This is a genomic window from Paenibacillus sp. FSL R7-0652 (assembly GCF_038595045.1).
Lineage (GTDB): Bacteria > Bacillota > Bacilli > Paenibacillales > Paenibacillaceae > Paenibacillus.
In genome coordinates this window covers 5865001-5922671 of record NZ_CP152001.1, presented here as the reverse complement: position 1 = coordinate 5922671, position 57671 = coordinate 5865001, and the positions used below count along the sequence as shown (strand labels likewise).

At 49.3% G+C, this 57671-nt stretch carries 41 protein-coding genes (2 of these 41 only partly in view); 27 read left to right on the top strand and 14 right to left on the bottom strand.

The window, feature by feature from the left end:
- The 7 genes from MKY97_RS25930 to allC form a co-directional block, all read right to left on the bottom strand.
- A protein-coding gene (locus MKY97_RS25930; protein ID WP_342553024.1) for an allantoinase crosses the window boundary here: on the bottom strand, window positions 1–208 show its beginning. Its footprint begins 1148 nt before the window's first position; only the first 208 of its 1356 coding nucleotides appear in the window; its start codon is at window positions 206–208; its stop codon lies beyond the left edge, outside the window.
- A gap of 68 nt (window positions 209–276) precedes the next feature.
- A complete protein-coding gene (locus MKY97_RS25925) occupies window positions 277–1671 on the bottom strand; it encodes an NCS1 family transporter (protein WP_342553023.1) in 1395 nt (464 codons plus the stop codon).
- Between the two features lie 327 nt (window positions 1672–1998).
- Window positions 1999–2859, bottom strand: a complete 861-nt coding sequence (locus tag MKY97_RS25920) for a fumarylacetoacetate hydrolase family protein (RefSeq protein WP_342553022.1) — start codon at window positions 2857–2859, stop codon at window positions 1999–2001.
- The gene (locus MKY97_RS25915; RefSeq protein WP_342553021.1) at window positions 2856–4187 is read right to left on the bottom strand and encodes an amidase family protein; all 1332 of its coding nucleotides are present in this window, start codon (window positions 4185–4187) and stop codon (window positions 2856–2858) included. Before MKY97_RS25915 ends, MKY97_RS25920 begins: the two co-directional genes overlap by 4 nt.
- The gene (locus MKY97_RS25910; protein ID WP_342553020.1) at window positions 4184–5527 is read right to left on the bottom strand and encodes a uracil/xanthine transporter; all 1344 of its coding nucleotides are present in this window, start codon (window positions 5525–5527) and stop codon (window positions 4184–4186) included. Before MKY97_RS25910 ends, MKY97_RS25915 begins: the two co-directional genes overlap by 4 nt.
- A 260-nt stretch (window positions 5528–5787) precedes the next feature.
- Entirely contained in the window at window positions 5788–7038 is a 1251-nt protein-coding gene (locus tag MKY97_RS25905; protein ID WP_342553019.1) for an alanine--glyoxylate aminotransferase family protein, read from the bottom strand.
- A gap of 26 nt (window positions 7039–7064) precedes the next feature.
- Complete coding sequence (gene allC / locus MKY97_RS25900) at window positions 7065–8309, bottom strand: allantoate deiminase (protein ID WP_342553018.1); 1245 nt, start codon at window positions 8307–8309, stop codon at window positions 7065–7067.
- A 167-nt stretch (window positions 8310–8476) separates the two neighbouring features.
- Between allC and MKY97_RS25895 the strand changes: the two genes are divergently transcribed.
- Window positions 8477–10111 (top strand): PucR family transcriptional regulator ligand-binding domain-containing protein, encoded by a 1635-nt coding sequence (locus tag MKY97_RS25895; protein ID WP_342553017.1) that lies wholly within the window; start codon window positions 8477–8479, stop codon window positions 10109–10111.
- A 258-nt stretch (window positions 10112–10369) separates the two neighbouring features.
- On the opposite strand, the gene MKY97_RS25890 is transcribed toward MKY97_RS25895, so the two are convergent.
- Window positions 10370–11158 carry an alpha/beta hydrolase family protein gene (locus MKY97_RS25890; protein ID WP_342553016.1) on the bottom strand — a complete coding sequence of 263 codons (789 nt, stop codon included), beginning with the start codon at window positions 11156–11158 and terminating at the stop codon, window positions 10370–10372.
- A 320-nt stretch (window positions 11159–11478) separates the two neighbouring features.
- Here MKY97_RS25890 and MKY97_RS25885 point away from each other — a divergent pair, with 320 nt between their 5' ends.
- From MKY97_RS25885 to MKY97_RS25875, 3 genes are all read left to right on the top strand, one after another.
- Complete coding sequence (locus MKY97_RS25885; RefSeq protein ID WP_342553015.1) at window positions 11479–12102, top strand: YhbD family protein; 624 nt, start codon at window positions 11479–11481, stop codon at window positions 12100–12102.
- Between the two features lie 13 nt (window positions 12103–12115).
- Window positions 12116–12943, top strand: a complete 828-nt coding sequence (locus MKY97_RS25880; protein ID WP_342553014.1) for a hypothetical protein — start codon at window positions 12116–12118, stop codon at window positions 12941–12943.
- A gap of 153 nt (window positions 12944–13096) precedes the next feature.
- A complete protein-coding gene (locus MKY97_RS25875) occupies window positions 13097–14647 on the top strand; it encodes an MDR family MFS transporter (RefSeq protein WP_342553013.1) in 1551 nt (516 codons plus the stop codon).
- Between the two features lie 401 nt (window positions 14648–15048).
- Here the strand turns inward: MKY97_RS25875 and MKY97_RS25870 are convergent, their stop codons facing one another.
- Window positions 15049–16482: a VanW family protein gene (locus MKY97_RS25870; protein WP_342553012.1), complete on the bottom strand. Its 1434-nt coding sequence runs from the start codon at window positions 16480–16482 to the stop codon at window positions 15049–15051.
- A gap of 253 nt (window positions 16483–16735) precedes the next feature.
- Between MKY97_RS25870 and ftsE the strand changes: the two genes are divergently transcribed.
- From ftsE to MKY97_RS25845, 5 genes are all read left to right on the top strand, one after another.
- A complete protein-coding gene (gene ftsE, locus MKY97_RS25865) occupies window positions 16736–17422 on the top strand; it encodes a cell division ATP-binding protein FtsE (RefSeq protein ID WP_342553011.1) in 687 nt (228 codons plus the stop codon).
- Window positions 17412–18329, top strand: a complete 918-nt coding sequence (gene ftsX / locus MKY97_RS25860) for a permease-like cell division protein FtsX (RefSeq protein WP_342553010.1) — start codon at window positions 17412–17414, stop codon at window positions 18327–18329. The genes ftsE and ftsX overlap by 11 nt, the downstream gene beginning before the upstream one ends.
- A 158-nt stretch (window positions 18330–18487) precedes the next feature.
- Window positions 18488–19771 (top strand): peptidoglycan DD-metalloendopeptidase family protein, encoded by a 1284-nt coding sequence (locus MKY97_RS25855; protein WP_342553009.1) that lies wholly within the window; start codon window positions 18488–18490, stop codon window positions 19769–19771.
- A 384-nt stretch (window positions 19772–20155) separates the two neighbouring features.
- Window positions 20156–21628 (top strand): S41 family peptidase, encoded by a 1473-nt coding sequence (locus MKY97_RS25850; protein WP_342553008.1) that lies wholly within the window; start codon window positions 20156–20158, stop codon window positions 21626–21628.
- A 64-nt stretch (window positions 21629–21692) separates the two neighbouring features.
- Complete coding sequence (locus MKY97_RS25845; protein WP_342553007.1) at window positions 21693–23021, top strand: PDZ domain-containing protein; 1329 nt, start codon at window positions 21693–21695, stop codon at window positions 23019–23021.
- Window positions 23022–23097: 76 nt separating this feature from the next.
- Here the strand turns inward: MKY97_RS25845 and MKY97_RS25840 are convergent, their stop codons facing one another.
- Window positions 23098–23787, bottom strand: coding sequence for a response regulator transcription factor (locus MKY97_RS25840; protein WP_342553006.1), 690 nt, complete (start codon window positions 23785–23787; stop codon window positions 23098–23100).
- A 20-nt stretch (window positions 23788–23807) separates the two neighbouring features.
- The gene (locus MKY97_RS25835; RefSeq protein ID WP_342553005.1) at window positions 23808–25022 is read right to left on the bottom strand and encodes a sensor histidine kinase; all 1215 of its coding nucleotides are present in this window, start codon (window positions 25020–25022) and stop codon (window positions 23808–23810) included.
- A gap of 221 nt (window positions 25023–25243) precedes the next feature.
- Here MKY97_RS25835 and MKY97_RS25830 point away from each other — a divergent pair, with 221 nt between their 5' ends.
- The 3 genes from MKY97_RS25830 to MKY97_RS25820 are packed head-to-tail and all read left to right on the top strand — an operon-like array spanning window position 25244 to window position 28543.
- Entirely contained in the window at window positions 25244–26179 is a 936-nt protein-coding gene (locus MKY97_RS25830; RefSeq protein WP_342553004.1) for an ABC transporter ATP-binding protein, read from the top strand.
- Between the two features lie 11 nt (window positions 26180–26190).
- Complete coding sequence (locus MKY97_RS25825) at window positions 26191–27375, top strand: ABC transporter permease (RefSeq protein WP_342553003.1); 1185 nt, start codon at window positions 26191–26193, stop codon at window positions 27373–27375.
- Window positions 27368–28543: an ABC transporter permease gene (locus MKY97_RS25820; protein WP_342553002.1), complete on the top strand. Its 1176-nt coding sequence runs from the start codon at window positions 27368–27370 to the stop codon at window positions 28541–28543. The genes MKY97_RS25825 and MKY97_RS25820 overlap by 8 nt, the downstream gene beginning before the upstream one ends.
- Window positions 28544–28744: 201 nt before the next feature.
- On the opposite strand, the gene MKY97_RS25815 is transcribed toward MKY97_RS25820, so the two are convergent.
- Together MKY97_RS25815 and MKY97_RS25810 are read right to left on the bottom strand one after the other, a co-directional pair.
- Window positions 28745–29584 carry a flagellar motor protein MotB gene (locus MKY97_RS25815; RefSeq protein ID WP_342553001.1) on the bottom strand — a complete coding sequence of 280 codons (840 nt, stop codon included), beginning with the start codon at window positions 29582–29584 and terminating at the stop codon, window positions 28745–28747.
- Window positions 29568–30368, bottom strand: coding sequence for a flagellar motor protein (locus MKY97_RS25810; protein ID WP_342553000.1), 801 nt, complete (start codon window positions 30366–30368; stop codon window positions 29568–29570). The genes MKY97_RS25815 and MKY97_RS25810 overlap by 17 nt, the downstream gene beginning before the upstream one ends.
- 169 nt (window positions 30369–30537) lie before the next feature.
- Here MKY97_RS25810 and uvrB point away from each other — a divergent pair, with 169 nt between their 5' ends.
- From uvrB to ligA, 15 genes are all read left to right on the top strand, one after another.
- Entirely contained in the window at window positions 30538–32529 is a 1992-nt protein-coding gene (uvrB, locus tag MKY97_RS25805; RefSeq protein WP_342552999.1) for an excinuclease ABC subunit UvrB, read from the top strand.
- Window positions 32530–32731: 202 nt separating this feature from the next.
- Window positions 32732–35590 (top strand): excinuclease ABC subunit UvrA, encoded by a 2859-nt coding sequence (uvrA, locus tag MKY97_RS25800; protein WP_342552998.1) that lies wholly within the window; start codon window positions 32732–32734, stop codon window positions 35588–35590.
- A gap of 422 nt (window positions 35591–36012) precedes the next feature.
- Window positions 36013–36222: a hypothetical protein gene (locus MKY97_RS25795; protein ID WP_342552997.1), complete on the top strand. Its 210-nt coding sequence runs from the start codon at window positions 36013–36015 to the stop codon at window positions 36220–36222.
- Between the two features lie 281 nt (window positions 36223–36503).
- Window positions 36504–37670 (top strand): trypsin-like peptidase domain-containing protein, encoded by a 1167-nt coding sequence (locus MKY97_RS25790; protein WP_342556455.1) that lies wholly within the window; start codon window positions 36504–36506, stop codon window positions 37668–37670.
- 47 nt (window positions 37671–37717) lie between these two features.
- Window positions 37718–39616 carry a stalk domain-containing protein gene (locus tag MKY97_RS25785; RefSeq protein WP_342552996.1) on the top strand — a complete coding sequence of 633 codons (1899 nt, stop codon included), beginning with the start codon at window positions 37718–37720 and terminating at the stop codon, window positions 39614–39616.
- Between the two features lie 371 nt (window positions 39617–39987).
- Window positions 39988–42501 carry a DUF3656 domain-containing protein gene (locus tag MKY97_RS25780; RefSeq protein WP_342552995.1) on the top strand — a complete coding sequence of 838 codons (2514 nt, stop codon included), beginning with the start codon at window positions 39988–39990 and terminating at the stop codon, window positions 42499–42501.
- A 325-nt stretch (window positions 42502–42826) separates the two neighbouring features.
- Complete coding sequence (locus MKY97_RS25775) at window positions 42827–46582, top strand: SNF2 helicase associated domain-containing protein (RefSeq protein WP_342552994.1); 3756 nt, start codon at window positions 42827–42829, stop codon at window positions 46580–46582.
- 143 nt (window positions 46583–46725) lie between these two features.
- Window positions 46726–47604 carry a UTP--glucose-1-phosphate uridylyltransferase GalU gene (gene galU, locus MKY97_RS25770; RefSeq protein WP_342556454.1) on the top strand — a complete coding sequence of 293 codons (879 nt, stop codon included), beginning with the start codon at window positions 46726–46728 and terminating at the stop codon, window positions 47602–47604.
- A gap of 227 nt (window positions 47605–47831) precedes the next feature.
- Entirely contained in the window at window positions 47832–48383 is a 552-nt protein-coding gene (gene rfbC, locus MKY97_RS25765) for a dTDP-4-dehydrorhamnose 3,5-epimerase (protein WP_342552993.1), read from the top strand.
- A 49-nt stretch (window positions 48384–48432) separates the two neighbouring features.
- Window positions 48433–49458, top strand: coding sequence for a dTDP-glucose 4,6-dehydratase (gene rfbB, locus MKY97_RS25760; protein WP_342552992.1), 1026 nt, complete (start codon window positions 48433–48435; stop codon window positions 49456–49458).
- A complete protein-coding gene (gene rfbD, locus MKY97_RS25755) occupies window positions 49455–50345 on the top strand; it encodes a dTDP-4-dehydrorhamnose reductase (RefSeq protein WP_342552991.1) in 891 nt (296 codons plus the stop codon). Before rfbB ends, rfbD begins: the two co-directional genes overlap by 4 nt.
- Before the next feature lie 263 nt (window positions 50346–50608).
- Entirely contained in the window at window positions 50609–51484 is an 876-nt protein-coding gene (locus MKY97_RS25750) for a phosphatidylinositol-specific phospholipase C/glycerophosphodiester phosphodiesterase family protein (protein ID WP_342552990.1), read from the top strand.
- 325 nt (window positions 51485–51809) lie between these two features.
- Window positions 51810–52502, top strand: coding sequence for a heptaprenylglyceryl phosphate synthase (locus MKY97_RS25745; RefSeq protein WP_342552989.1), 693 nt, complete (start codon window positions 51810–51812; stop codon window positions 52500–52502).
- Window positions 52503–52933: 431 nt separating this feature from the next.
- A complete protein-coding gene (gene pcrA, locus MKY97_RS25740) occupies window positions 52934–55303 on the top strand; it encodes a DNA helicase PcrA (RefSeq protein WP_342552988.1) in 2370 nt (789 codons plus the stop codon).
- Between the two features lie 119 nt (window positions 55304–55422).
- The gene (ligA, locus tag MKY97_RS25735; protein WP_342552987.1) at window positions 55423–57435 is read left to right on the top strand and encodes an NAD-dependent DNA ligase LigA; all 2013 of its coding nucleotides are present in this window, start codon (window positions 55423–55425) and stop codon (window positions 57433–57435) included.
- A 98-nt stretch (window positions 57436–57533) separates the two neighbouring features.
- Here ligA and MKY97_RS25730 read toward each other — a convergent pair whose 3' ends face one another.
- Window positions 57534–57671 carry the 3' portion of a molybdopterin-dependent oxidoreductase gene (locus tag MKY97_RS25730; RefSeq protein ID WP_342552986.1) on the bottom strand. It continues 1275 nt past the right edge of the window, so 138 of the gene's 1413 nt are visible here — the last part of the coding sequence; the start codon falls outside the window, past its right edge; it ends in the stop codon at window positions 57534–57536.

Below are 57671 nucleotides of genomic sequence, written 5' to 3'. Positions count from 1 at the left end.
CCCGGCCTGGTTCGCTGAAATGCACGTGTACATCAATCATGCCCGGGAGCACATGCTGTCCGGCAGCATCCCACTCCTGTATAGTTTCCCCCTCTAATGCAGCGGCAATCGCCGCAATCTTTCCATCCCTCACCCCGATATCCACTTGCGTAACCCGGTCCGGCAGCACCACACTTCCGCCGCGTATGATCAGATCATAATGTTCCATAGACATCTCTCTCCTCTTTGGTTATGTTTGAATTGTATGGCTCTGGCGGTGAAGTCAGGCCTATTCGTTTATTCGTAGATGGTGCCTTTCTTGAATGAGGAGCCTTTGAAGGCGAACTTGCTCAGCAGTACATAAGCAAGGCCAGCTGTCATAAATCCGATGATCCAGCCGATATCAACGAGCAGGAAGGCGGCTCCGGCCCCGATCAGCATGGCTATCAAGGCACTTGGGTTATATCCTTTAAACGAGCCGTTATCCAGGTATAATTCTGCTGTATTAACCTTCTGTTTACGCAGGATATAATATTCGACCAGCATGATCGCCACAATGGGGCCGAGGAAAGCAGAGTAGATCAGAATGAACGTATTCAAACCTTGAGCCGAGGAATCCTGTACGAGTACCCACGGGAAGGAACAGAGGGCAAGTACGCCGGTGATGGTGACGGATGCTTTGTATTTGAGCTTGGTGACAAGCGAGATGACGTAAGCGGGTGGAACGATGTTGGCGACCATGTTAACAGCAACAGCGCCAATGACAATGAAGGCTGAAACAAATACAGTGATATAGGGGTTGTCCACAATAACAGCGAAGGCTTTGACTGGATTGGAGATGCCTGTTGCTGCGGCCATCATCGCCCCGATGGTCAGGACAAAGCCATAAGCGATAACGATCGGGAAGAAGTACAGCATACTGCGCTTTTTATCACTCATACCGCTTTTCAGTTCACGGGAATAATCACCTGCGCTTAGGAAGATGGCTGCATAATTACCCAGGAATACCATGATGAAAGCGAAGAATGGAAGTCCCCATGTGCCTTTTGCATTCACCCAATTTTGAGTGATTGCTGTGCTGTGAGAGTTGAGCAGAATGCTGAATACATAGACCAGTGCCAACATAATGACTACGGAAGCAAGGGTCTCTACCCACTTGATTGCGTGAAAGCCGTAAAGGGACAGGACGATCTGAACCGCCTGCAGCAGGACGAAACAAACGGGGATGTTATCGAAGCTTCCTCCGCTAAGCACTTTAACAATTTCGTTCAGTGCTGTTGCGCCGACCCAGCTTTGGAAACCGTACCAGACAATAGCGGGCACGCCGCGTAAAAATGAGGAGATGATGGACCCCTTGATGCCAAACGACATGCGCAGCTGTACGACATAGGGGATGCCTGTTCGATAACCGAAGCGGTCATTGAGAGCAAAGATCACCGAAATGATTGCAATGGCAATCATCGCAGCCACAAATGTTTGAAGCACATTGAGCGTGGCAGCGCCGGCGACGATGAGGCTGGCTCCAAGTGTCATGTTACCAAGGTTTACGCCATCCCCGATCCACATAAACATGTAGGGAACTGCTCCGATCGTTCGCTCACTCTCCCTTTTGGGTTTCAAGGAGTCGTCCACACTGATTTCTTCATGCAGCTGCGTCTGTTTCAATACTTGTCCTGCCAAATTAGTAGACATAATCCTGCCCCACTCCTCTTTGATATGGGGTGCCGCAAGGTTGGTCGATCTCTAGATTAATGAGCTGTTTCGTCCATTTCCTATCCGCACACCACAGATGATATAAGTTGTGTAAGGTTACATACCCAATTAGAGTTATGTAATCTTACACTTAATTTATATCTCTTATTTTATCACCTTGGTCACACAATTCATTGACAAAAACGTAGATTGTTATCGTAATTTCTGTTCAAATTGTATGAAAAAAGATGACGTGGAGTGTCATGTACTGATAATTGAATCCTATATACGAATTTTTCTGTTAATAATTCTTTAGATTGTTCGGAACTAGCCTTCTACCACATTGTCCAATGGTTTAAGTCCGACAATCCGGCACCCCACCGTGTCGCCCGCTTGAATGGTGACGGATCCGGGCGTACCCGTCAAAATGACATCTCCCGGATGAAGCGTCATCACTTTTGACAGGAAAGAAATCAAGTATGCCGGAGAAAAAATCATGCGATTAACGGTATTGCTGTGGGCGACGATGCCATTGTGCAAAGTCTCGATTTCAAGATCGTTCAGATTCCGGTATTCGTCAGGGGTGGAGAGGGAGGAGCCAAGGCTCAGAAAGGTATCAAAACTTTTGGCACGCTGCATAAACCGGGGATTGCGAGCATGGATCTCCTTGGCTGTCATATCAAGCGAGGTGGTGTAACCGGCGATGACGCTTAACGCCTCTTCCTCATGGATATTTCGGCAGGTCTGCCCGATGACAATCGCAAGTTCGGCCTCGGCTGTAATCTGTCCTGCTCCATCCGGTAAACGAATCGTTTCTCCGGCACCAATCAGTGAGGTATCAGGCTTGAGAAAGATTACGGGCTCATCTTCAGGTGGACGTCCGGATAATTCAATGGCTTTGGCCCAGTAGTTCATGCCTACACCTATGATTTTTCCTGGATGGCGGTACAGCGCACGATAACATACGTCAATTCCTGATAGACATGGTAATGATGTGAGATGCTCCTGTCCGCTGTGATCGTACCAGCGGCGGAGTTCGTTAAATTGATTTGTTTGGAGTAAAGCAAAGAGGTCTGTATCCCAGTTCGTGCCGAACTGCCCATTTACCCATGTCAGCGGAATAACACCTTGATCTGTCCACAAAGCAGCCTGTTCTTGGCCGCTAACCTCAATCGTTACCACTCTCATGCCTGCACCTCTTTTGTGAATTGCTTGGCTGTCCACTGCAATAATTTATGATCTGTATTTGCACCGCCGATAAAAGACAGTCCTAATGCCAGCCCGTCCGGACGAAACACGGGTACGGTAACCTGAGGTAAACCGGCAAGGCCTGCGATACACGAGAGCTGCATTGTTTTGGCACGGTAAGCCTCAGCCTCAGGACCTTTCAGCCCATGAAGCGGGGCTGGACCTGGTGCGGTTGGAATCGCCATCAGTCCTTGTTCTCCCAACAGTTCAACGAGTTTGCGCCGGACACGAGCTCGCAGCTCGGCTTCAGCTCTGCTTGCGGATTGTTCCAGTGAAAGTGCCCATTCGAAACGTTCTGCAATGCCTGGGCCAAATGTCGGGCTTTCCGCTGTCAGCCATTCGCGATGTTCTTGTGCAATTTCCAACCCTTGAAGAACACGAAATGCGGCTGACCAGTCTGCCAAGGTCTTGTCAGATTCGGTGAGCTTCATCACTGTATAGTGATCTGGCTGCCAGCCAGCGAGTTCATGTAACGTTTTGAGCAAAAGGGAACGGTCCTCTTCTTCTGGAAGGTTCCATGCTTCTGATGCGATATAGTAGTGAGTGAAAGGCGTCGTTCCTGTTTCAGAACGGTGGTGTTCAACCTCATTTCTGGCACTTGCCCTGAAATGGGATGCTGCAGCAGGGGGTTCTGGACGATCTTTCAGCAGGACAGTGCCTGCGTTGAGTAAAATACGTGCATCCCGACTCATCCACCCAATTGTATCGAAGCTTGGAGCAAGTGGAATGACCCCTGCTGCGGATACTGCTCCATGCGTAGGACGGAAGCCAAACAAGCCGCAGTATGAAGAGGGGATGCGTACAGAACCGCCAGTATCTGTTCCCACAGCAAAATCGGCCAGACCCGCTGCTGCTGCGACGGCTGAGCCGCTGGAAGAGCCGCCTGGAATCCGATCCGGCGCAAGGGGATTGATCGGTGTGCCGTAATGGGCATTCTCCCCGTTCAGGCTGTACATCAGTTCATCCGTTTGTGTCGTGCCTTCGAGGCCTGCACCATTTTCCAACAGAGTAAGAAGGGCTGGAGCGGTGGATGCCGCAGGGGAATGGGTGCGAAGCCAATCGGGATTGCCTGCTCCGCTTGTTTCTCCACCGATGTCGAAGACATCTTTGGCTGCAAAAGTCAGCCCGTTAAGCAAGCCGCTCTGAATGGGCTGCAGTCTGGTTCCTGCGTTCACATATGCTCCCCATGGGTCAGAGCGGAGTGTATCTGTTTTTTCCTTCGGATGGAGTGGGGTTACCTCCGCTTGTTTTTTGTCTGGAAGTTTCATCGTTGATCTCCTTTCGCTCTTAGATTAGGACTCATCGCACTCAGGTGCGGTCGGGAGCGGACTTGATTTAACGCTAATGCCAGTAAAATGCCTACCAACAGCCCGTTTCCAAGGAGTGGACGAAGCAGGGGAGGCAGTGTAATGAAAAATTCAGAAGGCAGGCCCATCACGATGATGCCTATAAATAAAGGTGCAGCTGTCCGGTAGAGATTTGCTGCATCCATATGAATCTGTCCGAAATATTGGAGAGATGAGCCGAGCAGGCGCAGATAAGTTACGAACAGTACAGCGCTTCCGATACTGAGGGGAAGCTGTGTCAGCAGACTGCTGACAGCCGGGATCAGACCGATCACCGCAAACAGCAGGCCGCCAATGACAAACGGAAGCCGCTCCCGAATCCGGGTTTGCTGGAGAAAACCGACAGATGATACATAAGGAGCGTAAGGGACGAGCCCGAGCAAACCTGATATTACAGCAAGCACGCCGCTGATTGTAAAGGAGCGTTTATACTGTTTGTTGGATGTTTCCTGTTCATATATATGATCTGTTCCCTTCAGTGCACCAAAGGTATTTGAAGTGTTAATCAGACCAGCGATAATCGCAATTGCGATAACGCCTGCATTCAGCCTGGTTGAAGGGCTGCCCAGTGGAAACCAGCCCATATCAAGTGTGCCTGTTCCGGGTGTTCCGCCTGCATCGGGGAAGACTGCTGTCTGCAGCATCCATCCGCCCAAAATGCCAATCAGCAGTGCATACTGAGCGATGGCTGGTTTTGCTTTTGCTGATAAGACCGCAGTGATAACAGCCACGAATGCTGCTGTCAGGAAAATGGCCGGCTGAATGGCGGACGTTTCCGCCGAGGAGCCTGGTGAAATGCCGAGCATGCCTTCAAGAAAAATGATATTCAGCCGGCAGCCGAGCAGGAACATGAATACAGCCATGACGCCTGGTGTAAACAATCTGGATAAGGGGACGGCGAGGCCGCAGATACCGATCAAAATAGTAATCACCCCGGAGATTAAGATGCCGACTGCCAGACTGCCTCCCAGTTCAGGCAGCGATATGCCCAGTGAAGGTGCGGCAGCGCTGAGGCTCAGAATGACGCCCCACCACAATCCGGACTGCCCCTCCATAACGGCTCTTCGATGTCCAAGTCCTGCTTGGATTACGCAGGCGATTCCGGTGAGGACAAACGAGCACTGGATCAGGAACTGGATTTTTTCCTGAGGTAGTGCAAATGCTGCTCCGACTGTAATAGGAATAACGACCGTGTTGGTAAATAAGAAAAATAGCCACTGCAGCCCCGCGATCCCGGAGCGCAAACTGTTAAGTTTAAACATGTTTCACCTTCCGTTGAAGCTCCGTTGAAAATGGTTCCGTGCATGAATGCAGTCCGTATATCTAACGAAGTCTGTATTGTACAAAAGGATTCCGGAAGTTCCGGAATCCTCTCTATATTGAAGAATAACTTTGCAGATCCTGTATCCTGTTTGTCCGGTCAGTCCAATACAAGCAGAGCGAATCATGGCGAACTTTTGGGGGATCTGCCAACCGTTTTTAACTCTATATTTCTTGTTATAACTAACCGTGTTAATTTGTCTCAATTATGTGCCGCTGCACCTGAATCTGCTTGTTCGTACACGTCAAGAGCTTCCTGCACTCCACGCCCGATGGCAATCGGCGCGCGATGCCGAATAAGTACAGCTTCGAGTGCGGACAGAACGAACAGCATGTTTTCCTTACGGCAGCTGTAGCCCATGGTGCCAATTCGCCAGATTTGACCGTGCAGCGGGCCAAAGGAACTGGCGATCTCAATGCCGAACTGGGTCAGCAGTGTCGTACGTACTGCCTCACCATCAATACCTGCCGGGATTTTGACACAGGTGACGACCGGGAGCTTCCAGGCTGTATCGTTGAACAGGTCAAGTCCCATGCCGCGAATGCCTGCCATGAGTGCTTGTTCATGCAGTTTGTGGCGCTTGAAACGTTCTTCGAGACCTTCCTCCAGCAAAATGCGCAGCCCTTCACGCAGGGCGTACAGCATGGATGTTGCCTCGGTATGGTGATTCAAACGGCGTGGTCCCCAGTAGTCCTGCAGCTGGCTCAGATCAAAATAGTTGCTGCGGATCGGATGGGCGACATCGCGATGGTCACTATCGAGTGCGACGCCGCGCTCTACTTTTTTTCGGCTGGTCAGAATACGTTCTACCCGCTCATTGTAGGTCAGTGGCGCCATGCCGGAGGGCACGGATATGCATTTCTGTGTGCCGCCAATTACGGCGTCAAGCTGCCATTCATCCACTTTGACGGGTACGCCGCCAATGGAAGCAACGGCATCAACTACGGTCAGTACACCGAGCTCCCGGCAGGCTGGGCCGATCTGATCCAGCGGCTGCATGCAGCCAGTTGACGTTTCGCCGTGTACGATTGCCAAAATTTTCGGCTGAACCCGTTTGACCTCGTCGATCACCGCCTGCTGGTCAAATACTTCTCCCCAAGAACACTCCATTAGATGAACTTCTGCACCATGGCGTTCGGCTATTTCAGTCAGCAGATGTCCAAATCGCCCGAATATGGGAATGAGTACTTTGTCGCCAGGTTCAATCAGGCTGCATAGTACGGCTTCCAGACCGGAACGTGAAGTACCATCGACCGGAAAAGCCCACTTGTTCTTCGTTTGGAATGTCTTCCGCAGCATGTCCATCGTTTCATTCATCATTCGAGTGAATTCCGGATCGAATTGGCCCAGAATGGGGGTTGCCATCGCCCGCAGCACTCTGGGGTCAACCTCGACGGGTCCTGGTGTCATAATTGTTCTTAATGGCGTGTGGATTTCCCGGTATTGTGTCATCTCGTTATCGCCTCCTGGTTGTTCATTCAGTATGCTAGCTTATACAGCAGGTCGATCAGCAGCTGCACTCCTCGCTGTAAATCTTCCGTATGGGTAAATTCCGCAGGAGAGTGACTGATTCCGCCTTGGCTGGGGACGAACAGCAAGCCTGTGGGACAATACGTCCCAAAAATCTGTGAGTCGTGACCTGCTCCGCTGGTCATCATCTGGTACGATATATTTCGGTCTTTTAAAATATTTTCCGCAGCTTGTGTCAGCGTGCAGTCCATCGGCACCGGAGGTTCATCCATCCAGTTACGATACACGACCTGTGTCCCGTGCTTGATTGCGATGGCATCGAATTCGCTGAAGCAAGCTTCGCAAAATGTCTGGATCGTCTCCGCATCTCGGTGGCGGACATCCAGGCTAAAGGTCACTTCGCGTGCAATGACATTCCCTACATTCGGTGTAACTTCCATGCGTCCGACTGTAGCCACCAGCCCGCTTTCATCCGCTTGGGCGCGATGCATCAATATCCGGATCAGCTCAGCCGAGGTGAACATGGCATCACGGCGCCAATGCATGGGGGTTGTTCCGGCGTGATTACTCTCGCCGTATACCGTAATGTTATAGCGGCGCTGTCCAACGATGTGGCTTACGAGTCCGATGGATTTCTTTTCCCGTTCAAGCACCTGGCCCTGCTCGATATGGAGTTCAATAAAACACTCCAGGTCTTTGCGTTCTGGCTGCGGGTATAATCCGAGTCCGAAGCCTGCCTCGTGCATCGCCTGTTCAAATGGTATTCCATCTGCATCTTGAATGCTGCGAACCGCCTCGCGACTTTTGGCTCCTGTTATACTGCCTGAACCCCAATAAGTCATGGGGAAGCGGCTGCCTTCTTCTTCACATAGAGATACGACTTCAATCGGTTTAAGCGGCAGACCGTGATGTGTCAGCAAATATTCCACAGCAATGAGTGCAGCGATAATACCGTAGGCTCCGTCGTACTTGCCCCCGCCGATCACGGTATCGATGTGAGAACCGGTTAATATTACTTTTGCTTCGGGATCACGGCCGCTGAGACGTCCGAATAAATTGCCCACATCATCATAATGTGCGGATAAACCGAGATGTTTTATTTTGGCCTGGATCGCTTCCTGAGCTGCCCTCCAGGCCGGGTCGTAGAGCAAACGGGTCACACCGCCGCTTGTGTCTTTTCCATACGAAGCCAGCCATTCGACCATATCTTCGATCTGTTTAGACAAGGCAGAAGGTTTCGATTGTTCGATCATCAAATGCAGTTCCCCCATTCCGGCAGCGCCAGCTTTCCAACCGATGTTATATTAATTAACTTGGCATTGCGTTTCATCCATCGTAAAATAAAAAACAATCAAAATCATTCACGAAAATGTAGAAGAATAAATGAATTCGTTGTACATGTTAACCATAGGGGTGGAGAATGATGAAAATGAATGAACTGCTGAAGCTGCCTATATTTCATGGGACAATCGTTATGGGAGGAGGCAGTGGTCTGAACAGGGAAGTTCACACGGTAAATATGATGGATGCTCCGGACATCATTCCTTATTTGAAGCGAAATGAGCTGCTGATTACAACAGCTTTTCATTTTAAGGATGATCTGGAGGCTTTGCTTGAACTGATTCGTGAGATGGGGCTCCAGGAATGTGCGGGACTTGGGATCAAAAGCAAACGATTTCTCGGGACCATCCCTGAATCAGCGGTTCAGCTCGCGAGCGAGTTGGAACTGCCTCTAATGGAGCTGCCTGTCGATCCTTCGCTAGGCGATATTGTCAACAAAGCGTTGAGTCATATCCTCGATGTGCGAACAACCGAGCTGCATAATGCTATACAGACTCATCGACAGTTCACCCAGCAGATTATGAGCGGCCAAGGGATACCGAAGCTGTTAGATCAGCTGTCCTCGCTGCTGCGACTGCCTGTGTTTCTGCTGGGCCCATATCTGCAGCCCATGTACGGCCGAATGGCTTCGCATACCGCTGTGCAGCTTGAAACGCTGTTATCCGGCGGAGGGCGTTTGCACGCCGAACCGTCAACTTTCTTAACATTCTCCCTGCTGGGTGAAGAGCGTGAGACATTGACCTTGTTTCCGGTGTACACCCATAGACAGCTGCATTACCTCTGTATTTCCGGCTTTATATCCACGTCTGAACGTTCCAACATTCTAACCATTGAGCAGGCGGCGAATGTGATTGCCTTTGAATTGATGAAGGATAATGCGCTGAAGCAAAATCGGCGCCGTATCCAGAATGAATTTTTTACAAATTTCATAGGGGGAGTATTCTCGAGCAGTGAGGAGATCGTGAGCAGAGCACGGGAATTCGGAATGTCAGGTGACCAGCGGTACCTCTGTGCAGTCGGTAAGCTGGGCGGCAGGGATCGCACGACTTCATTCATGCAGTACAAGGCAGAACAGGATCAGATTGCCGAGTATCTTCAAGGAGAACTTGGTCACTTCCATACCCCGATCTATCTGTTTACCCACGATCAATCCTACATCCTGTTGATGACGCTGACGGAGGAATGGGAGGCGGTCAGACCTTTATTTGTGGAGCTGCTGGAACGTCTGCAGCATAAAACTGGTGCGTATTACGATTCGGAACTGTCTTTTGGTCTCAGCAGCTATGCTCAGCCCCTTACCCAAGTTCCTTTAGCTTATAAAGAAGCCAATGAAGCTCTCTATTTTGGAAGCATCACCGGTAAAACGCGTTTTATCGAATTGTATCAGCCTAAGGAAGTATCTGAAATGCTGCGTCTGATCCCTCAAGAACATCTGCGGAAATTTTATAGCGATACGATGCAGGGATTTGAGGACGAAACGATTAAGGATCACCATATGCTGCTCCATACGCTGTCCGTATACCTGGAGACGCACTGCCACCTTGCCGAGACAGCCAAACGGCTGTATATTCACCGGAATACTGTGATTTATCGACTGGAAAAGTGTGAAGAGATCATCGGCCGCAGCTTGAAAGATCCGGAAGAAACACTGCGTCTTCGGATGGCATTCCGAATCAAGGCACTTCTGCCCGAAGAAGGAAAAGCCGGGTGGTGAAAACGAATCGAATAATGAGGCAGGAAGAAGGAGGCGGTTGGAAACGCAGTTCAAAATCAGATTGAAATGAAGATGAGATCAAAATGATAAAATGCCGGAGCTGGTGAAGCGAAGGTGTAAAAGCAGGCTGAGATGAACTGCACTTCCGGATCATTTTTCGGTAATAAACGGAGGTGGTTCATTTCAAGCCTGCTTTTTATATTATGAAAGATATACAGTCCCCAGAAGCAGTCTGTTTCAGGAGAGGAGATGCCGTCATTAAACTCTTTCAGGCAGCGGCAGCCACTTGAGCACATCCTGAATTTTCATGTCCCAATAACCCCACTCATGTTCCCCGGGTTCTTCCTCATAAGTTAGTTTGAAGTCTGTCTCTGCGCAGGCTTTACGAAACGTCTGATTTTCTTCGTACAAAAAATCCTCCGTTCCGCAGCATTGATAGAGAAGCGGCTTTGGCCCTGAATGTTGTTTGCTTTCCTGGAGCAGGTGGATGAGATCATTCTCTGAGCCCACAAAGTTCGGCCCGAATATACGCAGCAGTTCGGTCTGCTGCAGTGCGGACGGGACTTCGTTGTTCATATGAGCCGCCATGTCCAGTGCGCCCGAAAGACTTGCGGCAGCGGCATACTGATCCGGTTTGCGCAGGGCCAGTTTGAAGGCACCGTAACCTCCCATGGATAGACCGGCAGCAAAATTATCCTCTCGTTTCGGCGACAGCGGGAAGAAGGAGCGGGCAAGAGCGGGCAGTTCCTCACTTATGAAAGTCCAGTAACGGCCTCCCTCTGCCATATCAGTGTAGAAGCTGCGATAAACCTGCGGCATAACGACCGCAATGCCAAGCGAAGCGACATAACGTTCTATAGAGGTGCGGCGCAGCCAGATTGAATCATCATCGGACAGACCGTGCAGCAGATAGAGGGTTGGATGCAGACCTGAACCTTTGACATTCTCCATGCCAATCTGATTGTGAGTCTGCTGCGGCAGAATGACGTGCATGCTTGTACTTAATCCGAGGGCGTCTGAGTAGAAATCACATTTAATGAGTGCCATACCGAAAAGTAACCCCTTTCATAAATCGAAATTGAAATGGTGTTCACGTACAGCGATAAAGAGTAGAGAAGCAAATTTTTCCGCTGTAAGTCAAGGTTATACCTAAAGTACGGCAAACGCAATGACGGGATATAAAACGTATTCGACGTTTCCTGAATCATTCCGAATCTTCTCTTAATCCACGCTTGAACGAATTCATAAAACAAGCTTTGCGCTGATAGAGTAGAGGCAAAGTTCGATTTTCTATGGGGAGATTATATTCCGCTTTACAACGTAACAATGTTTTGTTACACTGATTTTAATGAAAAGGGGGTCCTGAAATGAAGGATGATTTGATCTCCAAAAAAGAGCTGCTTGACCTGACAGGCATTTCATACGGTCAGTTATATCGCTGGAAGCGCAAGAACCTGATTCCGGAGGAATGGTTTATTCGAAAGTCCTCCTTTACGGGACAGGAAACATTTTTTCCGAAACAGCAGATATTGCAGCGAATCGACAAGATTATTCATATGAAAGACGGGCTTTCACTGGATGAACTGGCGGATGTGTTCTCGCCAACTCTTGGTGAGGTAGAGATGACAGATCAGCAATTACTCGATCGAAACATTGTTTCGTTAGCTTCGCTTGACCTGTTAAACGAGGCGGGGCGCCAGCAGTCATTATATGGACTGGAACAGATTATGATGCTGTATGTGCTTGAGAAGCTGCTGCTTGGCGGTGATATCACACAGCAGGAAGGACTGCTGCTGATTGAAGTGATGTCTGAACATTATTATAGGTTCCGTGACCGTGCCAGTGAACTGCTGCTGATCCGCAAGATGGGTGTACCTACCTTTGTGCTGGCGAACGCAGGAGCAGAGCTTTATTTTGATCAAGGGGTGAAAGTGGTGCTCCGCATGCCGCTGCAGGCATTCATGGAAGAATTGAAACTTAAATTGGGCTGAGGGGGATTTATGAATGGAAGAACGTCATTTGAGAAATGATCTGAATGTTACAGGGTCACGCAAAACGAGCGGCGGTGTTTACCACCGGGTAAACATTGACGGTATGGCTAAACTGGATGGTGATCTGGATTGTTCTTCCCTTAGCGTTAACGGGACTCTGAAAATCTATGGTTCTCTGGTCTCCGAAAGCACAACCATAAACGGAATGGCCAAAGTAGAGGGTGAACTGCGCACCCAGTCTCTGGATGTCAACGGAACGCTGGGAGTCCACGGAGCGGCTCGTGCCGACAGCACTATGGTCAATGGCATGTGTACCATTAATGGGCCGCTGGTCAGCAATCGGGTTCGTGTCGATGGCATGAGCACCATTAACGGTGATTTGTTTACACCTGAATTTACAGTGAATGGTAAATGTAACGTTCGTGGTAGAGTGGACAGTGAACGCATCGATATCGGGGGAATGGCGACGATCGATGGAGATGTGCAGGGAGAGAACATTCACGTGCAGGGCAACATCAAAGTGGGCGGACTGCTCAATGCGGACAGTGTGGAAATCCGTTTGTACACCTCCTCTTCAGCGAGAGAAGTAGGTGGCGAGCGGATCGATATCCGGCGCAGAGAACGCAGTGGATTCTGGAAAGCCCTCGGATTGGGCGGAGCCCCATCTTTCAGAGCGCAGCTGATTGAGGGCGACGAAGTTGTGCTGGAAGATACCGAGGCGGATACGGTTCGAGGAACCAGAGTTCACATTGGACGCGGCTGTAATATCCGGTTTGTGGAGTACTCTGGTGAATTGACGGTGGATCCGGAAGCGAAGATTGGGAACAGCAAACAGATCTAACGTATGGTCTTATGACGGTGAGCGGATCTTGAGCCTTCACGGTAGAAGGTTTTGCCATAAAGCAATCGGTCCTTGGACTGATTGCTTGTTACGTCTTTTCGGATATACTAATGCAGTCATATGAATAGAACGGGAATGGAGAGATTAACAACAATGGCTGCACGCAATAATAAAATTGGATTTGTGCTGGCAGGTCTGCTGCTCAGCATATTAATGGCCTCTATGGATAATACCATTGTGGCTACGGCGATGGGTGATATCGTCGGCAAGCTGGGGGGACTCGACAAGTTTGTCTGGGTAACCTCCGCATATATGGTGGCCGAGATGGCCGGCATGCCGATCTTTGGTAAGCTGTCGGATATGTATGGACGCAAAAAGTTTTTTGTTTTCGGTATCATTGTGTTTATGCTCGGCTCCGCATTGTGCGGAACCGCGACATCCATCGTGGAACTAACGATGTACAGAGCAATTCAAGGGATTGGTGCAGGAGCGCTCGTGCCGATTGCTTTTACCATCATGTTTGATGTGGTTGCACCGGAATCCAGAGGTAAACTGGGTGGACTATTTGGTGCGGTCTTCGGCCTTTCGAGTGTATTTGGACCGCTGCTGGGTGCATACATTACGGAGTATGCGACATGGGAATGGGTATTTTATATCAATCTGCCATTGGGTTTGATTGCATTTTTGTTCATCGCATTTTTCTATAAAGAATCCCATCAGCATCAATCGCAGCAGATCGACTGGCTGGGGGCTGTTACACTCATTGGCGCAGTAGTCTGCCTGATCTTCGGACTGGAACTCGGCGGCAAAACATATGCCTGGGATTCCGCACAGATTTTGGGGCTGTTTGCCGGATTCATCGTGCTGGCCCTGCTTTTCCTGTATGCGGAGACGAAGGCGAAAGAGCCAATTATCTCATTTAGTATGTTCCGCAAGCAAGTGTACTGGTCAAGTAACGTAATCGCGATGTTCAGCGGCGCAGCTTTTATTACGGCTTCCGTATATATTCCGATTTTCATCCAAGGTGTGCTCGGCGGTAAAGCGACCAACTCGGGTCTGGTCCTGCTTCCGATGATGCTCGGTTCTGTCGTGACGGCTTCCTTGGGTGGTGTACTTATGACCAAAATAAAGTACCGCAATATTATGATTCCAACGCTGGCTTTGCTTGTAATCGGTCTGGGCCTGCTGACTACACTGGATGAAGGTTCATCCCTGTGGACGATCCGCGTATACATGGTGATGATTGGTCTTGGCGTTGGCGCATCCTTCTCCGTGCTCAGTAATGCGGCGATGAATGCCTTCGAACCCCAGAGACGCGGCGCCGCCAGTTCTACGTTAAACTTCCTGCGCTCTCTGGGCATGACGATGGGCATCACGATCTTCGGGATCGTGCAGAGTCAAGTGTTCACGCGCAAAATGACGGACGGCATGACTGGCGCTGCTGGTGAAGCAGGGGTACCTACTGGCGGCATGCCAGCTGGAATGGATCTAAGCGATCCGCATGCATTGTTATCACCAGAGCTGCGCAAAGGAATTCCACCGCAGGTGCTGGAATCCATTACTCAGGCGCTCTCATCTTCGATTGTACAGCTGTTTGCCTGGGCCGTTATCCCGGCAGCTCTTGCATTAATTGCTTCCTTCTTCATGGGGAAAGAGAAAATGGTTGTGGGAGAAGAGCAACATGAGTATACAGGTGGGCACTAGGCTAAGGGGTGCTGAGCCATTATCGAAACATTAATCCAGTGTTTATTCTTGGGTTAACGTTTTGAACTAAGGAGAAACAACGATTGTCATAGATGATCTTCGTTAGAATATCTTGAAAAAAACATGTCTCAAATCCCGTTATGGGCATGAGACATGTTTTTTTTATTTTTCTTACAGATAATTCTTGCAGCCTTAAGGCTTGTGTTTAAGTTGAACTTTTATTTACACAATAACGGAGAGGACAGAAAAAACCTGAAGAAACGAAGTGCTCGCCTTTATCACCGGATTTTCCCCTTTGGAAAAGGGAATCCAAAAAATCCGGGGATAACAGCGATCGGAGGGTTATTCTATCCGCGGAGTGCCAAGTGTAAATTTCTTTCGTTCTAACTGTACACCTGAATTTAAGGCTGATTCCCCTCACGAATGCCATCCTCCACCACTGAAGGCTGCTTTGGATCAGGCATGCTGATGTGACCTGAACGTGCAATTAGACGGCTTTGTGCTTTGTAGGTATCGCGCGAGATCGTTTTGGACTCTACCACTTTGCCATCGACCCTCTTCGTGCGGACTGTCTCAACGATATAACCAGGCTGTCCGTTCTGAAGCACCTGCTGGGCCCCGTCAGGCAGCACACTGCTGGATACATATTTTACGGGAACACTCAGCGTTTCAATCGTACGAGACTCCAGCGTATAACTGACGTTCTCGGGGAATGTGCCGAAAAATTTGACGACCATGCGCCCGCCCTGCACCTTTGCGTGGATTAATAGGGACTTCTCCGTGCTGTTTTTGAAACGAAAATTAATCGCCCCGGAAGCAAAGGTGGCATCCAGCCCTTTAGGCAAATATTTCACCGGCAGCGAATGATTACGCCGCTCGACGATATCCAGGCCCGTGAGAAGAGCCGCGTTATATACCGTACTGGATACCTGACAGATTCCCCCGCCGATTCCGGGCGTCAGCCGGCCATTCACAATGACCGGTGCCTCTCGAAAACCGTACTCCTTCTCCGCTTTGCGAATCACCTTTTCATAATCAAAAACACCACCAGGAGGCAGAATCATGCCGTTAATCGCCTGGGCCGCTGCGCTGACGTTATGTACACGGCCTTGGCTGCTGTTTCCCAGCCCCGTGGAAAATTCAATGATTTTGCGCTCGATCCCTTCCTGCTTCAATGAATCAATCGTTACCTCCGGTTTCAGTGTGTACAGGGGTAAAAGGATTCGTACTGGTTCAGGCTTATCTCCCGTGTCCATGCCGCCCAGCTCCCGGTGCATCCTGCTCTGTATGAGGGTGCTGAGTGTTTTCCAGTCAATCCGGCGCACGCTTTTCTCCGGAATGTACTGCACTTTATCATTTGCGGTGATTCGGCGAACGGCTTCAGCAGGGGTACCGAAGGTTTCTTTTTCCCAGGCAGGACTAAGCAGTTGTTGAAGGGTTTGTTCGCTATAGGTCATATCCAAAGAGAAGGTCTCGGGGAATTGGTACCTTGCATATGCGCGTTCCCACAGGCTGCCTTCCTGCAGCTGTTTTAATGCGCTTTCGAAGCTGTTTACGCTGTAGCTCACGCCCACCTCACCTGCAGGATGTGTCATCGTTAGCGGACTGGGTTCAGCCACTTCAAGTGTGACAGGCCAATCCTCCAATTGTTGAATGCGAGTGTGCAGTTCTGCCAGTACTTCTTTGCGGTGTTTGTCACCGGGTTCCCAGCCGCCGATTTGTACACCTTTGGGCAGGTTTGGCTGATTCACGTACATATAGAGCAATCCATAGGACGCGGAGCCGATCAAGAGCAGGGAGAACAGAACGATGACCGTTACATGGATTTTTTTCATAACCGAACGCTCCTTTTGGCTTCTGTTGTTCCGGAATTCGCAACACTATCTATCTATATGATCCAAGGGTGGAAAACTTTCGGGTACTCAATAGGTAACAAATTTGTTACAATAAACTTCATATGAATCCATGCTTCACCAGCAGTAGAGGGTAGGCTTGGATTTTTCCTGATGAATTTCAGGCCTTTTTAAAGGAAATGCCGGGATTGTGTCGAAATTATAATGGCTAACTATGTGAGCAGGAAGTGATGATGTGATAGAAATGCAGGACGTGTGGAAGACCTACGCCAATGGTACCCACGCATTACAAGGGGTATCGGTGAAGATCGACCGCAATGAATTTGTCTATATCGTTGGTCCATCCGGTGCAGGCAAATCGACATTCATGAAACTGATGTACAGAGAAGAAGTGCCAACCAAAGGACAAATATCCATTAACGGATTTAATATTGGCAAGTTAAAACTACGCAAAATTCCTTATGTTCGACGCAACATCGGTGTTGTATTCCAGGATTTTCGTCTGCTGCCGAAGATGACGGCATTCGAGAATGTTGCATTTGCAATGGAAGTTATTGAAGCGCCGAAACGGCATATCAAGAAACGGGTGATGGAGGTACTCGATCTGGTGGGACTGCGCAATAAGGCCAATCGTGAACCTTCACAGCTCTCCGGTGGGGAACAGCAGCGGATTGCAATCGCACGTGCAATTGTGAACAATCCTTCTGTTATCATCGCAGACGAACCTACAGGTAATCTGGACCCGGAGACGTCTTGGGGCATTATGCAGCTGCTGGACGAGATCAATTTCCGGGGAACAACAATTGTTATGGCTACACACAACAAGGATATTGTAAATACGATGCGTAAACGGGTTATCGCCATTGAACGCGGACAGATTGTACGGGATCAGATGAGAGGGGAATACGGTTATGAATTTTAGTACTCTCTTGCGGCATCTGCGGGAGGGTTTCAAGAACGTATTCCGCAATGGCTGGATGTCCGTGGCATCCGTCATGTCGATCATTGTCTCACTGTTTATTCTTGGCGTGTTTATGCTGCTTGTACTCAACGTAAACTCCATGGCCAATCAGGTAGACAGCCAAGTGGAGATCAGCACGTTTCTGGAGCTGAATGTCGACGAGAACCTGCGCAGTACGCTGCAGCAGGAGATTAGTGCGATGCCTGAAGTCAGTGAAATCCGTTTTGTATCCAAGGAAGAAGGGCTTAAGGAATTCCGCGAACGTCTTGGGACGAGCGCAGATAATGTACTGAGCGGTTTCGACGTGGATAACAATCCGCTGCCGGATACGATTGAAGTCAAAGTAATCGAACCGGAAACGGTCAATTTTGTCGCGCAGAAGATTGAAGCATTGAACGAGAAACATCCCGAGAAGCCGATCATGAAAGTGAACTACGGCAAGGAAACGGTAGATGTCTTATTCAAATTTACGAAGCTTGTTCGTAACATCGGATTTATTTTTGTCGGGGGGCTGGGCCTGATGTCCATGTTCCTGATCTCGAATACGATTCGCGTAACGATTCTCGCACGCCGCCGGGAGATTGGCATCATGAAGCTGGTAGGGGCAACCAACACCTTTATCCGCTGGCCGTTCTTTATTGAAGGGGCGCTGATCGGACTGATTGGCTCGGTCATAACGGTCATAGTTCTGTTCTTCGGATACAGCCGTTTGATGGCAACCGTCGGTCAGGATGTTTTCATGCAGATGCTTAATTTGATTCCGCTGAGTGATATTTGGCTGCTTATGGGGACGCTGTTGATTGGACTTGGTGTGCTTGTCGGCATTCTGGGCAGTACGCTGTCCATTCGGAAGTCGCTTAAAGTGTAGCAAAAAAGAATGGCAGAACAGGTTCATTATTGAACGCTGTTTGACGATATGAAGAAAAGACGCAACTGTTGTTTTGATGAAAGAAAGCAGAGGAACATGCTGTTCACCACCTGTGCAGGTTGCTTTCTTGTGAATTCATAGGATGGGGGATCATCATTTTGAAAAAAACCGCTTCGCTGCTGGCCTTCATGTTACTGGCCGGTATGACGTTTCAACCTTCTGACGGATATGCTAAGAACAGCATCAGCGAGATTGACCAGCAAATTAAGCAGCTGGAGAGCAGAGCAGCTTCTGCCAAACAGGAGCAGAAGAAGGCTGCGGCCAACAAAAAGGAAGCCCAGCACTACAAGAACAAAACGAATGCCTATCTGAAGGTCGTTATGGAGCAGATTAATGTCGTAAGTGATGAACTGGCGAGTGTATCTTTGCAGATTGAAACTACGGAGGAAGACCTTCGTACGACCAAGAAGGATTTGCAAGCGGCAGAAGACCGCATTGCTGCCAGAGAAAAACTGCTGGAATCACGTGTGCGCCTGATGTATACGGACGGGGCTGTGTCCTATCTGGATGTTTTGTTGTCGTCCACAAGCTTTACCGATTTCTTGACCCGGGCTGATTCGCTCAAAACGATTGTAGACCAAGATCAGCACCTGCTGGATGAACATAAAGCGGACAAGCAGCTTGTAGTGGAGAAAAAGGCAGACCTTGACCGTCAGTATGCGGAAGCCAAGAGCCTGTACGCACAGAAGAAGCACCGCAAGTCGCAGCTGAACGAGAAAGAGAAGGAAAAGCAAGTGCTTCTGGCTTCATATGATGTTAAGATTGAACAATCTGAAGAGTTGACCGCAGAGCAGGAAGCGGTATTAATGCAGATCGCTGGCAAGCGCTCAGCTCTGCTTCAGGAGAAAAATAAACTGCGTGAACAGCAGGCCGCCGCAGCGGCTAAAGCTCGGGCAGAAGCCGCGGCGCGAGCCAAAGCAGCAGCCAAGAAAACAACTCGCGTAAGCTCCAACGGCAGCAGTGAAGCAGTGACCTATTCGTCAGGAAACGGTATCTTTGCAAAACCTGTTTCGGGTGGACGCATTTCTTCATCTTTTGGACCGCGGATTCACCCGATTACAGGTGAAGTGGGCAAGATGCATGCGGGTGTCGATTTCGCTGTGCCTGTAGGCACTTCAGTTCACGCGGCTTCAGGTGGTATCGTTATTATGGCTGAATGGTACAGCGGCTATGGTTATACGGTCATCGTCGATCATGGCGGAGGTTTGTGGTCATTGTATGGTCACTTGCGCGAAGGTGGATTCAAGGTCAGCAAAGGTGATACGGTAAACAAAGGTGATACGATTGCTGAATCGGGAAATACAGGGAATTCCACAGGCCCTCACCTGCACTTTGAAGTACGTGATAATGGAACAGCTGTAAATCCGATGAACTATTTGTAGATTGTCTGATTTAATGCGATGCAGCTTATATAAGTTGAACTATTCATTTACACTCTAACGGACAGGACAGAAAAAATCTGGAAAAGCGAAGCGTTCGCCTAAAAGCTTTCTAAAAGAAAGCTGCACCGAAAGCATACGCTTATCACCGGATTTTTCCCTTCAAAAAAGGGAATCCAAAAAATCAGGGGATAACAGCGATTGTAAGGTTATTCTGTCATTGGAGTGGGCTGTGTAAAATTTTTAGTTCAAATTATATAGTTTAAACTTCGAATGGAAAAATCATAATCCGTACAAGCTAGACATATACTAAGCTGGCATGTTCAGGGAATGATTCGGAGCAGTCCGAATCGGATGCGCTTCAAAACTAAAGGCGGTGACAAACGGATGATGAAAAAAAGATCGGCGCTGCTGTTCGTTATACTTGGACTGCTTGGCGGGAGTCTATTAACGCTGGCACTAATGACTTACCCGGGCATTGCCAATCAGGCTTCACCAGGTGAGGGATTGCTGGCAAGTGTAACCGGCAGTTCACAGCAGAAAAACGATTTGAAGAAGATTGAAACCGCGATGGATTTAATCTCCAGCAACTATTATAAAGACGTCGACCGTACCAAGCTGATTGATGGGGCGATCAACGGCATGATGGAATCGTTGGGTGATCCCTACTCCAACTATATGGGCCAGGAAACAGCTGCCCAATTCGAAGAGTCAATCGAAGGTTCCTTTACCGGAATCGGGGCTGAGGTATCCTCGCAGGACGGTAACGTTGTTGTCGTTTCCCCGATCAAAGGTTCACCTGCCGAAAAAGCAGGTATTCGTGCGAAAGACATCATTATGTCGGTTAACGGTGAATCTCTTCAAGGACTTGAATTAAACAAAGCCGTTAACAAGATCAGAGGTCCTAAGGGCAGCGAAGCCAAAGTGCAGGTGAAGCGTGCCGGATCAACAGAGCCGATCGAATTCACGATTGTCCGTGATGATATTGATCTGGAGACCGTCTATGCTCATATGGAAGACGGCGGCATTGGTGTCATCAACATTACGCAGTTCTCGCTGAACACAGGTGAGCGGTTTAAGGAAGAACTGGCTAAACTGGAGAAGCAGAATATGAAAGGCCTGATCATCGACGTGCGAAATGACCCGGGCGGTGTACTGCAGGTTGTCATTGACATTGCAGAACAGTTCGTACCGAAAGGCAAAGTCATCGTTCAGGTAGAAGACAAAAATGGCAAGAAGGAACAAAGTAAATCGAATGGATCTGCCAAACCCTATCCAATCACCGTGTTGATGAACAAGGGAAGCGCGAGCGCATCCGAGATTCTGGCAGGTGCTCTGCAGCAGTCGGCAGGTGCCACACTGGTCGGTGAGAATTCATTTGGTAAAGGTACCGTTCAGACCAGCTATGATAAACAAATGGGTGATGGCAGTCTGCTGAAAATTACAATCGCCAAGTGGCTGACTCCTAACGGAGACTGGATTCATGAAAAAGGAATCAAACCGGATATTGCAGTAAATCAGCCGGACTATTTCTCGGTAGCCCCAATCAACAAAGAGAAGCTGCCGCTGAAATATGACAGTAACAGCATGGATGTGAAAAGTGCGCAGACGATGCTGAGAGGACTGGACTTCAAACCGGATCGTGTGGACGGGTACTACGACCAGAAGACGGAGGAAGCAGTCAAGGCGTTCCAGAAGGAAAAAGGCATTCAGGTCACTGGCCAGATTGATGAGAAGACGGCTGAATCACTGGAAGCTTCTCTGATTGAGCGCATTGCCAATCCTCAATATGATGCACAGCTGAAACGCGCGATCGAAAATGTCTCAAAGGATATTTCGTCCGCTGTGTCGAAGCCATAGAGAAGGCTGATTTTCAGCCTTCTTTTTTTCTGAACCGGCTGAAGGAGAGGAGCGAAAAGCTACAATGGAATGGGTATGGCCGTGGTTAACTACATTAGGTGAAGCATTGTTGCAGTTGTTTATTCAGCCGTTTTATTATATTGCAGTTATTTTGATCGCATTAAACTATCATCGTCAGCTGCTCCAGGAGCGCAAACTCTTCCATGTTCGTATGCAGAGCTCAATCACTCAGACGATTCGAGCGGTCCTTGGAGGCATTGTCATAGGCGCTATGATCTCCATCGTGTCTCTTTTCCTTGGGGCCCATCTTACCTCGGGAAGTCTGATCAGCATATGGATTGCAGCGTTGGTCTTATCTCTTATTCGTATCCGATATCTGTGCTTCGCGTATGCAGCGGGCGCGCTGGGTGTGCTTCAATTTGTTTTGAATATCGCTTCAGGCTGGAATCCATCCGGTATGCTTGGACAGGCTGTAGAGACAGTACGCGCACTGGATATGCCTGTACTGCTTGTCTTGGCAGCACTCCTGCATTTAGGTGAGGCCGCACTAGCTCGAATGCAGGGTGTGTCTATGGCCTCTCCGTTCCTTATGGAAGGCAAACGCGGAAAACTCGTAGGCGGATATCAGATCCAGCTCTTCTGGGCCATCCCGCTGCTGATTCTTGTTCCAACAAACGGTGCCGTCACGCAGCTGGCTTGGACTCCGCTGTTTCATGCAGGTCAGGGTTATACACTGATGGCTCTGCCAATCCTGCTTGGACTCAGCGAGAATACACAAAGTATGCTGCCTGGACGTAAAATCCAGCTTTCAGCCAAGCGTCTGCTGATGTACAGCTTGGCACTGCTTGTGTTCAGTCTGCTCGCCGTGTGGTGGTCACCTCTGACAGTTGCTGCTGCACTGGTTGCTTTTGTTGGACATGAACTTCTGGTGTGGTACAGTGCCATGGAAGAGCAGCAGCTTAGTCCGGTATTTGTTCACCCGCAGCATGGACTTAAAGTGTTGAGTGTGATTCCGGACAGTCCTGCTGCGGAACTTGGAATTGAGGCAGGGGAGACGCTGTACAAAGTGAATGGTATGCTCGTTCATTCTCCGGAAGAGCTGCACAGGGCACTGCGCATGAATCCTGCTTTTTGCAAGCTGGAGGTCCGGAATCATCAAGGAGAGAGCAAGTTCATGCAGCGTGCGATCTACGAAGGCGAACATCACCAGCTTGGTGTCATTATGGCACCGGATAACCATGAGGCGTGGGCATTGCAGACCCGTCCCGTGACACTTTATCATATCGTCATGCTCAAAATTTTCACGAGCCGGAAAAAGCAGCACATGGAGGAAGCTCCGCTCAGCCTGCCGCCAGCCCCTATAGTCGGCGATAAAGGGTCTGTCGAAATGTAACCGAACGTACAAATATAACCGAAAAAGGTATTTCCTATGGCCAAAGGTGGCGCGAGGAAATACCTTTTTTCTTGTTTTATTGGGTCAGTATAAAGATGGCAATTTGAGTGCGGTCGCGTAACTGCAGCTTGCCCAGGATTTCAGTCACATAGTTTTTGACCGTGCCTTCGCTCAGAAACAGCCTGGCGGCAATTTCCTTATTGGACAAACCTTCAGATATGGCTTCCGCAACCGACAGCTCCGCGCGGGTGAGCCCATACGTTTCATGAGGATGATTGGCAGGGGCAGAAGCAGGAGTACGGAGAAGGCCTGCAAGTTTGCGTGCAATATCCGGGTGGATCAGCATATCCCCGTTATACACCGTTTTGATGCCCTGAACGATTCGGGCAGGAGGGACATTTTTAAGCAGATATCCACTTGCTCCATTTTGCAGGGCCTGAATAATGTATTCATCATCGTCAAAGGTCGTCAGCATCAGCACCTGGATGTCTGGAAATTTAGTTTTGATCCGCCGAGTTCCTTCAACTCCATCCCATTCGGGCATGCGAATATCCATTAACACCACATCCGCCGGTATTCCCGACTCAAGTAGGGTGAACGCCTCCTGACCGTTGGAAGCCATGCCTGTGATGCAGATACGGTCATCAAGACCAAGCACAACATTCAGACTCTCACGGATGAAATGGTCATCATCGACGAGCAGTACCCGAATGGGTGAAGTCTGCTTGGGTTCTCTTTGTCGGCTTCCAGCGTTCTCTTCTGGCATGAGTGTAATTCCTTCCTCTTTTAGAGCAGATTTATTTTGTTTGACACGGGAATGCGAGTAATCACAGTGTAGGGCTGATCAGACTGAATTTCCACAGTACCTCCGATGAATTGTGTTCGCTGGCGCATGCTTTCGTGCCCGAGTCCTGTTCCACCATCATTCAGAAAAGAGTGAGAACTTCCATCATTACTGATGTTCATACGGATCTCCTCGTGCCCGAATACCAGTTCCAGTGTAATGGAGGCCGCTTTGCCATGCCTGAGTGCATTAGTTACGGCCTCTTTGGCATTTTTGTACAGCACAATCTGTGTACTTGGATAGAGAGTGTATGCCTGACCCCTAATTTCGTATTTCGTTTGTATCCCTGTATCCCGGCCTACTTCCTCCAGCAGACGATCCAGAGCGTAAGCATCGGATGCCTGAGAATCCGGGCGCAGCTTGTGAAGCGTATTGCGCATATCATCCATACTTGCCGCGAGTTGATCCCGGATCTGCTTGATCATTTCAGTCCCCTGTTCGGCATCCAATGGCAGTGTAAGCAGGGCGGCTTCCGACATCATTTTCGTACGAATCAGACGGTGTCCAATATCGTCGTGAAGCTGTCTGGATATGCGTGTGCGTTCCTCTGTCTGAGCCGCGTCTTCAAGTTGTTTTGCAAATAACAGCAATTGCGCACGTGCTTCCTGCAGCTCATAATGTTTGTGCCGCAGTTCATCATACACATGTTCCAGCTGTCCACGGCTTGCTGCAGTTTTGGACCCCTGCCAAGCGAGTGCAGCTGTCATGAGAAGCAGCAAACTCAATGCGATTTTTACCTTTGTTGATTCCGGGAACCAGACAGTAGAGACGGCCTGAACCTCCACAGCATTTAACATAAGCCAGGGCGGAGGATTGAAATACCAATGAAGTGCAGTGCTGCTGGCCGCAAGCTGAATCGTTAACATCACCCATCGGATGGACCCGCGAAGCCGATACATATAAACATAGAGAACCGATAGAGAAATAAAAAACATAAAGGGGCCGTACAGAGCGATTAACCAGCTGCCCCATAACATTTCTGCGAGAAATAACAGCGACTGCTGTGCAGCTGAACGTGTAAAGCGATTTACTACAGCGAGTCCGGCAGCCATCAGAATATAGAACGTATACAGCGCTTCGCTTTCTGCTGGAAGCACCAAGCTGTACAGCACAGCAGGCAGGAAGATTAAACCATACTGCAGAAACGGCATTGGCATATGTAGATGACATCCTTTTTATATAAGTGCAAATTTAAAATAACCAACGTTAAACTCCCGATAATGCATCCTTGATTATAACACAGCTCGATTCGAGATCAGGAGATGACTTAAGTCACCTTTAATGAATGACTTTGTGTACCTTCGCTAGGCATATGCATTCGTTACAATGTAGTTATGAAATCACGACAAGAGCTCATAGGGAAGGGGCATTCAAGTACATGAACATATTAGAAGTGGATCACGTTGTGAAGCGGTACGGCAGCAAGTTGTCGGTAGACCATCTGAACCTTAGTGTGAACAAAGGTGAAATCTTTGGTCTGCTTGGTCCCAATGGGGCAGGCAAAAGCACCACGATCAGCATGATCGCGGGCCTTCTGAAATTGGACCAGGGGGAAATCAGACTGGACGGCATATCAGTGAAAGAGCATCCGCTGGACGTCAAACGCAAGATTGGTCTTGTTCCACAGGATTTGGCATTATACGAAACGATGAGTGCTGTGGATAATGTTACTTTTTTTGCCCGGTTATATGGTTTGCGAGGAAAACAACTTAAAGAAAGAGTACAGGAGTCGCTTGAATTTGTCGGGCTGGAGGATAAAGCAAAAGAAGCTCCAGCTACCTTCTCAGGCGGAATGAAACGCAGGTTAAACATCGCATGTGCCCTCAGCCATCGACCGGATCTGATTATTATGGACGAACCAACCGTAGGTATTGATCCACAGTCCCGTAATCATATTCTTGAATCGGTGCGAACACTGAACAGGATGGGATCAACAATTATATACACAAGTCATTATATGGAGGAAGTTGCGGCGATTAGTGACCGGGTAGCGATTATGGATCAAGGACGAATTATTGCTTGTGGAACTGAAAAAGAGCTGAGAGAGCGCGTTGCTTCAGAGGAGAAAATTGTACTTACCGCTGCGGGTATCGATGCCGGTGTAGTGGAGGAATTAAAGCTTCACCCGCGTGTACGGGCAGTGGAAGTCAACGAAGATACCCTTACAATCATGCTGCCTTCAGCGCAGCTTGCCCTGCAGGATATGCTGTTCATCTGCAGTAAACATGAGATGTCCATTCAGTCTCTTCGGGTTGAAGAACCGGATCTGGAGACACTTTTCCTTAATTTGACCGGGCGGACACTTCGAGACTAGGAGGACATGGGATGAGCATGTGGCATATTTGTATGTTTGAGTTAAGACGAATTTTAAAAATTCGTTCTGTTGTACTGAATCTGTTTATTCTGCCCTTATTGTTAATCTTTATATTAGGTACGGCGTTATCAAGCGCAATGGGAACAGGGGAGGGAAACATACCTGATGTGCTGCGGGTAGGGGTCATACAGCCTTCTGACATGTCGTCTCCTATGGGTGAAGCATTCAAAGTTTTTGCAACCACCCCTGAAGTGAGCAGGATGATGAAGGTTCAGAATATGCCCTCCAAAGATGAAGCGGTGAATGCGCTCAAACAGGGAAAACTTGACTTTGCGGTGATCATGACCTCAGATATGATGCAGCAGTGGATGGCGGGAAAAGAGGTCAAGCTGCAGTGGATTCTGGGCAAGGACAGCACACTGAATATAGTGGGGCAGACCCTGTTCACTCGCTTTACGGACGAGTTAAATCGACAAGCGGCGATTGCTGAGGTCCTTGGGCCAGAGATGATTCCGGCCGCAAGTGCACAAACTGCAGCTGAATCAGAGGAACAATCCAGCATTAGAGTCAGCAGCCCGGGACATTCCGATCGATCCTACAGCGCTTCACAATATTATGCGGCGGCGATGCTGGCGATGTTTATGCTGTATTCCGGCATGACGACAATAAATAGTCTGTTCACGGAGCGGGACAAAAAGACACTTGCTCGTCTTCAGGCTGCTCCCGTGGGTAACGGAGTCATCTTTGCCGGTAAAATTGCTGGCAACAGCCTTCTTGCTTTTATGCAGGCAATCATTATTATTCTGATGACTCATGTGTTATTTGGTGTCGACTGGGGCGGTCATCCCGGGCTGATCATGCTGCTCTGTGTACTGATTACCCTTGCATCCATGACCTTGGGCATTATTGTGGCATTGGTTAGTAAAAGTGCTGCTTCCGCCAGTACGATCATGCAGAGTATCATTATTGTAATGACATTTATTAGTGGAGGATTTACCCCGATTGCCATAGACTTTGTACAGCGCATAAGTGAATTTACAGTGAATCATTGGGCTCTGCAAAGTTTTCTCAGTATGATGCTGGGCGCCTCTGTACGTGAGATTATGCATAATATGTTGATGTTGGGAGCTGTATGTGCAGTGCTTGCTGCTGTCGCCGCGGTGATCTATAGAAAGGCTGGTTATCGTTATGAATAGTCTGAATATTGCCTGGCTGATGATCAGGAGGACACTTGGACGCAAACGAGGAGTGATTGCTTTTCTACTGCTTCCGTGTCTTGTTGTGACGGGTGCGGTCGCCCTTTTTGGAAGTGAGCAGGCAGGCCGTGCTGTTATTCCTTATGTAAATATGGATCAGGGCGCTGCAGGGACTTGGATGATAAAAGAGCTTTCCCGAATGAAAGAATACAGCTTTAAACCGATGAGCAGTGAGACAGAAGTTAAATCAGATGTAGTCCGGCAGAAAGGAAACATGGGCCTCGTCATTCCCGCTGGTTACACACAATCGCTGCTGCATGGCGAGCAGGCATCCATCGAATTAATTGAAATGCGTGTCAGTGAAAGTTCGTACATTCTTCGGGCAGCTGTCCAAGGAGCAGCGGATGGGTTAAAACAGACTGCTGCTGCCGTTAGAACCTTTTCCTCCGTGTCCTCAGTAAATGGTGCTGCTGTAAGTTCAGATGAAAAGTTTGAGCAGGTTCTGCAGGAGGCAGGCAGACATACCCTTTCAGGGGAAGCACTGAATCTGCAGCTCTACCCGAAGCCCGGGTTAAATAACGTTACGGGATTCACAATTATGTTCATGATGGGGCTCCTGACCAGTGCAGTCGCCGTTATTATGGAGGACCGAAAGCAGCGGACCATGGCCCGGATGTATACGGCTCCTGTCAGGTCATATGAGATTGCACTTGGTAATTTTCTGGGCAGTCTCGCCATCGGGATTATCCAGATTGTTCTGGTGCTGGGCATCAGCCGATGGGTACTGCAGTATGATGCAGGAATTCCGTTTGGTACTCATTTTCTAATCCTGGGTGCGTTTATGCTGGTATCCATGGGATTGGCAAGTACCGTCAGCGGTCTGATCCGCGAAACGAAAAATGCCAGCATGCTGAACTCCCTCATTATTGTACCGACTTGTATGATTGGAGGGTGCTTCTGGCCGTTATCCATCATGCCGAATTACATGCAGAAACTGGCGAACTTCGTACCCCAGAAATGGACTATACAAGCTGTTGAAACGATCTCTGCAGGGGGGACGCTGGCGGATATTACCCTGCCCCTGCTGATCCTGACTGTTATGGCTGTTATTCTGCTGGCTGTCGGCTCAGTGATTCTGCGACCTGATCAGCCAGGTATGGATGCATAGTGCAGGGGACATTGAGCATGAGCGGGATTATACTCCCTTGTTATTGAGTACAATGTAGATATGGAATGGAACGCAAAAAACACGTCTCCCCGGATGAATACCGTAGTGACGTGCTTTTTGCTGTTTACGCAGCGTAGAAGAATAGATGTATGCTGTGACGCAATATAGACTGCTTCGCAGAAGTTGTTTTGTGGTCATTCATTAAGGCTGCAGCTGGCGAAGCACCGTAATTTCAACCCGGCGGTTCTTCTGTCTTCCAGCCGTGGTTGTATTGTCTCCGGTTGGCCTGGTATCCGCATACCCAGCGTATTGGAAGTGGTCTGGATCAAGTTTCTCTTGATCCAGGAAGAAACGCAGTACCGATAAAGCCCGTTCACCGGACAGTTCCCAGTTATCCTTGTACGTGGAATTGGCTCCGATCGGAATGTTATCCGTGTGCCCCTCGATACTGACTACCATCTGAAGATTGCGAAACAAACTGGCGAGCTTGCTGAGCGTAGGTGCAGCATCTTTTTTCAGGGCGGCCTGTCCTTGGTCAAATAAAAAACGGTCACTGAGCGTAATGGAGATACCCTGCGGTTTGTCCGCTACAAAAATCTGATTATCCAGTTTATTATCCTCGATATATTGGGTAATCACATTGAACAGATTTTGCAGTTCCTGCTCCTGTGTCCTGAATTGTTCTTCCCGCTCCGTGAGAGGGCGGGTGTTTTCATCCGGGGGCTCCGTTCCCGGACCTGTTGAAGAGTCCTGCTTGTCTTCCGATACGCCCTGCACCTGCGATGAAGGGGTTTGGGTAATCGTCTGGCCCGGCGTGTCACCGAGCCCTTCTCCCAGTTCAAGAATGGAGTCGGATTGATTGAATGTGTTCTGAAGCGATTGGGTCACAACGTCGTATTTACCGGCATCCAGATTGCTCATGGCGTACATGATGACAAAAAAGATCAGCAGCAGCGTAATGAGATCGGCATAAGTAATCATCCAGCGATCCCGGTGGTCAGCAGTCTCGCGTTTGGCACGCTTTTTACTGCGCCGACTCATCCAATCCCTCCTTTGCTTGAGGAGCCTGCACAGCCGAACGATGGGTGAGTGTGAAGGACTCCAGCCGTTTGCGGACAAGCTGCGGATTCTCACCGTTCTGGATGGCAAGTACCCCTTCAAGCATCATCTCCATGACCTGAATTTCGTCAGCCCCTCTGGATTTGATCTTGGAAGCAATGGGTAAAAAGATCAGATTGGCACTGGCGACCCCGTATAGGGTGGCGGTAAAAGCAACGGCGATGGCTGGCCCGAGCCCTGTTGGATCAGTCAAGCTTCCCAGCACTTGAATAAGTCCCATTACGGTTCCGATGATGCCCATCGTTGGGGCATAACCGCCAGCAGATTCGAATATTTTGGCATAACCTTCATGCTTTTGTTCTACAGAATCGATCTCCATCTCAAGTATCTGCCGAACGACATCGGGGTCCGTACCATCGACAACCATCTGGATACCATCTTGTAAGAATGGATTGGGATGATCCACCACTTTGCGCTCAAGCGCAAGCACACCGGATCTGCGAGCGATGGATGACATCTCGATCAGCTCCTCTACCCATTGTTTGGGATTTTGGTGATGACGTCCAAACGCCATGCGTAAAGCAGCAGGAATCGTGCGCAGACGGTAGGTAGGGAAGCTGGCTGCCACGGCAGCGATCGTACCGCCAAACACGATTAGAGCAGCCGTTTTCTGAAGCAGGCCGGATAACTGTCCGCCTTCCCACAGGAAACCGCTGATAACTGCGGCAATTCCGGCTATTATACCGATAAGTGTCGCAATATCCATAAATTAACCCACTCCTATCTTGATTTCACGTTTGCATCACTAAAACGAACAAGGTATAATTGAACGGGAACAAATATTCCTATTACTATAAGTTTTCCCAACTGGAAATTCGGGGAACTTCGACAATATATAGTGACTATTATTTTAGACGATAGGGTGAGATACGGCAATGAGCGATATTATCATGAGCGACAAAACGTTCGAAATCGAGTCAGAGTTTTCTCCCCAGGGCGATCAGCCTGCAGCCATTCAGGAATTGGTGAAGGGTGTTCAGGAAGGGAAGAGATACCAGACGCTTTTGGGTGCAACGGGTACCGGTAAGACGTTTACCATTGCACAGACGATTGCCAAGCTGCAGCGCCCCACGCTGATTATTGCGCACAATAAAACATTGGCTGCGCAGCTGGCAAGTGAATTCAAAGAATTTTTTCCAAATAACATGGTTGAGTATTTTGTCAGCTACTATGACTACTATCAGCCGGAAGCATATATTCCTTCATCCGATACGTATATCGAGAAGGATTCGAGCATTAATGAAGAGATCGATAAGCTGCGGCACGCAGCGACCAGTTCGTTGTTTGAACGCCGCGATGTCATTATTGTAGCGAGTGTGTCGTGTATCTACGGTTTGGGTTCGCCGCATGACTATTCCAGCATGCTGTTGTCACTACGGGTAGGGATGGAGAAACCCCGCAATCAGATTTTGTCCCGTCTCGTAGAGATCCAGTACCAGCGGAATGATATTAACTTTGTACGCGGCACGTTCCGTGTCCGTGGTGATGTGATCGAGATTTTCCCGGCTTCCAAGGGTGAACATGCGATTCGAGTGGAGTTGTTCGGGGACGAGATTGAGAAGATCACCGAGATTGACGTTCTGACCGGAGAGCTGATCGGTGAGCGCGAACATATTGCTATTTTTCCGGCTTCTCACTTCGTGACCCAGGAAGAAACGATGCGCGTTGCACTGGTGAATATCGAACGTGAACTGGAAGAGCGCCTTGAAGTGCTGCGTGAACAGGGCAAGCTTCTGGAGGCACAGCGTCTGGAACAGCGTACGCGGTATGATATCGAGATGATGAAGGAAGTTGGGTTCTGCTCGGGGATCGAGAACTATTCCGGACCGCTGACCTTCCGTGAACGCGGGGATACCCCATACACACTGATGGATTACTTCCCGGATGACATGCTGATCGTGGTGGATGAGTCCCACGTGACCCTGCCGCAGATTCGCGCGATGTACAACGGTGACCAGGCGAGGAAGACGGTGCTGGTGGATCACGGCTTCAGGCTGCCTTCAGCACTGGATAACCGTCCGCTCAAATTTGAAGAGTTTGAAGAGAAGATGAACCAGATTATCTATGTATCTGCTACACCGGGACCGTATGAGATTGAGCATACCGATACGATGGTACAGCAGATTATTCGTCCAACCGGTCTGCTTGATCCTGTCATTGAGCTGCGTCCAACGAAAGGACAGATTGATGATCTGATCGCGGAGATTAACGACCGGATTGCCAAAGATGAGCGGGTACTCATTACTACGTTGACGAAGAAAATGTCGGAAGATCTGACGGATTATCTGAAGGAAGTGGGCATTAAGGTCAGGTACCTGCACTCGGAGATCAAAACGCTGGAACGGATGTCGATTCTGCGTGATCTCAGGTTGGGTACTTTCCATGTCTTGATCGGGATCAACCTGCTGCGGGAAGGTCTGGACCTGCCAGAGGTATCCCTAGTAGCGATTCTGGATGCGGATAAGGAAGGTTTCCTGCGTTCCGAGCGTTCGCTGATTCAGACGATTGGCCGTGCCGCGCGGAACAGCGAAGGTAAGGTTATTTTGTACGGTGACAAAGTGACCGATTCCATGGATAAGGCGATGAAAGAGACGGAGCGCCGCCGTTCCATTCAGATGGAATATAACGAGAAGCACGGTATTACACCGCAGACGATTCGCAAAAAAGTGCGTGATGTGATTGAGGCGACGAAGGTTGCCGAGTCCAAAAACGAGTATCTCACTGGTGCTGCCGAGAAGATGTCGAAGAAGGAACGTCAGTCTCTCATTCAGCGTCTGGAAGCAGAGATGAAAGATGCAGCCAAAAACCTGCAGTTTGAGCGTGCCGCAGAGCTTCGTGATGCACTGTTGGAACTTCGGGCTGAATAAATGCAAATGGATAGAGGAGTGCTCTTTGACTTAGAGCTTGTGATAAGAGAACGGCCAGCTGGCCGTTCTCTTGTTGAGTAAAGAAGCCCACCGCTTCACCCGATATAAAGACCATGTTGAAAACGTGAAACAGGGTCTATACTGATAAAAAAGTCGAAATTGGTTAAAAGATTATAGAAAAGCAGTGAGAGGATGAATACTATTGGCGAGCGAGAACATTGTCATCAAAGGTGCAAGAGCGCATAACCTGAAAAATATCGATATCACTATTCCGCGTGACCGTTTTGTTGTATTGACCGGTTTGAGCGGATCAGGCAAGTCCTCGCTGGCTTTTGATACGATCTATGCCGAAGGACAGCGGCGTTATGTGGAATCATTGTCAGCTTATGCACGTCAGTTCCTGGGCCAGATGGAGAAACCGGATGTCGACTCCATTGAAGGGTTGTCGCCTGCTATTTCGATCGATCAGAAAACAACAAGCCGCAACCCGCGTTCCACCGTAGGAACTGTGACGGAAATTTACGATTATCTGCGACTCCTGTTTGCACGTGTAGGTCACCCGCATTGTCCGGATCACGGGATTGAGATTACATCGCAAACGGTAGAACAGATGGTGGACCGTATCATGCAGTACCCTGAGCGGACCCGGCTGCAGATTCTGGCTCCAATTGTTGCGGGACGCAAGGGGGAGCACAAAAGTGTTTTTGCCGATGTGTCCAAACAAGGTTTTGTGCGTGTTCGGGTCAATGGCGAACTGCGCGACCTGTCGGAAGATATTCAGCTGGAGAAAAACAAAAAGCATACCATCGATGTTGTCGTTGACCGGATCGTCGTAAAGGATGACGTTCAAGCACGTCTGGCGGATTCCATTGAAACAGCACTTAATCTGTCTGGCGGGCAGCTGTTAGTAGACATTATCGGTGAAGAAGAGCTGCGCTTCAGTTCGAATTTTGCCTGCCCGGTCTGCGGATTCAGCATTGATGAGCTGGCGCCTCGGATGTTCTCTTTTAACAGCCCATTTGGTGCCTGCCCGGATTGTGACGGTTTGGGTGTGAAAATGATTGTAGACCCGGATCTGCTTGTGCCGGATCGCAGCAAAACGATTGAAGAAGGCGCGTTTGATGCCTGGACCGGAGGGACGTCCACGTATTATCCGCAATTTCTCCGCTCGGTATGTGAACACTTTAATATTCCGCAGGATGTACCTGTCGAGGATCTGCCTGCTGATCAGATGAACAAACTGCTGCAGGGGACAGGCACGGAGAAAATTCGATTCCGTTATGAGAACGACTTTGGACAGCGCAAAGAAGCGCTGGTTACGTTTGAAGGTATCGTCAATAATCTGGAGCGTCGTTATCGTGAAACTGCTTCTGAAGGCATCCGTGAGTTCATTGAAGGATACATGAGTGCGAAGCCTTGCGGGACATGTAAAGGGCAGCGTTTGAAACGCGAAAGCCTTGCAGTAACGATTAACGATCACAATATGGCTTATGTAACTAGTTTATCTATTGGTGAAGCGGGACGATTCTTTGATTCGCTGCAGCTGACCGAAAAAGAGCAGACCATTGCCAAACTGATCCTGAAAGAGATTAACAGTCGTTTGGGCTTTCTCGTTAACGTAGGTTTGGATTACCTGACGTTAAGCCGTGCTGCCGGAACGCTATCTGGCGGCGAAGCGCAGCGGATCAGATTGGCTACACAAATCGGTTCCAGCCTGATGGGAGTTCTCTATATTCTGGATGAGCCGAGCATTGGTCTGCATCAGCGGGATAATGATCGTTTGATCTCCACACTCGCCCATATGCGGGATATCGGCAACACATTGATCGTTGTCGAACATGACGAAGATACGATGATGGCTGCGGACTATATTATCGACATCGGTCCTGGCGCAGGTATTCACGGTGGTACAGTCATGTCACAAGGTACACCTGAGGAGATTATGAATGACGAGAACTCGTTAACGGGTCAGTATCTGAGCGGCAAAAAGTTTATTCCGATCCGTACGGAGCGCCGGAGTGTCGGGGACCGCTGGTTGGAAGTACGCGGAGCCAAAGAGAACAATTTGAAAAATCTCAATGTAAAAATTCCAGTGGGTGTATTTACTGCTGTAACAGGCGTATCCGGTTCGGGTAAATCGACACTGATTAATGAGATTTTGTACAAAACGCTGGCGCGTGATCTCAACCGTGCGCGTGTACGCCCGGGACAGCATAAGGAGATTCGTGGACTGGAGCATATCGACAAAGTCATTGATATCGACCAGTCGCCGATCGGACGCACGCCGCGCTCCAACCCGGCGACATATACGGGGGTCTTTGATGATATCCGTGACTTGTTTGCACAGACGAACGAAGCCAAGGTGCGCGGGTACAAGAAGGGGCGATTCAGCTTTAATATCAAAGGTGGACGCTGTGAAGCCTGCAGAGGAGACGGCATTATCAAGATCGAGATGCACTTCCTGCCGGATGTGTATGTGCCGTGTGAGGTCTGCAAGGGTAAACGCTACAACCGTGAAACGCTCGAAGTAAAGTACAAAAACAAAAATATAGCCGATGTGCTTGAAATGACAGTGGAAGATGCCACTCAATTTTTCGAGAACATTCCGAAGATTCATCGCAAAATGCAGACGCTGCTGGATGTCGGACTGGGCTACATCAATCTGGGGCAGCCTGCAACAACGCTGTCTGGCGGCGAAGCCCAGCGGGTGAAGCTTGCTTCTGAGCTGTATCGCCGGAGTACTGGCAAAACCATTTATATTTTGGATGAGCCAACGACTGGTCTGCATGTCGATGATATTGACCGGCTGCTGAACGTCCTGCATCGCCTCGTCGATTCGGGAGAATCCGTGCTGGTCATTGAACATAATCTGGATGTAATCAAAACAGCCGATTATATCGTAGACTTAGGTCCAGAAGGCGGAAGCGGCGGCGGTACCATTGTAGCGACAGGTACTCCGGAGGATATCATTCGAGTGGAGGCTTCATACACAGGCAGATATCTGAAACCTGTACTGGAGCGCGACACGGAGCGAAGTAAAGCCCTGCAGCTCGCAGACTAATTCAGCACCTGTGTTGATAGGTGTGCCAAGGGTAACTATGGTTTTGAAACCTTCCTTTCACCGAGAAAGATAGATCGTGAATAACATTCACGATCTTCTTTTTTGGTGAAGAAGGTTTTTTTATTACGAAAAAGGTCAGGGATAGTAATATAGTGGCTGTTTTTCGATGATGTTGAGTAAATAACGTTTCTCAGGATCGTTGTTAGATTTCCAAACGGATGATCATTGTCGCAATAAAGCCAACAAATGAAAGTGTTTACATATTAATTCGGGCAAGCTTTTGTGAGCAGACCAGACAAGCTGGATTTTTTTCATTTTTCTGGATGATAGGGCTTGCATTACTAACAGGGTACAGATAACATAGAGGAAGAGTTTAGGGTATGCGTTAGCTTTTTAACTATGGTGAGGAGGTCTGTCTATCCATGCTGCTTGCAGAGGCTGCCACGGCGAGTACATCGAATTTTAATGCATTTGATATTTTTGTCATCCTGTTTACGATCCTGATTTTTATTGGATTGGTCCGCTTGGTTCGGGCACCGAAGAAAAATTTATTTGCGATCGGCTTTACAGTTGTCAGTCTGCTGGTATTTTTGATGACAGACTATGCGATGATCAAAGGCTGGTTTGGTTAACCAACACATGCAGTAGTCCAGTAACATCCCACAGAACATATGGATACACAACCGTGAACACTTTCCGCGACATTGATGGAAGGTGTTTTTTCATGTCTTCATAACATGGAGAGAATAGTCATTTTTTGTCGAAAAAGAGCGAAAATTAAAACGATTGTACAGCCATAATTTGTATGATACATTGAGGGATACCGGTATTGCAGATGAGAGAGAAATAGATTCGCCAGGAATCGGTTGTCCAGTCGCGCAAGAAGGATGTATAGAGAGGGTCAGGTGAGATGATGAAAAGGTTTGTAAAAAGGGCAGCATCCATGATGATGGTGGTAGTGCTCTCCATCGGTATGACAGCGACTGCTGGTGCGGCGGCATCCAAATCAGGTATGCAGGCAAAAGTCATTGACGGCCAAGTGTATGTGAATACCAAAGATGTGGTGAAGACATTCGGCGGCAGCGGACAATATGATGCCAAATCAGGCATGTATACGTACAAGGGAAGTGCAAACATCCCGAAAGTGATTGAGAAGGTATCTCCATCCGTGGTGGGTATCATCGGCAAGACGATGGAAAGTCAGAGCGGGACGGAAAATGACCGTTATAACCTGGCACACGGCACGGGCGTTATCATTCGTTCTAACGGGTGGATTGTTACAAATGCCCATGTTATTGATGAATTGGTTAATCCAGTCGTAGTTACGACGGATGGTAATACATATAACATTACGGACTCATTCAGTGATCCGTTAAGTGATCTGGCACTGATTAAAATTGAAGCCCAATCACTAAAACCTGCAGTTTTTGCCAAGGCTTCACAGACATCCGTTGGGGAGACGGTCATTGCGATCGGTACGCCGATCTCTTTTTCACTTCGTAACTCGGCAACGGTTGGTGTAATCAGTGGTTTGAACCGGGGAGTCGAGGCATCCTACCGCTTAATTCAGACAGACACGGCCATTAATCCCGGCAATAGTGGTGGACCGCTGGTTAACCTGAAGGGTGAAGTTGTTGGCATCAACTCGATGAAATTCTCTGCTGTGGGCATTGAGAGTATGGGATTCTCCATTCCGGTGGATACCGTTAATTTTGTCATCCATCAATTTTTCAAATACGGCACCATCAAACGGGCAAGTCTCGGCCTTGAGCTGGAGGAAAGCTGGTCTGCGATTGTAGGCCTGCCTGCAGAAGATCCGTTGACCGTTACGGGTGTACTGAGCCCGGAAGCGGAGAAAGCCAAGATTAAGGAAGGCGATGCCATCTACAGTGTGGCGGGGAAACGTGTATCTTCCGTCGTAGATATCAATGAACTGCTTAAAGCCTACTTACCTGGACAAAAAGTAAAACTGCTGGTGCAGACCGATGGGGACATCGTTACCCGCACATTGGTACTTGCTGATCGGGATTCCCTCCAGGATGATTCAGATGAGTCGCTTCTGGCAGATGAAGAAGAATAAAGCCTGGCAAGTAACCCGAATGAATCTAGAGAGGACGAATGAACGGAATGAAAAAGTCATGGTTACGCGTGCTGAGCACGGGGGTATTAGCGGGTATGCTGCTGGCTGGCACGGCTCTGCCGGTGTGGGCAGCCGACGATATGAAGACGAATGAGCTGCGGGTCAAAGCAGGCAGTACCCGTGCTTTTATCAATGGTCAGAAACAGAATATTACGAAACCCCTTATTGTTAAGGGAGTAACGATGGTGCCTGTCGGTGTGTTCAAGAAGGCATTTGGAAGTGAGATCCGGCTGGAGAAGAACGATGTCATTAAAATCAAGCAGGGAGCACACGTCGCAGCTTTGACGATGGGCAGTTCCATCGCCTGGATTGATGGAGCGAAAGTGGAGATGGGTGCTGCGCCGAATATGGTAAACGGTGTGCTGATGGTTCCTCTTCGTCCTGTAGCTGCAGGGATCGGTGCATCTCTTGCGCCGAACAGCGCGGGAGAGATCGTTATTCGTTTGATGCAGACGGGTAAAGGGGCTGAAGATGAGGGCGGTATTGATCTCGACAAGGGTAAAACAAGAATCGGTAACAGTTATTACGGCTGGTCGATGCATTATCCGGCTGATCTCCTTGTGCTTCAATCCAGTGAACAGGAACGGATGATGACGTTTGGTGCTGCGGACGAGAGCTATTATCTCGAAGTGTACGTTAGTGACCAGAATGTTTCGCTTGACGCAGATGACCTGCTGACACAGCTCGTGCAGGTGGCAAAACAGGCGGGCGATACGGTGTTGGATCGTGAAGCGGTATCGAAAGGCAGCAAACCGTATGCACGCATTGTCGTGAAAGATACGGACGGTATGTTATGGGAGCTGCGCCAATATATTCATGACGGGCGTCAATATGATGTGTATTTGGCCGATTATCAAGCGTTCAACTACAAAGATTTGAGCAAACACGCTTCGCTGCTCAACTCCTTTGATCCAAGCTACTCCCCGTCTGACCGTACAATCAAGGATCTCTCTACCGTGGAAGAAGGCATGCGCGCGGCATGGAATGAAGATTATGGAATTAGCTTAAAGGTTCCAGCTGGCTGGTCCATGGATAATAAAAGCATGACCTACGAAGATGAACAAGGTGCGTATCTGCAGCTTCGAGTGACTTCTGCGAAGTCTGGGGCAACCGTGAAAGACTGGAGTGATCAGCTCGAAAAGTGGATGCGTGAAACCTTTACTGCGGAGAGCTATCAGCAGATTGGTTCATTTACAACGGAAATCTCCGGGGAAACCGCTGAGGTCAATGAATTCCGCTATAACTTCGGGGCGGGCTGGCAGACCGAATTTGACGTTCTTTTGCAAAAAAACGGATATCGTTATTATGCGGAGTACACCTTCCCGGAAGGAAAAGCTGCTGACCGGGCATGGTTTAATCAAATCATGAAGAGCGTGGAGATTGATTTTGATACAGTAACGGATAACTTTGGCCAGCTGGACGAAGATCCATATTTGACAGATAAAACGAAGACGATCACGCGCACCTCCAAACGTTATCATTACAGCGTGGATATTCCGCGTTACTGGACACCGTACAGTGATCGGTTTGAGAGCTCACCTGTCATCTATACTTTCACGGGCGGTAACTTCTCTATTGCGGCCTCAGAAGACAAGTCGATTGAGATGACGGTTAGTCAGCTGAGAGAGGCATACGCAGAAGCAGCCAAAACCCGCAAGAGCTTTAGCCTGATCCGCAGTGAGGAACTTACTTTTGCAGGAGTGCCTGCGTTTTCCTTTACGTATCATGAAGAGGACAAGGGTGTGCCGTATACAGGGAGCCAGATTGTGTTTGAGAAAAATGGAGCCACCTATACGATCACTAGTGGTCTGAACGATGCAAATCGTACGCAAGTACAGGCAGCCATGCTGGAAAAAGCAGTGAACTCATTTACTTTTAACAAATAATAAATAAAATGAAACAAGATAGTGCCGGAGGGTTTGAGAACCTTCCGGTTTTTTACTGTTTAAAGGCAGGCGGATGTGCCCTTAGAGAGATCGGCAGAATATGTTCACCGTTTGCCGCAGTACGGATGAGGTTGAAAAGGATAAACGGTTTTTTCAGGAAAGCGTAGAAGAGTAGGTGTAGAAGTGGTACACTATACTAGTTCAGGAGTTATTACTTCTGATTCGAGAAATCGAGAGACTGTAGGCCCGGATTTCAGGCAATACAGACTAATGTATAGATATAGTGATACTTGACGTGACAGCAATAAGGCGTACTGAGATAGAGGTACAAGGGAAGAAAACCGGCGTAGGCCGGTATGGGGAGGATCTACATGAAAACAGCAGCATTACGAAGAGAAGACGTTGAACTTCTGGCACCCGCAGGGGACTGGGATTGCATGCGTTCGGCGGTAGCCAACGGTGCGGATGCGATTTTCTTCGGGGTCGAAAAATTTAATGCACGGGCGCGCGCGAACAATTTCCGCATGGACGAGCTGCCGGAAATTATGGCGTTTTTGCACAGTTATGGCGTGAAAGGGTTTCTGACCTTTAATATATTGATTTTTGAAAATGAATTGAAAGATGCGAAGGAACTGATTGATGCCTGCGTGGATGCAGGTGTGGATGCAGTGATTGTACAGGACTTGGGTCTGGTCAAAATGATTCGTGAAATCTCGCCGGACTTCCCGATCCACGGTTCCACCCAGATGACGATTACGTCTCCTGAAGCGGTGGAGTTTACCAAGCCGTTTGACATGGAACGTGTCGTACTCGGACGAGAGAACAATCTGAAGCAGATTCAGAAAATCGGGGAACAGGCCAAACTTCCGATGGAAGTATTTGTGCACGGTGCACTCTGCGTATCCTACTCGGGTCAATGTCTGACTTCCGAAATGTGGGGTGGACGTTCCGCGAACCGTGGTGAATGTGCACAGGCCTGCCGTCTGCCGTATGACCTGATGGTGGATGGCGTTCACCAGCCGATGGGCGATGTAGCATATCTGTTGTCTCCGAAAGACCTGGCAGCGATTGATATCATGCCGGAACTGATTGAAGCGGGTGTGACGTCTTTCAAAATTGAAGGCCGCCTCAAAACGCCTGAGTACGTGGCGAACGTAGTCAGCAAATACCGTAAAGCGATTGACCGTTATTTTGACGGTGATAATACACGGGCAAGCAAGGAAGAGATCCGTGAGCTGCAGCAGAGTTTCTCACGCGGATTCACACATGGGTTCCTGGACGGCATCAACAACAAACAGCTGGTAGACGGCACATTCCCGAAAAGCCGCGGCGTTTATCTTGGTCGTGTGGATCAAGTGCTTCGTGACGGTGTGGTTCTGAAACTGGACGCACCAGTGAAACGTGGAGACGGTATTGTGTTTGACGCCGGTGATCCAACGAAGAAAGAAGAAGGCGGACGCGTATATGATGTGCGCCGTAAAGGTGTAAAGATTGAAGGCGAAGCCGGCGAAGGCTGGATCGTGGACATCGTGCCAGGCCGCAGTGATGTGGATCTGCGCCGCGTAAAAGTGGGCGACAAGGTGTGGAAAACCAATGACCCTGCGCTCGACAAACGTCTGCGTCAGAGTTTTGAAACCGATAAGCCATACCGTGTCTTTCCGGTTAAAGTCAAAGTCATCGGCAGTCCGGGCCAGCCGCTCAGCACGTGGTGGACCGATGTGCAGAAGGGAACGACCGTGCGCGTAGATTCGGAGATGGAACTGGACATTGCCCAGAAACGTCCGATGACCCATGAACTGCTCGAGGAGCAGTTCGGACGTCTCGGCGGCACCGTGTTCCAACTGGAGGGACTGGATGTCAACCTGCACGGTGACGTCATCATCCCGATGCGCGAGTTGAATAATATTCGCCGTCAGGCGGTCGAACAACTCGCGGGCGAGCGCCCGAAACCGCCCGTCTACGTGAAACGGGCGGTGGACGTGTACGGCGATGCGGTACAACCGGCATCTCCAGTGGCTCGCGGTCAAGCAGAGCTGACCGCGCTGTGCCGCAGCCTGCCGCAAGTGGAGGCAGCGCTGGAAGCGGGTGTCGGCATGATCTACGCCGACTTCGAGTTCATTAAACAGTTCCCGGCAGCGGTGGAAGCTGTACATGCTGCAGGCGGCAAGATTGCGCTGGCTACGCCGCGTATTCATATGCCTGGCGAGAACGGCTATCACAACAATATCCTGCGTTTGGAGCCGGATGCGGTGCTCGTTCGCAACACAGGTGCGCTGTACTTCTATCTGCGTCATCGTAGAATGAATCCGGACGCGAAGCATCCACAGCTTATTGGTGACTTCTCCTTGAACATCGCCAACCACAAGGCCGTGGAATTGTTCCTAGAAGCAGGCTGCGACTGGATCACACCATCGTACGACCTGAACATTCAGCAGATGGTTGATCTGCTCGGTAACTCCCGTACAAGTCAGACTGAAGTTGTTATCCATCAGCATCTGCCGATGTTCCACACAGAGCACTGTGTGTACTGTACGTTCATGAGTGAAGGAACGGATTATACGAACTGCGGGCGTCCTTGCGAGGAAAAACGGGCATCCCTGCAGGACCGAATCGGGATGTCTCACCCGGTGCGGGTGGATGAAGGCTGCCGTAACACGGTCTATAACGCCGTAGAACAGTCTGGTGCCGAGTACCTGACCAACTTCATGGATCTGGGAGTATCCCGTTACCGGGTAGAGTTCCTGGAAGAAACACCGGAACAGGTGAAGGAAGTCATCGACCTGTACAATCGTGCACTGCGCGGCGAGATCAGCGGTACGCAGGTATGGAAAACATTGAAAGCAACGAACCAACTGGGCGTTACACGCGGTCAACTGGTGAAATAAACGGATCAACAAGCTATATAAGTTGAACTATTTTTTTACACAAAAACGGAGAGGGCAGAAAAAACCTGAAAAAGCGAAGCGTTCGCCTAAAAGCTTTCTGTAAGAAAGCTGCATCGGAAGCCTACGCTTATCACCGGATTTTCCCTTTTAGGAAAGGGAATCAAAAAATCTGGGGATAACAGTGATTGGAAGGTTATTCTGTCATCGAAGTGCACGTGTAAACAACTGTGTTTCAACTTAATAAGCAACCCCAATCTCTGCTTTACGGAGCTCTTGGGGTTTTTTCTATAAAGAAACGGAATCTGTATTCAAGGAGGTGTGAAGTATGGCGGCACCGTTCACCATCATGGATATCAAATTGCTGTGCGGGGTCACGGCATTCAAGCACGGCGAAGAATATCAACAGTCCGGAAGGATTGGCAGGCTGGCTGTGAGTGAGGATGGACGTCATTATCAAGCGGTTGTTCGAGGTACAGAAACTTACGAAGTCAAAGTGGATCTGGATGACGCGGGAGAGATTGAAGCCTACTGTGATTGCCCGGCATACGGCAGCTATTATGACTATTGCAAACATATCGCGGCTGTTCTGCTTGCTGTTCATGAACATGCGGGCACGACAGAATCGTCCGGCGGCACAGGGTCAACCTCGAAGGTAGGCACGCTGGTCGAAGAAGAGAGATGGGAGCGGCCTTACTCATCGCCAACGTCATCGCCATCTCCATCTCCATCGCCAGCATTATCCCCACCTGCACACGTATCGGCTTCTAAATTCATATCTTCCACCAATGTATCCTCAGCAGCAGATGATAACGGGAAGGCATACGATGAATTAGCAAATCCTTCTCGGATAAGCACCGCTCATCCATCGTCTGCACGGGAGATGCAGGCACAGCAACCGCAGCGATCCCACCAACCGGAGCAAGCGCAGCGGCAAAGGCTGGAGACGATATCATCTTCCCCTTTTGCCCAGGCAGGTCGTCCAAGTTCAGCTTCAGGCTGGGGCCGCTCTGCGGATAAACCGTCCTATCGTACAGCAGATCAGATTCTGTCCATGTTTGCCAAAGATCGGAGATTACCACAAGAACGGGAGTCGAAATACACGGCACCAGTCACTCGCTCCATGCTGCGTGAAGAGCTGCAGATACAGTATATATGCAAGCTGGTGCATGTTTCTCGAGGCATAGGCAAACTTGCACTGGAATTGAAGGTGGGCAGCAAACGTCTCTATGTTGTGCAGAAGGTCAAGCAGTTCCTGAACTGTGTCGAAAAGGGTGAGCCTATGTCCTTCACCAAGCTGTTTCATTATGATCCGCTCATGCATGTATTTCGAGCTCAAGATCAAGCGATCCTATCGATGCTCATTCGTATGAGACAGAGTGAAGAAGCATACCGCGAGTCGATTTCGGGGTATTTGGGGGCTTCGGACGGACGGGAGATTTTGATCGCCCCGATTGTGTGGAAACCGCTGCTTGAGCTTCTACTGCAGGCGGACAGTCGGATGGAGGGCACCGGACTGGGGAACGGGCCGCTTGTGCCGAGCGAAGGAGCGCTGCCTTTATTTTACCGGATTGCAGAGGGCGCTAATGAAGGATATCAGCTGGAAGTATCGGGATTGCGTGAGCTGATCCTGCTTCCGGCGTATGATGCTGCGGTCGTTGAAGGTCAGCTGTATATGCTCGAACCGATGCAGATGCGCAGTCTGGAGGATCTAAGCAGTGCGCTCACATCGTATGGCATTAAAGAGAGTATTGATATTTCGGCACAGCAGGTCGATGAGTTTGTACAGCATGTCGTACCGGAACTGCGGACCTTGGGGCATCTGTCCATTGATTCCCGTGTGCGAGAACAGATCGCTGAACCAGAGCTGTCTCCGAAGCTGTACATCGACTTTTACCGGGAACGCATTACGGCGCGTCTGGAATTTGATTATGGTGTGATGGTTATTAATCCGCTGGCGGAGTACCTGATCAGTGAGGAAGAAAAGAAGGTCATTCTGATTCGCGACCGTTTCAAGGAACGGAATCTGGTGGAGAGGCTGGACCGCTCATTTCTGGAGCGTGAGGGCAGTGTCTGGGCAAGTGAGCGTGAGGATGCGATCTATGATGTGATGTATCACCTGCTGCCGGAGCTTGAGAAGCTGGCCGATATCTATATGCCGAATGCTGTAAAAGCGATGATGCCGACTTATCCGGTACCGCCCAAGGTTCGTGCAGATCTCGGGAGGGGGCTGGACTGGCTGGAGATTTCCTTCGAGATGGAGGGAGTAGACGAGCAGGAGCTGCAGGAACTGATGCGCAGTATTGTGGAAAAGAAAGCTTTCTTCCGCCTGCGAAGCGGTGTCTTCCTGTCACTTGAAAATGAAGGCGCGAGCAGCTTCGCTCGCATGGCTGACGCGCTCGGGCTGGAAGCAGGAGATATCCAGAGCAGCCATATTCGGCTGCCTGCAGTAAGGGCTTTACAGCTTCCCGGTAAGCATGAGGTCTCCGGTCATGTGAAATGGGGCGGTTCGCTCAAACGTTTCCTGGGTGATCTGCGTGATCCTGACCGAATGGACTTTCCACTCCCAGAGGCGCTGGCACCCGTGCTGCGGGATTATCAGGCGAGCGGATATCAGTGGCTTCGTACATTGGCACATTACCGCTTTGGCGGTATCCTGGCCGATGATATGGGACTGGGCAAAACGCTGCAAAGCATCGCCTATATCACCGCATCGTTACAGGAAAAGCCTATATACGAGCAGGAGCAGGTACCGACAGATCAAACGGTGTTTGGTATAGGAGCTCATTCGGATAGCAACAACTCTCCAAACGCAGTTGATGCTTGGCACATCTCGCAGCAGGAGGGGCTGACCATTCGTACGCGAATGTCGCATCCTCCGGTGCTGGTTGTCGCGCCAGCTTCATTGACCTACAACTGGGCGAACGAGTTTGCGCGGTTTGCTCCTCATCTGAACGTATTGATCGCCGCCGGGCAAAAGGATGAACGGGCCAGCATGCTGGCGGATATGGACAATGCAGATGTAATTGTGACATCATACCCGCTGCTGCGCCGTGATCTGGATACGTATTTGGGGCGGACATTCCATACCCTCATTCTGGACGAGGCACAGGCCATCAAAAATGCATCGTCCCAGACTGCGCAGGCCGTCAAACAGATTCAGGCGCCGCGGCGTTTTGCGCTGACAGGTACACCCGTAGAGAATTCTCTGGATGAACTGTGGTCTATTTTTGAAGCGGTTTTCCCGGGATTGTTCCCGAGTTACAGAAGGTTTCGCGACCTGCCGCCGGAGCGAATCTCGCGCATGGTGCGTCCGTTCATTCTTCGCCGCCTCAAGAAGGATGTGCTGGAAGAACTGCCGGATCGTATTGAGACGGTGCAGCGATCTGAGCTGACAGTGGAACAGAAAAAGCTGTATGCAGCTTATCTGTCTCAGCTTCAGGATGAAACTGCAAAGGATATGGAAGACGACGGCTTCCAGAAAAATCGGATCAAAATTTTGGCAGGCATCACCCGTCTGCGCCAGTTATGCTGTCACCCTGCTCTTTTTGTAGACGGATACCAAGGAGATTCCGGCAAAATGGAACAGCTGCTGGAGACCGTTCAGGACTGTCTGGCCGCTGGCAAACGTATTCTAATCTTCTCCCAGTTCGCCAGTATGCTGCGTCTCATTCGTCAGACTCTTGCTGCGCAGGGAAACAATCTATTCTATCTGGATGGACAAACTCCTGCACAGAGTCGTGTGGACCTGTGCCGCAGATTTAACGAGGGAGAAGCTGACTTGTTCCTGATCTCTCTCAAGGCTGGTGGAACCGGGCTTAATCTGACGGGAGCCGATACCGTCATTCTATATGACCTGTGGTGGAATCCCGCTGTGGAGGAACAGGCGATTGGACGTGCGCACCGCATGGGTCAGAAACAGGTGGTTCAGGTCATTCGTCTCGTGACCGAGGGCACCATTGAAGAGAAAATTCTGGAACTGCAGCAGCGGAAGAAAGACTTGATTGCCGAAGTCATTGAGCCGGGCGACGGGGGATCGACTACGTTATCCGAGCAGGATATTCGCGAGCTGTTGATGGTGTAGAGCAGGTTCACTTTTATTCAACGATTATCCATAAATTGTGGTAATGTATAGAGAAATGTACGAATTTCACTGCCGTGATCGAATGCCATAAACGTGTAATTCTATACCACCTTCTTATTTACTCAGCCAAAGGAGTGTTTCCTATTCGTATTCGCAAAGCGATTATTCCAGCCGCCGGACTGGGAACGCGGTTTCTGCCTGCCACCAAGGCCATGCCAAAAGAGATGCTGCCCATCGTGGACAAGCCAACCATTCAATACATTATAGAGGAAGCTGTAGCTTCCGGAATTGAAGATATTATTATCGTGACGGGTAAAGGAAAACGGGCGATTGAGGACCACTTCGACTCTTCCTTTGAGCTTGAGCAGAATCTGGCAGACAAACAGAAGTGGGACCTGCTGAACGAAGTGCGCAAACCTTCCGAGATGGCTGACATTCATTATATCCGGCAAAAGGAACCCAAGGGACTGGGTCACGCCATCTGGTGTGCCCGCAAGTTTATAGGTAACGAACCGTTTGCCGTCCTGCTCGGGGACGACATTGTGGAAGCGGATCACCCATGCCTGCAGCAGATGATTGAAGTCTATGACGAACTGCAGTCTCCTATTGTGGGCGTGCAGCCTGTCGAATGGAGTGAGGTGCCCCGATACGGAATCGTGGATGGAGAGCAGTTAACCCCTACGGATAAACGTGTGTTCCGCGCGCGCCGGTTGATAGAGAAGCCGAAAACGGAGGATGCTCCTTCCAATCTGGCGATCATGGGCCGTTATATTCTGACCCCGGACATCTTTGAAATTTTGGGCAGACAATCTGCCGGGGTTGGCGGAGAGATTCAGTTGACTGATGCCTTGTCCCGTCTGAATGAACAGCGCCAGATTCTGGCGTATCATTTCGACGGCCTGCGCCATGACGTGGGTGAGAAGTTAGGTTTTATTGAAACGTCCATTCATTATGCGCTGCAGCGGCCGGATCTGCGGGAGGACTTGCTTAAGTACCTGGAAGAGATCGTTGGCAGGCGCTGAGCTGGTCCAATTGTGTTTTTTAGATGGTGCACATCGTCATTGATGTATTGTTATATCATTTATATCTTTCCTGAATGTTCTGAATATGCATCAGCCCAGCCGATTGATCACATTTCGGCTGGGCTTTTATGTATCACCAAGGCGAATGAACAAACACTTGGAATGCTGCTCTCATATACATAATCAAAATGAAGAAATATTGTCCAAGAGCAGAACGGGGGGATAAGATGAAGATAATTCCGCTGTTTATGAAGGATGCAGCCATACTGGAGCCGAAGGTATACGGAGATCATCGCGGTTATTTTCTGGAAAGTTATAACGAGCGGCTGCTGTTGGATCACGGGATACATTATGACTTTATTCAGGATAATCAATCCTTGTCAGCTGAAGCGGGAGTGCTTCGGGGCCTTCATTATCAGCTTCATCCAAAAGCACAAACCAAGCTGGTAAGGGTAATCTCCGGCGCGGTTTACGATGTCATTGTAGATATTCGCAGCGCTTCGCCTACCTTTGGTCAGTGGAAAGGTGTCATACTCAGTGAGTATAATCAGCGTCAGCTGCTGGTTCCCCAAGGATTTGCCCACGGTTTCTGCACATTGGTTCCTCACACCAAAGTGGGTTATAAAGTCGATGCGTATTATTCGCCTGAACATGACCGGGGCATTTTATGGAATGATCCCGTACTGGCCATCGACTGGCCTGTAACGGAGCCGATCTTATCGGATAAAGATCAGAAACATCCTGTTCTTCGGGATGCAGAGCTGCATTTTGATGAATGACAGACCATTCACATACGGTCAATAAGTGGATACAGAGGAGTGAGACAGCATGAAATTACTGGTTACAGGCGGAGCTGGATTTATTGGCAGCAACTTTGTATTATACATGCTTCGTGAGCATCCGAATTATGAAATTGTTAACGTGGATGCATTGACGTATGCGGGTAATTTAGAAAATTTACAGTCGATTGAGTCCAATCCGCGGCATACTTTCATTCAGGCTGACATTGCAGATGTACAGCAGATGGAGGATATTTTTGCCCAAGGGATCGATGTGGTTGTGAATTTCGCTGCTGAATCCCATGTGGATCGCAGTATTCTCGCTCCAGATGTGTTTGTCCGTACAAATGTTATGGGGACACAGGTACTGCTCGATGCAGCGAAAAAATATAAGATCGCCAAATTCGTACAGGTTTCAACCGATGAAGTGTACGGCTCTCTTGGACCCACAGGGCTTTTTACAGAAGAGACACCTCTGACGCCGAACAGCCCTTATTCTGCCAGTAAAGCCGGGGGAGACCTGCTCGTCAGAGCTTACCACGAAACGTTCGGTTTGCCTGTTAATATTACCCGCTGTTCCAACAATTATGGTCCGTTTCAATTCCCGGAGAAGCTTATTCCGCTCATAATCTCCCGTGCTTTGAAGGATGAAGCTGTTCCGGTATACGGTGACGGTCTGAATATTCGTGACTGGCTTTATGTTGAAGATCACTGCCGTGCCATAGATTTGGTCATTCATCAGGGTAAATCCGGTGAGGTATACAATATAGGCGGTAATAATGAACGGACTAATATTCATATTGTAGAAACCGTGCTGCAGCAGCTGGGCAAACCGACGACTCTGATCCAATACGTACAGGACCGTTTGGGGCATGATCGGCGTTACGGCATAGATCCAACGAAGCTGCAGACCGAGCTTGGATGGAAACCTGTGCACAATTTTGAAACGGGTATTCAAGAGACGATTCAATGGTACTTGAATCATCAGGAGTGGATGGCGAGCGTACAGTCCGGTACTTATCAGGATTACGTGAAGCTGCAGTACGGTCAGCGGATGGGTGATTTGAACACATGAGACTTCGAATGCTGGTAACAGGAGCAGCCGGACAGCTGGGGTATGATGTCGTGAAAAGTTTAGAAGCAGCCGGCCATCATGTACTCGGTTGTGATCGGGAACAGATGAACATTACCGATCAGCAGCAGTGTACAGACCAGATCGAGGCATTCCAGCCGGATGTCATTGTTCACTGCGCCGCTTTTACTGCGGTGGATCAGGCGGAAACGGATATCGATACGGCTTTTGCCATCAATGCTGCAGGCACACGAAATATAACTGCTGCTGCCGAGAAATTGAAAGCCAAGCTGGTTTATATCAGTACAGATTACGTGTTTGACGGGACGGGAGATACGCCGTATCAGGAGTACGATATCCCTAATCCGCAGAGTGTATACGGCAAGTCTAAACTAGCTGGGGAACAGCTGGTTCAGAGTTTGAGTACGCGGTGGTTTATTATCCGCACATCATGGGTGTTTGGGAGCCATGGCAGTAATTTTGTCCGAACGATGCTGGGCTTGATGACAGAGCGCCCGCAGCTGCAGGTTGTCCATGACCAGAAGGGATCACCTACCTATACCGTTGATCTCGCACAGCTGGTGGCTGAACTCGCAGTAAGTGAGAAATACGGCATGTATCATGCCTCCAATGCAGGGAGCTGTACATGGTACGAATTTGCGCAGGCGATCGCTGAGGAAGCGAAAAAACAAGGTTTTTTTCAAGCAGCAGCTCATTCAGCCCAGATCATCCCCTGCACGACTTCACAGTTCCCACGCCCCGCGCCTCGTCCGGCCTATTCTGTAATGGATCATCTGGGAATTCGTATGAATGGTCTTCAATCCATGAGGCCCTGGAGAGAAGCGCTGATTGCATTTTTACATGAGCTGTATACAAAGAAAGTCAATTAGAAATGCACTCTTAATCACATGCTTAATCACATGCTTAATCTCATGCTTAATCTCATGCCACAATTATATCTGCCGCTAGGAGCGCCGCCTCTGGGCGGTTTTTTGTTTTGCATGTGTCGAATTCGGGTAGTTAGTTACCAAAATGCAATATGACATCTGGTGTTCTTTTTTTGGAAGGATAGGAGCCAGTTAAAGAATTTAAACCATCGGGAATTTCGATTCTATTCCGAGTTTAATACGTCTGAGAAGGATGTGAAAATGATATGAAACGTATTGCCGCCGTATTGACACTGCTGCTCGTTACCGTGGGTACACTCTTTTGGGCGAATGACAGCCAGAGTGAGGAGCAGCGAGACGGATTTACAAACTATCGTTTAATTGCCCACGCGATGGGAAGCATTCGGGAACAGCCGTACACCAATGCGTATGAAGCGATGATTTCGAATTATGAGAAAGGCACACGGGTATTCGAGATTGATTTTATGCTTACCTCAGATCGCGTGGCTGTAGCCAGACATGAGTGGACGGCCAACATGAGCAAAATGCTCGGACAGGATGAAGAATTGCCAGAGCACAAACAAGCGGGAGCGCTTACACATGATGAATTCATGAATACACCGATTCTTGGCATGTACCAGCCTATGGATGCCGATGGCATTATGAACGTATTGTCCAAGTACCCGGATATGTATATCGTAACCGATACCAAAGAGCAGAAGGACGAGGATATCCAGCAGGTGCTTCAATCATTGGTCGATGCGGCGAACAAACATGATCCGTCTGCACTGAACCGAGTTGTTGTACAAATATATAATGAACCGATGCTCGAAAAGGTAAAGGAAGTATACAGTTTCCCCTCTATTATTTACACGTTATATGCTACGCAGGATACCGAAGACCAGGTTGTACAGTTTGTAGAGAATAATGACGTCGATGCTGTCACTATGCCGGAATATAAAGTGAACCAGAACTTTGTGGCCAAGCTCAAGAAGGCTGGAGCAGTAACGTATGTGCATACTATTAATGATACCCAGCAGGCAGCAAACTATGAGAAATGGGGCGTATACGGTGTGTACTCGGACGTCCTGACCGAGCAGGAGATGGAAGAGATGAACACAAAATTTGCCTGGAAACCTTAAAAAGTGAAGACAAAAAACAGATTTAGAAGACACCGACGTATCGCTAGGGGCTAGCCTTTGACCCAGGCACAGGAGCCTCAGCAGTCGGCTGGGGGTTGTTCTGCGCAAGATGCATGCGGTCGTACGCCTGCATCAAGGCCATTTGCATTTGTGCCTGGCTGTGGGGGCTGACCCGAATGAAAGACACAGACTTTATGATGAAGCAGCAAAAAGTCTATGTCTTTTTTGTTCGCCTTTTATACGAACATTGACACCTGCTGCCTGCTGACTTAGACTTAGTTTATAAGCTTTTTAGGATGCAGAAGAACCTCTGGAGGAATGTTCGTTGATAGACATGATTAAGCAGTGGAGACACGTATTTAAGCTCGACCCGGACCGGGAAATTACGGACGAGGCACTGGATCAGATATGCATGTCGGGAACCGATGCCATTATCGTTGGCGGATCATCAGGAATAACGTATGACAATACGGTAGATCTGATGTCCCGGGTGCGCAGGTATGAACTGCCCTGTGTGCTGGAAGTATCGGATCTGGAGGCAGTTGTGCCCGGGTTTGATGGCTATCTGATTCCTATGGTGCTGAACACACCTGACAGCAAATGGATCATTGGACAGCATCAGCAGGCCATTGAACGTTATGGTTATTTGATCCCGTGGGAGTTATTAATTACCGAAGGGTATATTGTGCTTCATGCGGACTCGACGGTGGCAAGGTTAACCGGAGCAGATACCGAACTGACTGCAGAGGCTGCGGCTGCTTACGCTCAGGCTGGGGAGAGACTGCTCAACCTGCCTATTATATATATGGAATACAGCGGAACGTTTGGTGATATGGAGCTGGTAGGCGAGACACATAGACAGCTGGACCGGGCACATCTCATTTATGGCGGCGGTATTGATACGGCGGAAAAGGCAGGACAAGCTGCCCAGGCAGCAGATACCGTTGTTGTTGGTAATATAGTGTACAGCAATTTACAGCAAGCGCTGGACACGGTACAAGCTGTGAAAGGCGCCTGACCGGTTTAGTTTACCAATCCCCCACATCCCTCTTGGAATCTGTTAAAATAGAACTTCGCCTTTTATGACGAAGTAATATCGCATTGATGAGATGTAAACCTTTCATAACAATTGTATTTACGATTTATGGTTTATCAGAATTTCAAATTGCAGGAGCAATCTGAAATTTATAAAAACTGAAAAGCTGCTGCAGTTTTCTTGTTGTTTTACCTAACTCTAAGTATAAGGAGATTATGTTTACACGCGAACGGAGAGGACAGAAATAAGCTGGAGAAGCGGAGCGTTCGCCTTTATTACCGGATATTCACCTCTAGAAAACAGTTGAAAAAAATCCGGGAATAACAGCGATTGAAGGCTCATTCTGTCATCGGAGTGACAAGTGTAACCTCAAGCCCCCTTATACGATCAACCAACGAAAGGAGCATGCATGCATGCAACCTGTAAATATACATGACGCCGTCGCACGGCTCAATACGCCCCAGCGCCAAGCTGTCGAGGCAACGGATGGACCGCTGCTCATTATGGCTGGCGCGGGCTCGGGCAAAACCCGGGTGCTGACACACCGGATCGCCTATTTGATCGCAACACGGAAAGCACCGCCGTGGGGCATTTTGGCGATTACCTTTACCAATAAAGCCGCACGTGAGATGCAGGATCGGGTATCTCAGCTCGTAGGCGGTTCCCAGGGCCGCGACATTTGGGTATCCACCTTCCACTCCATGTGTGTGCGCATTTTGCGCCGCGACATTGAACGGATCGGTTTTACATCGAACTTCAGCATTTTGGACTCATCTGACCAGCTCTCCGTTATTCGCAGCTGTATGAAAGATCAGAATATTGATACGAAGAAGTTTGAACCAAAAGCTGTTCAGGCGATGATGAGCACAGCCAAAAACGAACTGATCAGCCCTGAGCAGTACGAGAAGCAGGCGGGCGATTATTTTGAAGGCATTGTAGCGAAGGTATATACGATGTATCAGCGGCGGTTAAGAGCCAATAATTCGCTCGACTTCGACGACTTGATCATGGCAACGATTCAACTGTTCAAAGAAGTGCCGGAAGTGCTCGACTTTTACCAAAAGAAATTCCAATATATTCACGTCGATGAGTATCAGGATACGAACCGTGCACAGTACATGCTGTGCCGTATGCTCGCTGACAGTCATCACCGCATCTGTGTGGTAGGAGATAGTGACCAGTCAATCTACCGCTGGCGCGGAGCGGATATTACCAATATCCTGAATTTTGAAAAGGACTACCCGGAAGCACAGACAATCCTGCTGGAGCAAAATTATCGTTCCACTTCCAACATTCTGAATGCAGCGAATGAAGTGATTGGCCTTAATACAGGCCGTAAGCCGAAGAAGCTGTGGACGGATAAAGAGGGCGGCTCCAAGATTAAGGTATACCGCGCGGATTCCGAGCACGATGAGGGGTATTTCGTAACCTCCGAGATTAGTAAAAACGTGAAGAATGGTAAATCCTATCAGCATCATGCGATTCTGTATCGTACCAATGCTCAGTCCCGGGTCATCGAGGAAATTCTGATCAAATCGGACATTCCGTATCAGATTGTCGGCGGCATCAAGTTCTATGATCGGAAAGAGATTAAGGACATTCTAGCCTATTTGCGTCTGTTATCCAACCCGGATGATGATATCAGCTTGACCCGAATTATTAATGTGCCGAAGCGCAGCATCGGGGATACGACTGTAGCCAAGCTGGCAGCAGCGGCGGGTGAACGCGGGGTTTCCATTTTCCGTGTACTGCAGGTCGTGGATGATCTGGGCTTTGCTGGCCGCACACGCAACGCGCTGGTGGAGTTCTATGATATGATTGCTGCGCTTCACCAGATGGTTGAATATTTGTCGGTTACGGAGCTGACCGAGAAAATTCTGGAGATGAGCCAGTATCGCGACGAGATGCAGAAGGAAAATACGATTGAATCCCGCGCACGGCTGGAGAATATCGAAGAGTTTCTGTCGGTAACGATGGAATTCGAGAAAAATAATGAAGACAAAACGCTCGTTTCGTTTCTAACCGATCTGGCACTCATTGCAGATATCGACAGCATGAACGACGATGAAGAGGATCAGAGCGATGCAGTTACATTGATGACCATGCACAGTGCAAAAGGTCTGGAGTTCCCGGTTGTCTTTATCGTGGGGATGGAGGAAGGTGTCTTCCCACACAGCCGCGCCTTTATGGATAACGAAGAGCTTGAGGAAGAACGCCGGCTGGCTTATGTGGGCATTACGCGAGCAGAAGAGCAGCTATTTCTGTCCTGTGCACAGATGCGGACATTGTTTGGACGCACAACGGCGAATCCGCCATCCCGGTTTCTGGATGAAATTCCGGATGAGCTCAAGGAAGATACCTCCATCGCACGTGACCGTTACCGTCGTGGAACCAGCACAGGCGGAGGCTCGTATGGAGGACGCGGTTTAGGCTCCAGTGGTGGAAGTAATTTCGGCGGAGGTGCAGGTGCGTCCAGGTTGTTTGAGCAGCAGAGCCGAAGTGGTTCATCCGCAATGGCTTCTTCTGGGCCAACGTCCCGGGTGACGACCAGCACTTCTCGTCCAACCTTTGCGGCACCAGCATCTGCTTCGAAGTCTGTTTCCTCAGACAGTGCGGCAGGATTTAAGGCAGGCGACAAAGTGCAGCATGGCAAATGGGGGACAGGTACCATTGTCGCGGTCAAAGGCAGCGGCAATGATACGGAGCTGCAGATTGCTTTCCCGGCTCCGGTTGGCGTAAAACGTCTGCTCGCCGGATTTGCCCCGATTACCAAAGTGGAATAAGAATGAAATAGCCTATTGTATGATACTGAACTGACATGAACATCCATTCTGCCATGTTCCTTGATTACAATAGGCATGTTCGTTCTACATATATTAAATTAATGGAGGGATGGCCCGATATGGACCCGATGCACCGGATGGAGCAGCTCGTTACCGAGCTGAATCAGCACAATTACCAGTATTATACGTTGGATCAGCCGCAGATCAGTGACAAGGAGTATGACCTTCTGTATGACGAACTGGTAACACTGGAACAGGAGAGCGGAATCGTTCTGCCTGATTCCCCCACGCAGCGTGTAGGGGGCGAACTGCTCAAAGGATTCAACCCGCATCGTCATTTATCCCCATTATGGAGTCTGGACAAAGCGCAGAACATTGAACAGCTGCGCAGTTGGAATACCCGGGTATTGAAGCTGGTCAATGATTACAACAGCAAAAATCCGGACAATCCGCTGCCAGAACCGGGTTATGTGATTGAGTTGAAGTTTGATGGATTGACCCTGAACCTGACCTACACGAACGGTGAACTGGTACAGGCTTCTACACGCGGAAACGGGACAGTGGGCGAAGGCATTCTTGCACAGGTCAAGACGATCAAGTCGGTTCCCCTCAAAATTCCGTATACTGGAGGCACTATTGAAGTGCAGGGTGAGGGGATCATGAACCTCTCTGTGTTGAACCGATATAACGAGACGGCCGCCGAGCCGCTCAAAAATGCCCGTAATGCCGCAGCAGGAGCGCTTCGCAACCTGAATCCGAAGACAACAGCCGAGCGCCGGTTGAATGCTTATTTTTATAACGTCGGATATTCGGACGACATTCAGTTTGCTACTCATCAGGAGATGATGGACTTCCTGCGCGATAATCGTTTCAAAGTGAACCCGTCCCTCACCTACTTCCACGAATTCGATGATGTGATGGAGCAGTTGGAAGCCATACAGGAAAACCGCGGCCAACTGGATTATCTCATTGATGGAGCGGTTATTAAACTGACGGACATGCGTACTCGTGACGTGTTAGGTTATACGGACAAGTTCCCCCGGTGGGCAGTTGCGTACAAGTTCGAGGCGGAAGAGACAACAACCGTGCTGAACGAAGTCGTGTGGAATGTCGGACGAACAGGCAAAGTGACTCCGCTGGCGCGAGTAGAGCCGGTTGAACTTGCCGGAGTTACGGTGCAGAACTGTACGCTGAACAACGTGGGTGATATCGAACGGAAAAATCTGAAGTACGCCCTCGGTTCTCGTGTCTTTATTCGTCGTTCCAATGATGTTATTCCCGAGATTCTCGGTAAAGTAACCGAAGAGAATGATGGCGAGGAGATCATATATCCAGAGCAGTGTCCGGCATGCGGATTCCCGCTGGAGCAGCGCGGAGCACACTTGTTCTGCAACAACAAACTGGCGTGCAAACCGCAGACCGTTGCTCGTATCTCCCATTTTGCTTCGCGGGATGCCATGGATATTGAGACATTCAGCGAGAAAACAGCGATTCAGTTGTATGATGAATTGAACGTGCGTGAACCGGCAGACCTATATACACTGCAGTTTGACGATCTGGTGAAGCTGGAGCGATTTGGCGAAAAGAAAGCGAACAACCTTCTCGCTGCGCTGGAGCAGAGTAAAGATCGGGATCTGGCTTCGTTCCTGTACTCATTAGGTATCCCGAACACAGGTAAATCTACGACACGTATGCTTGCTGAGCATTACCGTGATCTGCATGCGATCATGAACGCGACTGCAGAAGAGCTGGTTGAGCTGCCGGACGTCGGTGGTATTGTGGCGGAGAGCATCGTTAATTTCTTTGCTGATCCGTTCACACAGGCGGCGATTGAGAAGATGCTACAGCTGGGTGTGAAGGCACAGGCACCGGAAGCACCAGCCGCGGTGGCAGAGGATTCCTTCTTCAGCGGGAAAACAGTCGTGCTCACAGGAACACTGCATCAACTGACCCGTGAGGAAGCGACGCAGAGACTCGAGGCACTTGGTGCGAAAGTGACAGGCAGTGTATCGAAAAAGACTGATCTTGTCATTGCCGGAGAGAAGGCAGGCAGTAAATTAACGAAGGCCCATGATCTCGGTATTCCGACCATTGAGGATGAAGACGAACTGGTGCGTTTGTTAAATTCGTAAATAAAATAACTATGAATTAATGAAGGAAAGCCTCCAAGCACACGTTATGCGTGTTATTGGAGGCTTCTTTATTGGTTTTGTGAAAATTGAATTTATAATTATGAACCATTGATATTTGGAAAACGCTGAGATGCACCGGATAACCATGCATCCTTGTCATACCCCCGTTCCTCCCAGTAGCCGATATGTTCGCTGTCAATCACCTCGATGCGGTTTAACCATTTGACCGATTTGTA

Coding starts and splice junctions, on each gene's coding strand:
- MKY97_RS25925 (WP_342553023.1), bottom strand. CDS start 1,671: ATGTCTACTAATTTGGCAGGACAAGTATTGAAACAGACGCAGCTGCAT.
- MKY97_RS25920 (WP_342553022.1), bottom strand. CDS start 2,859: ATGAGAGTGGTAACGATTGAGGTTAGCGGCCAAGAACAGGCTGCTTTG.
- MKY97_RS25915 (WP_342553021.1), bottom strand. CDS start 4,187: ATGAAACTTCCAGACAAAAAACAAGCGGAGGTAACCCCACTCCATCCG.
- MKY97_RS25910 (WP_342553020.1), bottom strand. CDS start 5,527: ATGTTTAAACTTAACAGTTTGCGCTCCGGGATCGCGGGGCTGCAGTGG.
- MKY97_RS25905 (WP_342553019.1), bottom strand. CDS start 7,038: ATGACACAATACCGGGAAATCCACACGCCATTAAGAACAATTATGACA.
- allC (WP_342553018.1), bottom strand. CDS start 8,309: ATGATCGAACAATCGAAACCTTCTGCCTTGTCTAAACAGATCGAAGAT.
- MKY97_RS25895 (WP_342553017.1), top strand. CDS start 8,477: ATGATGAAAATGAATGAACTGCTGAAGCTGCCTATATTTCATGGGACA.
- MKY97_RS25890 (WP_342553016.1), bottom strand. CDS start 11,158: ATGGCACTCATTAAATGTGATTTCTACTCAGACGCCCTCGGATTAAGT.
- MKY97_RS25885 (WP_342553015.1), top strand. CDS start 11,479: ATGAAGGATGATTTGATCTCCAAAAAAGAGCTGCTTGACCTGACAGGC.
- MKY97_RS25880 (WP_342553014.1), top strand. CDS start 12,116: ATGGAAGAACGTCATTTGAGAAATGATCTGAATGTTACAGGGTCACGC.
- MKY97_RS25875 (WP_342553013.1), top strand. CDS start 13,097: ATGGCTGCACGCAATAATAAAATTGGATTTGTGCTGGCAGGTCTGCTG.
- MKY97_RS25870 (WP_342553012.1), bottom strand. CDS start 16,482: ATGAAAAAAATCCATGTAACGGTCATCGTTCTGTTCTCCCTGCTCTTG.
- ftsX (WP_342553010.1), top strand. CDS start 17,412: ATGAATTTTAGTACTCTCTTGCGGCATCTGCGGGAGGGTTTCAAGAAC.
- MKY97_RS25850 (WP_342553008.1), top strand. CDS start 20,156: ATGATGAAAAAAAGATCGGCGCTGCTGTTCGTTATACTTGGACTGCTT.
- MKY97_RS25845 (WP_342553007.1), top strand. CDS start 21,693: ATGGAATGGGTATGGCCGTGGTTAACTACATTAGGTGAAGCATTGTTG.
- MKY97_RS25840 (WP_342553006.1), bottom strand. CDS start 23,787: ATGCCAGAAGAGAACGCTGGAAGCCGACAAAGAGAACCCAAGCAGACT.
- MKY97_RS25835 (WP_342553005.1), bottom strand. CDS start 25,022: ATGCCAATGCCGTTTCTGCAGTATGGTTTAATCTTCCTGCCTGCTGTG.
- MKY97_RS25830 (WP_342553004.1), top strand. CDS start 25,244: ATGAACATATTAGAAGTGGATCACGTTGTGAAGCGGTACGGCAGCAAG.
- MKY97_RS25825 (WP_342553003.1), top strand. CDS start 26,191: ATGAGCATGTGGCATATTTGTATGTTTGAGTTAAGACGAATTTTAAAA.
- MKY97_RS25820 (WP_342553002.1), top strand. CDS start 27,368: ATGAATAGTCTGAATATTGCCTGGCTGATGATCAGGAGGACACTTGGA.
- MKY97_RS25815 (WP_342553001.1), bottom strand. CDS start 29,584: ATGAGTCGGCGCAGTAAAAAGCGTGCCAAACGCGAGACTGCTGACCAC.
- MKY97_RS25810 (WP_342553000.1), bottom strand. CDS start 30,368: ATGGATATTGCGACACTTATCGGTATAATAGCCGGAATTGCCGCAGTT.
- uvrB (WP_342552999.1), top strand. CDS start 30,538: ATGAGCGATATTATCATGAGCGACAAAACGTTCGAAATCGAGTCAGAG.
- MKY97_RS25795 (WP_342552997.1), top strand. CDS start 36,013: ATGCTGCTTGCAGAGGCTGCCACGGCGAGTACATCGAATTTTAATGCA.
- MKY97_RS25790 (WP_342556455.1), top strand. CDS start 36,504: ATGAAAAGGTTTGTAAAAAGGGCAGCATCCATGATGATGGTGGTAGTG.
- MKY97_RS25785 (WP_342552996.1), top strand. CDS start 37,718: ATGAAAAAGTCATGGTTACGCGTGCTGAGCACGGGGGTATTAGCGGGT.
- MKY97_RS25780 (WP_342552995.1), top strand. CDS start 39,988: ATGAAAACAGCAGCATTACGAAGAGAAGACGTTGAACTTCTGGCACCC.
- MKY97_RS25775 (WP_342552994.1), top strand. CDS start 42,827: ATGGCGGCACCGTTCACCATCATGGATATCAAATTGCTGTGCGGGGTC.
- rfbC (WP_342552993.1), top strand. CDS start 47,832: ATGAAGATAATTCCGCTGTTTATGAAGGATGCAGCCATACTGGAGCCG.
- rfbB (WP_342552992.1), top strand. CDS start 48,433: ATGAAATTACTGGTTACAGGCGGAGCTGGATTTATTGGCAGCAACTTT.
- rfbD (WP_342552991.1), top strand. CDS start 49,455: ATGAGACTTCGAATGCTGGTAACAGGAGCAGCCGGACAGCTGGGGTAT.
- MKY97_RS25750 (WP_342552990.1), top strand. CDS start 50,609: ATGAAACGTATTGCCGCCGTATTGACACTGCTGCTCGTTACCGTGGGT.
- pcrA (WP_342552988.1), top strand. CDS start 52,934: ATGCAACCTGTAAATATACATGACGCCGTCGCACGGCTCAATACGCCC.
- ligA (WP_342552987.1), top strand. CDS start 55,423: ATGGACCCGATGCACCGGATGGAGCAGCTCGTTACCGAGCTGAATCAG.